Annotated in this window: 55 protein-coding genes and 2 tRNA genes; 54 read left to right on the top strand and 3 right to left on the bottom strand. The window is 38.4% G+C overall.

What is annotated here, in order from left to right; all coding sequences use genetic code 11:
* The first annotated feature begins 793 nt into the window (after positions 1-793).
* The 11 genes from CKJ95_RS11340 (at position 794) to rsmI (ending at position 8,601) form a co-directional block, all read left to right on the top strand.
* On the top strand, positions 794-1,012 hold the full coding sequence (locus CKJ95_RS11340; protein WP_180271481.1) for a sigma factor G inhibitor Gin: 219 nt from the start codon (positions 794-796) through the stop codon (positions 1,010-1,012).
* A gap of 189 nt (positions 1,013-1,201) precedes the next feature.
* The gene (locus CKJ95_RS11335; RefSeq protein WP_180271480.1) at positions 1,202-2,635 is read left to right on the top strand and encodes an aminotransferase class I/II-fold pyridoxal phosphate-dependent enzyme; all 1,434 of its coding nucleotides are present in this window, start codon (positions 1,202-1,204) and stop codon (positions 2,633-2,635) included.
* 15 nt (positions 2,636-2,650) lie between these two features.
* On the top strand, positions 2,651-3,283 hold the full coding sequence (gene tmk / locus CKJ95_RS11330) for a dTMP kinase (RefSeq protein WP_099353539.1): 633 nt from the start codon (positions 2,651-2,653) through the stop codon (positions 3,281-3,283).
* A gap of 164 nt (positions 3,284-3,447) precedes the next feature.
* Positions 3,448-3,777, top strand: coding sequence for a cyclic-di-AMP receptor (locus CKJ95_RS11325; protein WP_099353538.1), 330 nt, complete (start codon positions 3,448-3,450; stop codon positions 3,775-3,777).
* Between the two features lie 212 nt (positions 3,778-3,989).
* Positions 3,990-4,430 carry a YaaR family protein gene (locus tag CKJ95_RS11320; RefSeq protein WP_099353537.1) on the top strand — a complete coding sequence of 147 codons (441 nt, stop codon included), beginning with the start codon at positions 3,990-3,992 and terminating at the stop codon, positions 4,428-4,430.
* Between the two features lie 18 nt (positions 4,431-4,448).
* The gene (holB, locus tag CKJ95_RS11315) at positions 4,449-5,453 is read left to right on the top strand and encodes a DNA polymerase III subunit delta' (RefSeq protein WP_099353542.1); all 1,005 of its coding nucleotides are present in this window, start codon (positions 4,449-4,451) and stop codon (positions 5,451-5,453) included.
* Complete coding sequence (locus CKJ95_RS11310; RefSeq protein WP_099353536.1) at positions 5,446-6,273, top strand: PSP1 domain-containing protein; 828 nt, start codon at positions 5,446-5,448, stop codon at positions 6,271-6,273. Before holB ends, CKJ95_RS11310 begins: the two co-directional genes overlap by 8 nt.
* A 13-nt stretch (positions 6,274-6,286) precedes the next feature.
* Positions 6,287-6,640, top strand: a complete 354-nt coding sequence (yabA, locus tag CKJ95_RS11305) for a DNA replication initiation control protein YabA (RefSeq protein WP_099353535.1) — start codon at positions 6,287-6,289, stop codon at positions 6,638-6,640.
* A 90-nt stretch (positions 6,641-6,730) separates the two neighbouring features.
* Positions 6,731-7,474: a tRNA1(Val) (adenine(37)-N6)-methyltransferase gene (locus tag CKJ95_RS11300; protein WP_099353534.1), complete on the top strand. Its 744-nt coding sequence runs from the start codon at positions 6,731-6,733 to the stop codon at positions 7,472-7,474.
* The gene (locus CKJ95_RS11295; protein WP_099353533.1) at positions 7,461-7,760 is read left to right on the top strand and encodes a GIY-YIG nuclease family protein; all 300 of its coding nucleotides are present in this window, start codon (positions 7,461-7,463) and stop codon (positions 7,758-7,760) included. The genes CKJ95_RS11300 and CKJ95_RS11295 overlap by 14 nt, the downstream gene beginning before the upstream one ends.
* Positions 7,726-8,601: a 16S rRNA (cytidine(1402)-2'-O)-methyltransferase gene (gene rsmI / locus CKJ95_RS11290; protein WP_099353532.1), complete on the top strand. Its 876-nt coding sequence runs from the start codon at positions 7,726-7,728 to the stop codon at positions 8,599-8,601. Before CKJ95_RS11295 ends, rsmI begins: the two co-directional genes overlap by 35 nt.
* 47 nt (positions 8,602-8,648) lie before the next feature.
* On the opposite strand, the gene CKJ95_RS11285 is transcribed toward rsmI, so the two are convergent.
* Entirely contained in the window at positions 8,649-8,933 is a 285-nt protein-coding gene (locus CKJ95_RS11285) for an AbrB/MazE/SpoVT family DNA-binding domain-containing protein (RefSeq protein WP_099353531.1), read from the bottom strand.
* Positions 8,934-9,443: 510 nt separating this feature from the next.
* Between CKJ95_RS11285 and metG the strand changes: the two genes are divergently transcribed.
* The 26 genes from metG to CKJ95_RS11155 all read left to right on the top strand — a co-directional run bounded on the left by metG (position 9,444) and on the right by CKJ95_RS11155 (position 34,220).
* Entirely contained in the window at positions 9,444-11,393 is a 1,950-nt protein-coding gene (gene metG / locus CKJ95_RS11280) for a methionine--tRNA ligase (protein ID WP_099353530.1), read from the top strand.
* 56 nt (positions 11,394-11,449) lie between these two features.
* Complete coding sequence (locus tag CKJ95_RS11275) at positions 11,450-12,217, top strand: TatD family hydrolase (RefSeq protein ID WP_099353529.1); 768 nt, start codon at positions 11,450-11,452, stop codon at positions 12,215-12,217.
* Positions 12,218-12,441: 224 nt separating this feature from the next.
* Positions 12,442-13,638, top strand: coding sequence for a G5 and 3D domain-containing protein (locus tag CKJ95_RS11270; protein WP_099353528.1), 1,197 nt, complete (start codon positions 12,442-12,444; stop codon positions 13,636-13,638).
* 248 nt (positions 13,639-13,886) lie between these two features.
* Complete coding sequence (gene rnmV / locus CKJ95_RS11265; RefSeq protein WP_099353527.1) at positions 13,887-14,450, top strand: ribonuclease M5; 564 nt, start codon at positions 13,887-13,889, stop codon at positions 14,448-14,450.
* Complete coding sequence (rsmA, locus tag CKJ95_RS11260; RefSeq protein WP_099353526.1) at positions 14,443-15,336, top strand: 16S rRNA (adenine(1518)-N(6)/adenine(1519)-N(6))-dimethyltransferase RsmA; 894 nt, start codon at positions 14,443-14,445, stop codon at positions 15,334-15,336. Before rnmV ends, rsmA begins: the two co-directional genes overlap by 8 nt.
* A gap of 125 nt (positions 15,337-15,461) precedes the next feature.
* The gene (gene yabG, locus CKJ95_RS11255; RefSeq protein ID WP_099353525.1) at positions 15,462-16,346 is read left to right on the top strand and encodes a sporulation peptidase YabG; all 885 of its coding nucleotides are present in this window, start codon (positions 15,462-15,464) and stop codon (positions 16,344-16,346) included.
* A gap of 244 nt (positions 16,347-16,590) precedes the next feature.
* The gene (gene veg / locus CKJ95_RS11250; RefSeq protein ID WP_077620147.1) at positions 16,591-16,860 is read left to right on the top strand and encodes a biofilm formation stimulator Veg; all 270 of its coding nucleotides are present in this window, start codon (positions 16,591-16,593) and stop codon (positions 16,858-16,860) included.
* A gap of 163 nt (positions 16,861-17,023) precedes the next feature.
* The gene (locus CKJ95_RS11245; protein ID WP_099353524.1) at positions 17,024-17,209 is read left to right on the top strand and encodes a small, acid-soluble spore protein, alpha/beta type; all 186 of its coding nucleotides are present in this window, start codon (positions 17,024-17,026) and stop codon (positions 17,207-17,209) included.
* A 180-nt stretch (positions 17,210-17,389) separates the two neighbouring features.
* Positions 17,390-18,259, top strand: coding sequence for a 4-(cytidine 5'-diphospho)-2-C-methyl-D-erythritol kinase (gene ispE / locus CKJ95_RS11240; protein WP_099353523.1), 870 nt, complete (start codon positions 17,390-17,392; stop codon positions 18,257-18,259).
* 54 nt (positions 18,260-18,313) lie between these two features.
* Complete coding sequence (gene purR / locus CKJ95_RS11235; protein ID WP_099353522.1) at positions 18,314-19,174, top strand: pur operon repressor; 861 nt, start codon at positions 18,314-18,316, stop codon at positions 19,172-19,174.
* Positions 19,171-19,545 (top strand): RidA family protein, encoded by a 375-nt coding sequence (locus tag CKJ95_RS11230; RefSeq protein ID WP_099353521.1) that lies wholly within the window; start codon positions 19,171-19,173, stop codon positions 19,543-19,545. The genes purR and CKJ95_RS11230 overlap by 4 nt, the downstream gene beginning before the upstream one ends.
* A 143-nt stretch (positions 19,546-19,688) precedes the next feature.
* A complete protein-coding gene (gene spoVG / locus CKJ95_RS11225; protein WP_077620152.1) occupies positions 19,689-19,979 on the top strand; it encodes a septation regulator SpoVG in 291 nt (96 codons plus the stop codon).
* A 308-nt stretch (positions 19,980-20,287) separates the two neighbouring features.
* Positions 20,288-21,667, top strand: a complete 1,380-nt coding sequence (gene glmU, locus CKJ95_RS11220; RefSeq protein ID WP_099353520.1) for a bifunctional UDP-N-acetylglucosamine diphosphorylase/glucosamine-1-phosphate N-acetyltransferase GlmU — start codon at positions 20,288-20,290, stop codon at positions 21,665-21,667.
* A gap of 17 nt (positions 21,668-21,684) precedes the next feature.
* Positions 21,685-22,638 (top strand): ribose-phosphate diphosphokinase, encoded by a 954-nt coding sequence (locus CKJ95_RS11215; protein ID WP_099353519.1) that lies wholly within the window; start codon positions 21,685-21,687, stop codon positions 22,636-22,638.
* Between the two features lie 95 nt (positions 22,639-22,733).
* Complete coding sequence (locus tag CKJ95_RS11210; RefSeq protein ID WP_099353518.1) at positions 22,734-23,381, top strand: 50S ribosomal protein L25/general stress protein Ctc; 648 nt, start codon at positions 22,734-22,736, stop codon at positions 23,379-23,381.
* A 63-nt stretch (positions 23,382-23,444) separates the two neighbouring features.
* Complete coding sequence (pth, locus tag CKJ95_RS11205; RefSeq protein ID WP_099353517.1) at positions 23,445-24,008, top strand: aminoacyl-tRNA hydrolase; 564 nt, start codon at positions 23,445-23,447, stop codon at positions 24,006-24,008.
* Between the two features lie 100 nt (positions 24,009-24,108).
* The gene (locus tag CKJ95_RS11200; protein WP_099353516.1) at positions 24,109-24,339 is read left to right on the top strand and encodes an anti-sigma-F factor Fin family protein; all 231 of its coding nucleotides are present in this window, start codon (positions 24,109-24,111) and stop codon (positions 24,337-24,339) included.
* 154 nt (positions 24,340-24,493) lie between these two features.
* Positions 24,494-28,030, top strand: a complete 3,537-nt coding sequence (mfd, locus tag CKJ95_RS11195) for a transcription-repair coupling factor (protein WP_099353515.1) — start codon at positions 24,494-24,496, stop codon at positions 28,028-28,030.
* Between the two features lie 232 nt (positions 28,031-28,262).
* A complete protein-coding gene (gene spoVT / locus CKJ95_RS11190; RefSeq protein WP_099353514.1) occupies positions 28,263-28,799 on the top strand; it encodes a stage V sporulation protein T in 537 nt (178 codons plus the stop codon).
* Positions 28,800-28,925: 126 nt separating this feature from the next.
* Entirely contained in the window at positions 28,926-30,551 is a 1,626-nt protein-coding gene (locus tag CKJ95_RS11185; protein WP_099353513.1) for a putative polysaccharide biosynthesis protein, read from the top strand.
* Positions 30,548-31,996, top strand: coding sequence for a nucleoside triphosphate pyrophosphohydrolase (gene mazG, locus CKJ95_RS11180; protein WP_099353512.1), 1,449 nt, complete (start codon positions 30,548-30,550; stop codon positions 31,994-31,996). Before CKJ95_RS11185 ends, mazG begins: the two co-directional genes overlap by 4 nt.
* Positions 31,997-32,010: 14 nt before the next feature.
* On the top strand, positions 32,011-32,271 hold the full coding sequence (locus CKJ95_RS11175; RefSeq protein WP_099353511.1) for an RNA-binding S4 domain-containing protein: 261 nt from the start codon (positions 32,011-32,013) through the stop codon (positions 32,269-32,271).
* Positions 32,272-32,383: 112 nt separating this feature from the next.
* The gene (gene yabP / locus CKJ95_RS11170; protein WP_099353510.1) at positions 32,384-32,689 is read left to right on the top strand and encodes a sporulation protein YabP; all 306 of its coding nucleotides are present in this window, start codon (positions 32,384-32,386) and stop codon (positions 32,687-32,689) included.
* Positions 32,686-33,321 carry a spore cortex biosynthesis protein YabQ gene (gene yabQ, locus CKJ95_RS11165; RefSeq protein ID WP_099353509.1) on the top strand — a complete coding sequence of 212 codons (636 nt, stop codon included), beginning with the start codon at positions 32,686-32,688 and terminating at the stop codon, positions 33,319-33,321. Before yabP ends, yabQ begins: the two co-directional genes overlap by 4 nt.
* Before the next feature lie 15 nt (positions 33,322-33,336).
* Positions 33,337-33,711, top strand: a complete 375-nt coding sequence (locus CKJ95_RS11160; protein WP_099353508.1) for an FtsB family cell division protein — start codon at positions 33,337-33,339, stop codon at positions 33,709-33,711.
* Between the two features lie 80 nt (positions 33,712-33,791).
* Positions 33,792-34,220, top strand: a complete 429-nt coding sequence (locus CKJ95_RS11155) for a S1 domain-containing RNA-binding protein (RefSeq protein WP_099353507.1) — start codon at positions 33,792-33,794, stop codon at positions 34,218-34,220.
* Positions 34,221-34,377: 157 nt separating this feature from the next.
* Here CKJ95_RS11155 and CKJ95_RS11150 read toward each other — a convergent pair.
* Positions 34,378-34,449, bottom strand: a tRNA-Glu gene (locus CKJ95_RS11150).
* A gap of 9 nt (positions 34,450-34,458) precedes the next feature.
* A tRNA-Met gene (locus tag CKJ95_RS11145) sits at positions 34,459-34,535 on the bottom strand.
* Positions 34,536-35,043: 508 nt separating this feature from the next.
* Here CKJ95_RS11145 and spoIIE point away from each other — a divergent pair.
* From spoIIE to lysS, 17 genes are all read left to right on the top strand, one after another.
* A complete protein-coding gene (gene spoIIE, locus CKJ95_RS11140; protein ID WP_099353506.1) occupies positions 35,044-37,530 on the top strand; it encodes a stage II sporulation protein E in 2,487 nt (828 codons plus the stop codon).
* A gap of 78 nt (positions 37,531-37,608) precedes the next feature.
* The gene (locus CKJ95_RS11135; protein WP_099353505.1) at positions 37,609-38,349 is read left to right on the top strand and encodes a vWA domain-containing protein; all 741 of its coding nucleotides are present in this window, start codon (positions 37,609-37,611) and stop codon (positions 38,347-38,349) included.
* Positions 38,315-39,343, top strand: coding sequence for a protein kinase domain-containing protein (locus tag CKJ95_RS11130; RefSeq protein WP_099353504.1), 1,029 nt, complete (start codon positions 38,315-38,317; stop codon positions 39,341-39,343). Before CKJ95_RS11135 ends, CKJ95_RS11130 begins: the two co-directional genes overlap by 35 nt.
* Before the next feature lie 63 nt (positions 39,344-39,406).
* Complete coding sequence (gene tilS / locus CKJ95_RS11125; protein ID WP_099353503.1) at positions 39,407-40,798, top strand: tRNA lysidine(34) synthetase TilS; 1,392 nt, start codon at positions 39,407-39,409, stop codon at positions 40,796-40,798.
* A 19-nt stretch (positions 40,799-40,817) separates the two neighbouring features.
* Positions 40,818-41,357 carry a hypoxanthine phosphoribosyltransferase gene (gene hpt, locus CKJ95_RS11120; RefSeq protein ID WP_099353502.1) on the top strand — a complete coding sequence of 180 codons (540 nt, stop codon included), beginning with the start codon at positions 40,818-40,820 and terminating at the stop codon, positions 41,355-41,357.
* Positions 41,358-41,485: 128 nt separating this feature from the next.
* Positions 41,486-43,426 (top strand): ATP-dependent zinc metalloprotease FtsH, encoded by a 1,941-nt coding sequence (gene ftsH / locus CKJ95_RS11115; RefSeq protein ID WP_099353501.1) that lies wholly within the window; start codon positions 41,486-41,488, stop codon positions 43,424-43,426.
* 143 nt (positions 43,427-43,569) lie between these two features.
* Positions 43,570-44,346: a type III pantothenate kinase gene (locus CKJ95_RS11110; protein ID WP_099353500.1), complete on the top strand. Its 777-nt coding sequence runs from the start codon at positions 43,570-43,572 to the stop codon at positions 44,344-44,346.
* 35 nt (positions 44,347-44,381) lie between these two features.
* A complete protein-coding gene (hslO, locus tag CKJ95_RS11105) occupies positions 44,382-45,260 on the top strand; it encodes an Hsp33 family molecular chaperone HslO (protein ID WP_099353499.1) in 879 nt (292 codons plus the stop codon).
* Between the two features lie 19 nt (positions 45,261-45,279).
* A complete protein-coding gene (locus CKJ95_RS11100) occupies positions 45,280-46,191 on the top strand; it encodes a peptidyl-prolyl cis-trans isomerase (RefSeq protein WP_099353498.1) in 912 nt (303 codons plus the stop codon).
* A gap of 111 nt (positions 46,192-46,302) precedes the next feature.
* The gene (gene cysK / locus CKJ95_RS11095; protein WP_099353497.1) at positions 46,303-47,232 is read left to right on the top strand and encodes a cysteine synthase A; all 930 of its coding nucleotides are present in this window, start codon (positions 46,303-46,305) and stop codon (positions 47,230-47,232) included.
* A gap of 181 nt (positions 47,233-47,413) precedes the next feature.
* The gene (pabA, locus tag CKJ95_RS11090; RefSeq protein ID WP_099353496.1) at positions 47,414-48,010 is read left to right on the top strand and encodes an aminodeoxychorismate/anthranilate synthase component II; all 597 of its coding nucleotides are present in this window, start codon (positions 47,414-47,416) and stop codon (positions 48,008-48,010) included.
* A gap of 87 nt (positions 48,011-48,097) precedes the next feature.
* Positions 48,098-48,940: a dihydropteroate synthase gene (gene folP, locus CKJ95_RS11085; protein ID WP_099353495.1), complete on the top strand. Its 843-nt coding sequence runs from the start codon at positions 48,098-48,100 to the stop codon at positions 48,938-48,940.
* Positions 48,941-48,945: 5 nt separating this feature from the next.
* A complete protein-coding gene (gene folB / locus CKJ95_RS11080; protein WP_099353494.1) occupies positions 48,946-49,308 on the top strand; it encodes a dihydroneopterin aldolase in 363 nt (120 codons plus the stop codon).
* A complete protein-coding gene (gene folK, locus CKJ95_RS11075) occupies positions 49,308-49,832 on the top strand; it encodes a 2-amino-4-hydroxy-6-hydroxymethyldihydropteridine diphosphokinase (protein WP_099353493.1) in 525 nt (174 codons plus the stop codon). Before folB ends, folK begins: the two co-directional genes overlap by 1 nt.
* Positions 49,784-49,996: a helix-turn-helix domain-containing protein gene (locus CKJ95_RS11070; protein WP_099353492.1), complete on the top strand. Its 213-nt coding sequence runs from the start codon at positions 49,784-49,786 to the stop codon at positions 49,994-49,996. Before folK ends, CKJ95_RS11070 begins: the two co-directional genes overlap by 49 nt.
* A 33-nt stretch (positions 49,997-50,029) precedes the next feature.
* Positions 50,030-51,031, top strand: coding sequence for a tRNA dihydrouridine synthase DusB (gene dusB / locus CKJ95_RS11065; protein WP_099353491.1), 1,002 nt, complete (start codon positions 50,030-50,032; stop codon positions 51,029-51,031).
* Positions 51,032-51,175: 144 nt separating this feature from the next.
* Positions 51,176-52,666 (top strand): lysine--tRNA ligase, encoded by a 1,491-nt coding sequence (gene lysS / locus CKJ95_RS11060; protein WP_180271479.1) that lies wholly within the window; start codon positions 51,176-51,178, stop codon positions 52,664-52,666.
* Positions 52,667-52,928: the final 262 nt, after the last annotated feature.

The raw sequence follows: 52,928 nt of genomic DNA, 5'->3' as shown, positions 1-52,928 counted from the left end.
CCGTTATGGTTGGTCTTTTTTTGTGTTTTAAAGATTAATTTTAGAACCATGCTGTCCGAATGAGTTGATAAAGGAAACACAAGCGTTGGTTTGCGGTATATCAGGAGGTTGAGAAACAATAAATGATATACCGCAAATAGCTTAAACGGTATAGCGTCATATTGAGAAACAATAAGTGCTATACCGTTAATGGCCTAATCGGTATATTGCCATATCGCAAAACAATAAATGCTATACCGCAAACGGCCTAATCGGTATATTGCCATATCGCAAAACAATAAATGCTATACCGCAAACGGCCTAATCGGTATATTGTCATATCGAAAAACGATAAATGCTATACCGCAAAGAGTCTAAACGGTATATTGTCAAATCGCAAAACAATAAATACTATACAGCAAATGTCATAAATACCGCAAACGGCATAAACGGTATATTGCTATCTCGAAAAACGATAAATTGTATACCAAATACTGACTAAACGGTATACCACCAAGAATCGAAAATTAATAATTGCTATACCGCAAGGCGGTTAATCATTCCCTTTTGGAGATTGAGTTGGAGGAAATGGGAACGTAAAGAACTGCTACATGCCCATTTTAAGTTCTGAACAGATTAAGTAGTAACGAAGTTCCGTGGATAACTCCTTTAAAGATGCATTCAAACTTTTTAAACTTAGACATACACAAACTAGCTCCCTTTCATCATAGATTACTAAATAAATTAAATTATAACTGTTCGTTATTTTTATAATTGTGTATACATTTTAGTGGATCCGGACAAAATAGGAAATATGGAGGTGGAGGCAGTGAGTACACTCGCGAATAGGAAGCATTATGGGGAAACGTGTATTATATGTGAGCAAGAGAAAGAGAGAGGCATACACCTTTATACAAGATTCATTTGTTTGGATTGTGAGCAAGACATTATTCGTACGGAAACAAATGATCCAAAGTATCAATTTTACTTAGACCGGCTTAAAAAAGTTTCGACACCTGAGATATATTCATAGTTTTAATGTGTCTTGCAAGCTTGTAAAAACAGGTGAGCGCTAATTTGCTAGGTACATTTAATGACAACATATAACTTGGAATTGGCTTTTGCGTTAGGTGCAATCCCAAGTTCTTGCTTCGGACCTAGTGGTATAGGTCCCTTTTTTGTTTTATAATAAGTAAATTACATAAGAAAGGTCTCTATAATTATGAATCAACAACAAACTCCATTGTTTGATGCACTAGACCGCCATGCGAGAAGGAAGCCTCAATCGATGCATGTTCCAGGGCATAAATATGGACAAGTATTTTCGAATAAGGGATATTCCTATTTTCATAAAGTGTTAGAAATTGATGCAACTGAACTAACAGGGCTGGATGACCTACATCATCCAGAAGGTGCTATTTTAGAAAGTGAAGCATTATTAGCTGATTTATATGGAGTGAAGAAAAGTTATCTTTTAGTGAATGGTTCTACCGTAGGAAATTTAGCAATGATACTTGCAGCATGTTCACCTAAGGATACCGTATTAGTTCAGAGAAATTCACATAAGTCCATTTTGAACGGCTTAAAGATGGCAGGAGTTAAGCCTGTTTTTGCTCATCCTACATATGATGATGTAGTTCAAGTAGCCTCATTTATTTCCTTTAATACGGTAAAAGAGGCATTTGGAAAGTTTCCGAATATAAAAGCTGTTATTTTAACCAGTCCTAATTATTATGGAATGGTGAATCAAACTGAACTATCCCAGATTATTTGTTTTGCCCATGAAAAAGGGGCGGTAGTTCTGATTGATGAAGCACATGGTGCTCATTTCTTGTTAGAAGGGTTTCCTTCATCAGCAATCTCTTTAGGGGCTGACATCGTGGTGCATTCGGCACACAAGACTCTTCCGGCTATGACAATGGGCTCTTTCCTACACGTGAATAGTGAGGTCATTAATCATGAAGAGGTAGAAACATATCTTCAAATATTGCAGTCTAGCAGTCCGTCTTATCCAATTATGGCATCATTGGACCTTGCGAGGCATTACCTTGCAGCGCAAAAAAAGGATGGTTCGAATACGAACATAATAAAAATCAAAGAATTTAGCCAAAAGCTAGAGGAGATTCCACAAATAAAAGTCATTACTTCAGCCAATCCAGATATCGAAACAGATCTGTTAAAGCTAACAGTGCAATCTCAATGTGAGCTTAATGGATATCAACTCCAAAGTGCTTTTGAAATAGAAGGACTTTTTTCGGAAATGGCTGATCCAAACAATGTCTTGCTTGTGTTGCCTTTATCAGAGGCATTTGACGCCGATGGGGCCTTCTTAAAAATAAGAAATGCTGTACGGACATATACACAAATTAAAAAGAATTTTATTGATTTGCATCATGAAACGGAGACAATTTCTACCCTTGCCCTTTGCTATAATGAAATTAAAGGGTACAATAAAAAGGTTGTTTCCTTTCAAGATGCACTAGGAAACATTTCCGGAGAAATGATTATACCGTATCCGCCTGGAATACCTGTCTTAATGGAAGGAGAACGTGTCACTCAACGACACATTGAAATCCTAAATACCTATATTGAGGTTGGTTCACATTTCCAAGGTGGAGATATGAAAGAGAAATATATAAAGATATTAGATATGTAAGGGGCTTGAATAGAAGTGGCTGGTTATTTTATTACGTTTGAAGGTCCTGAGGGTGCAGGTAAAACAACTGTTTTAGGAATCCTTCAGGAGGAGTTTACTCGAAAAGGGTATGATGTCATTTCTACCAGAGAACCGGGTGGAATTGATATAGCAGAGCAAATTCGTTCCGTTATTTTAGATAAAAATAATACACAAATGGATGGGCGTACAGAGGCACTTTTATATGCAGCTTCGCGTCGTCAACATTTAGTGGAGAAAGTCATTCCCGCATTAGAACAAGGAAAAATTGTTTTATGTGATCGCTTTGTTGATAGTTCACTAGCATATCAAGGGTATGCACGCGGACTTGGAATCGATGAAGTTCTATCTATTAATGAATTTGCTATTAATGGATTAATGCCGTCATTAACTCTTTTCTTTGATATTAAGCCTGAAAAAGGGTTAACAAGAATTGGAAAGAATGACGAAAGGGAAGTTAATCGACTTGATCTCGAGAATCTTTCCTTCCACCAAAAGGTTTATGATGGTTATTTAAAGGTTGCAGATCGTTTTAAGGATCGCTTTCATACCATAAATGCTGAGAATTCGCTTGATGTTGTGGCAAAGGAAGCATTTGAAATTATTGAAACGCATTTGAATAACAAGTAATCCTATGAATTGCCTCAAAAGTCTGATGATTTTTGAGGTTTTTATTTTCGTTCTGGCTATACTTGTTATAGAATAAAGACAGCATGGATATTCGCACAAATAGTTACCAAATTTCGTAATATGAAGGAACACGTAAAAGTGATAAAATAAAGGGAGGCTAAACGATGAAGCTAGTCGTTGCAGTTGTGCAGGATAAAGACAGCAACCGTTTGTCACAAGCATTAGTCGAACATAATTTCCGAGCAACAAAGCTTGCTACAACAGGTGGTTTTCTAAAATCAGGTAATACTACGTTCCTTGTGGGAACGGAGGACATCCGTGTAAATAAATTATTAGACATTATTAAGGATAATTGCAAACATCGGGAGCAAATGATTGCCCCTGTCTCACCAATGGGTGGAAATGCAGATTCCTTTGTTCCATTCCCTGTGAAGGTTGAAGTGGGCGGAGCTACAGTGTTTGTGTTGCCGATTGATGATTTTCACCAATTTTAACTTTATTAAGTGAGAGTACAGACTCCCACTTAATAAAGTTAAAGCCTCCGGCGGATGCCACGATTTTTCAATGGAAGTTTTTCGAGCAGTAAGATTAAAGACTAATAGCGCCACCTCCTGTGGCAACGTCTTTATGACCCACTTCCTGTGGGCCTAAAAATCGGGCGCAAATACGCCAAGGCGCATTTGATAAGAGGTGTGACTATTCGTTCATGAAAATAAACCAGGATTTTCGCGTAAGCATAGATAAGAATCAACCTAACCAATCCAATAAGGTTTCGGGAAATGTGAACTTTAGTAAATTTATCCATCAGGAAGAAAATAAACTTCAAATGGAGCAATTGACGAAGCTGCTTTCTCAAATTGATATGGCGGGGGAACGACTCTCTCGCTCCCAAACCTTTCAGGATTTGGCTTCCTATAAATCTCTTGTAAAGCGTTTTATCCATGAGGCTGTTGAATACGGAATGGATATAAAGCAGTCCCATAGTTGGAATTTTAATGGACAAGGGAGAACGCATAAACTTGTTGAGGAAATCGATAAGGAACTATTAGATTTAACCGAACAAATGATTGACCAGGAAAAAGGGTCAATCGATATTCTTGGAAAAGTTGGATTTATAAAGGGATTATTAATCAACTTGTATACGTGATTGAAAGAGTGATGTATGGTGGAAAAAACATGGGAACAACTTCAGGAATATCAGCCACTGGTCTTAAAGATGGTTGAAAATAGTCTCAAGAAGAACAGAGTGGCCCATGCTTATTTATTTGAGGGGAGCCGAGGTACAGGTAAAAAGGAAGTCGGCTTTCTTTTGGCAAAAAGTCTTTTCTGTCAGCATCCTGTTGAGTACAAACCTTGTAATGAATGTACGAATTGCCGCAGAATTTCATCGGGCAATCATCCTGATGTTCATGTAATCGAGCCAGATGGTCTATCGATTAAAAAATGGCAAATTCAAGCGTTGCAAGAGGAGTTTTCAAAAACGGGCGTGGAATCTAACCGTAAAGTTTATGTAATTAATCATGCTGATAAAATGACAACAAATGCTGCAAATAGTTTGCTGAAATTCCTTGAAGAGCCAACAAGCCAAACAGTGGCCATCTTGCTAACCGAGCAGATCCATCGGATTTTGAATACGATTCTGTCTAGATGCCAAATTTTATCATTTCGGCCTCTTGCTCCAAGGGTGATTTCTGAGCGACTCATTGATGAAGGGATCTCTCCTACAATGGCTTCCCTTGTTGCTCATACAACGAATAATTTGGAAGAGGCACGTGAGTTAAGCACGGATGCTTGGTTTGGACAGTCCCGTTCAATAGTGTTACAATTATATGAAGTAATCAATACAAGGCCAACTCACGCTTTCTTTTTTTTGCAGGACCAATGGTTACCTCATTTTAAAGAGAAAGAGCAGCTTAGCTTTGGTTTAGATATATTATTGCTTATTTATAAAGATTTATTATATATACAGCTGGGTGATGAAGAGAAACTTATCTTTCATGACCAGATTACTAGCTTTAAACAATATGCACTCAAGACGTCTACTAGACGTGTAAGTGATCAGATAGCAACGGTTTTAGAGGCGAAGCGTCGTCTATACACCAACATGAACCCACATTTATTAATGGAGCAATTGGTAATAAAGTTACAGGAGGGATATAAGCTTGTATGATGTAGTTGGTGTACGCTTTAAAAAAGCGGGAAAAATATATTACTTTGACCCAAACGGTTTTACAATTCCTGACGGTGAATATGTCATTGTAGAAACGGTCAGAGGAATTGAGTTTGGCAAGGTTGTCATAAATAAAAAACAAGTCGATGAAAATGACATCGTACTTCCGTTAAAAAAGGTCATCCGTATTGCGGATTCTAAGGATAAATTAATTGTAGAGGAAAATAAGCAAGCTGCTACAGAGGCGTATAATGTGTGTCAAGGAAAGGTAGTTGAACACAGTCTTGATATGAAGCTTGTTGATGTTGAATATACGTTTGATAGAAATAAAGTGATCTTCTATTTTACAGCAGATGGACGAGTTGATTTCCGAGAGTTAGTGAAAGATTTAGCGGCAATCTTCCGTACGAGAATCGAATTAAGGCAAATAGGGGTACGTGATGAAGCCAAGATGCTTGGTGGAATTGGTCCATGTGGAAGAATGCTTTGTTGCTCGACCTTCTTGGGGGATTTTGAGCCTGTTTCAATCAAAATGGCAAAAGATCAAAATCTGTCACTGAACCCTACTAAAATATCAGGTTTATGCGGCCGATTAATGTGCTGTCTAAAATACGAGAACGATGAGTATGAAAGTGCAAAAGAACAGCTTCCAGACCTTGGCGAAATGATTGAAACAACTAGTGGAAAAGCGAAGGTTGTCGGGCTCAATATTTTAGAACGAGTATTACAGCTAGAATTAGTAGGTCGTGAACGTGTAGTTGAATATACGTGGGAGGAACTACTGAAAGAAGGAGCGATTTCGATTCAAGCCACAGAATAACGAGGTGGAATGCGTGGACAAAAAAGATATTTTTGAATCTGTTAGTAGTATGGAGAAGCAAATTGGCAATCTGTATACTCAACTAGGAGAATTGAAAGAACATCTTGGGCAATTACTTGAAGAGAATCATAATTTGAAAATGGAGAATGACCTTTTACGTCGTCGACTTGATCAATCCATTTCAAAGAAAAAAGAAGAAAAAGCTGATAAGGCTTTACAAGAAGCAAAGCAAGTTGATATTGGTGAGGGATATGATAACTTAGCAAGACTCTATCAGGAGGGTTTCCATATTTGTAATGTTCATTATGGAAGTGTCCGTACTGAGGGTGACTGTTTATTTTGTCTCTCTTTTTTAAATAAGAAGTAGGTCCTTTCCTAATAGGAGAGGGCTTTTTCATTTCTAAACAATACGTTTATAATATGATATAGATAATCATAGGGAAGGAAACAGAATGCAATGGTTCAATTATATGATGATGAAAGATTAGATCATTTATTAGCGGAAAACTTGAGAATCATCCAAAGCCCTTCTGTATTTGCTTTTTCATTGGATACGGTACTGCTGGCGCGATTTGTGTATGTGCCAATTCAAAAAGGAAAAATCATTGATTTATGTACAGGTAATGGAGTTATTCCACTGCTATTAAGTAGAAGGTCAAAAGCAGAAATTACAGGTGTTGAAATTCAAGAGCGTATTTATGACATGGCCAAAAGAAATATTGAATACAATGAGCTTTCTACTCAACTTTCGGTTATTCATGGTGATATTAAGGACATGCCTGATCAGCTAGGTCGAGGAAAGTTCGATGTGGTAACCTGCAACCCGCCATATTTTCCAACACCAAAGGCCGATGAAATGAATCAAAATGAATATATTAGGATTGCTCGCCATGAAATTTATTGCACATTAGAGGATGTCGTTCGTGTTAGTAGCCAATTGGTTAAGCAAGGAGGCAAGGTTGCGTTCGTCCATCGACCAGGCCGATTAATGGATATACTAACCTTAATGAGACAATATCGAATAGAACCAAAGCGTTTGCAATTTGTCCATCCAAGACTTGGTAAAGAAGCGAATACCATCTTGGTTGAAGGGATTAAGTTCGGAAATGCAGACCTGAAAATTTTACCGCCTCTCTATATATACAATGAGCAGAATGAGTATACCAAAGAGATAAGGAAGATTCTCTATGGGGACGAATAATCATTATTTCTATGTCTTAGAGTGTAAGGATGGAAGCTTCTATGCAGGTTATACAACTGATGTTGAGGAACGTTTGAAAAAGCACAACGAAGGTAAAGGGGCCAAGTATACAAGAGGAAGAGGTCCCATTACCCTCTTATTTTCACAGGAATTTGATACTAAGGAAGAAGCAATGCGTGCAGAATATAGATTTAAACGACTGAAGCGGCCTGAGAAAGAACGGTTGCTTGCTATGGAAAGTGGGGAGCGATATGTGGCAGCAAAAAAGCTTTCAACCAAATTATGAATATGGAACTTTATATCTCGTTCCGACTCCGATTGGGAACTTGGAAGATATGACTTTTCGGGCGATTAAAACGTTGAAAGAATCAGCAGTTATTGCGGCAGAGGATACAAGGCAAACAAGGAAACTGTGCAATCATTTTGAAATTGAAACACCGGTTATAAGTTATCATGAACATAATAAAAAGGTGAGTGGCGAAAAAATTCTTACCTTCTTGCGTGATGGAAAAGATGTGGCAATTGTAAGTGATGCCGGGATGCCGACAATTTCCGATCCGGGCTATGAACTGGTTGTAGAAGCTGTTCAGGAGAAGATGTATGTCGTTCCTCTGCCAGGTGCAAATGCGGCATTAACCTCATTGATAGCCTCGGGACTTAGTACACAACCTTTTTATTTTTATGGGTTTTTAGACCGTAATAAGAAGACGAAACGAAAACAACTGGAGAGTTTAGTACATATCCAAGCGACACTGCTTTTTTATGAAGCTCCACATCGTTTAAAAGAAACATTAAAGATTATGAGAGAGATACTTGGAAATCGTAAAGTGACAGTTTCTCGTGAATTAACCAAGAAATTTGAGGAGTTTATTCGTGGTGATTTAGACGAAATTCTTACTTGGTCAGAGGAGGATACCGTTCGCGGTGAGTTCTGTCTTGTTGTAGAGGGATCGCAGCAAGGTGATGAAGAGGCTTTAGATGCTTGGTGGGAAGAGCTATCGATTGAACATCATGTTAATCATTATGTTGAGACTAGGTCAATGACAACGAAAGAAGCAATTAAACAAGTTGCAAAAGACCGAAATCAGCAGAAGAGAGAAATTTACCAAGAATACCATGGCTTATAGAATAGAAAAAAGCTTCTCAAACCGAGAAGCTTTTCGTCTATCATTTATTATTTTACAACTGTTAGATTGTTTTGAAGCTCTTGAAGGATTTGTTCTGCACCTTCACGGCTAAGAACAATCTTGCCATTAGCAAGTGTGAAATTATCATCTGAAATTTCACCAGTTACTTGACAAGTCATATTTGGCTTGTATTTCTTTAAAATAATTCTGTCGTCGTCAACATAAATTTCTAGCGCATCCTTTTCAGCGATGTCTAATGTACGACGAAGCTCGATAGGAATAACCACACGACCTAATTCATCAACTTTACGAACAATACCTGTAGATTTCATTTCTTTTTTCTCCTCTCAATATTATTATTATTATTTATCTCTCTATATCGTCAATTTTCGACAAATTGATTTCTAGATAATAATATCAAGATTTCCATTTAACGTCAATCACTTTTAACTACAATTCTTTTAAAATATGTATAATAATGGTACGTGTGTCTTATAACATCGGGCTTTTAAAGAAACCCCAACCTAATTAATCTACTGTTTTACGAATAATTACTGTACTATAATAAAGGGAAAAATGGTAATTCGATTCGACAAAATTCTACAAAATTCATGTTATTTTTGTCGAATAAAAGGTTCTATCTAGTATTTGTCGAATAGTTTCCTTCCTGATTTGCTTACATATCTATGTACATACGGAAAATTGGCATTTCTTATTTCTCTCCAAGGAGTAGGGGCTACAGGCGCTTGCGCTTTTCTCGTGCTTTAGGTATATTTTGAAGATATAATAGGAATAGATGAATAGTATGTCTACTCGTGTACTTGATAAGAGGAGGTTTAACGATGGCACAAGAAAATAAAACATTTTATTTAACTACACCCATTTATTATCCAAGTGGAAAATTACATATAGGACACGCATATACAACTGTAGCCGCAGATGCTATGGCCCGATATAAAAGACTACGTGGATATGATGTAATGTTTTTAACAGGAACCGACGAGCACGGTCAAAAAATTCAACGTTCTGCAGCTGAAAAAGGTGTTACCCCACAAGCGTATGTTGATGAGATTGTGTCGGGTATCCAAGAATTATGGCAAAAGCTTGAGATTTCTTATGATGATTTTATTCGTACTACGGAAGATCGTCATAAAAAGGTTGTCGAAAAGATTTTTGACCAACTTGTTAAACAAGGCGATATCTACCTTGATAAATACGAAGGCTGGTATTGTACACCTTGTGAATCATTCTTTACAGAAAGACAATTAGCGGATGGAAACTGCCCTGACTGCGGCCGTCCAGTTGAAAAGGTAAAGGAAGAATCTTATTTCTTCAAAATGAGTAAATATGTAGATCGTTTGCTTCAGTATTATGAAGAGAATCCGGAGTTTATCCAACCTGAGTCACGTAAGAATGAAATGATTAATAACTTTATTAAGCCTGGTCTTGAGGATTTGGCTGTATCAAGAACAACTTTTGATTGGGGTGTAAAAGTACCAGGAGATCCTAAGCACGTCATTTATGTGTGGATTGATGCTTTATCAAACTATATCACGGCATTAGGTTATGGTACTGATGATGATACTAAATATCAAAAATATTGGCCTGCTGATGTTCATTTAGTAGGAAAAGAGATTGTTCGTTTCCATACGATCTACTGGCCAATTATGCTAATGGCATTAGACCTTCCACTACCGAAAAAAGTATTTGCTCATGGTTGGTTATTAATGAAGGATGGAAAAATGTCAAAATCAAAAGGAAATGTTGTTGACCCGGTTACATTAATTGACCGTTATGGGCTTGACTCACTTCGTTATTATTTACTACGTGAGGTTCCTTTTGGTGCTGACGGTGTGTTTACACCTGAAGGGTTTGTTGAAAGAATCAATTTTGACTTGGCAAATGACTTAGGCAACCTACTTAACCGTACTGTAGCGATGATCGGTCGGTATTTTGATGGTACAATTCCAACCTATCAAGGTAATCAATCAGTATATGATACGCAGTTAGCGAATTTTGCGGGTGACACTGTTTCTAAATATGAAGAAGCGATGGAGAAAATGGAGTTTTCTGTTGCACTTACAGCTCTATGGCAGTTCATTAGTCGTACAAATAAGTATATTGATGAAACTCAGCCTTGGGTCGTTGCAAAGGATGAAGCGAAAAAGGATGAACTTGGTTCAATTATGAGTCACCTAGCAGAATCCCTTCGTTTTGCAGCAATCATGCTTGAGCCATTTTTAATCAAAACTCCAGGTGAGATCTTCACACAACTTGGAATGAAAGACGAAGCATTAAAAACATGGGAAAGCATATCTGAGTTTGGAATAAAACAAGAAGGGCTTCAGGTTTCAAAAGGTGAGCCTATTTTCCCACGATTAGAAATTGCTGAGGAAGTAGAATATATAAAAGCTAAAATGCAGGGTGGTACGAAAAAAGAAGAGCCTGTAAAAGAAGTGGAGCAAGCCGAAGAGATCACAATTGATGATTTTATGAAGGTTGAGCTTCGTGTAGCAGAGGTACTTCAAGTAGAGCCTGTAAAAAAAGCCGATAAGCTTTTAAAACTTCAATTAGATTTAGGTTTTGAAAAGCGTCAGGTTGTTTCTGGTATTGCACAATATTACACTCCTGAGGAATTAGTAGGTAAGAAGGTAATTTGTGTAACAAACCTTAAACCTGTAAAATTACGTGGAGAATTATCACAAGGTATGATTTTAGCAGGATCTGTTGATGGGAAGCTATCAGTCGCGACGATTGATCAAAGCCTACCAAATGGAGCTAAAGTAAAATAACAAAAGGGGACAGATAATTTCTGTCCCTTTTACATACGGAAAAAGGAGTTTTAACTATGTTAATTGATACACATGCTCATTTAAATGCGATACAGTATCAAGAAGATTTAGAAGAAGTAATTGAAAGAGCACAAAGTGAAGGTGTTGAAATAATTGTAGTCGTTGGGTTTGACCGTGAAACGATTACAAGAGCGATTGAATTAGCCGACACATATGAGTTTATTTATGCAACGGTTGGATGGCACCCAGTGGATGCAATTGATATGACAGATGAAGACCTCAAATGGATTGAAGAGCTTTGTTCTCATCCAAAGGTCGTAGCTTTAGGTGAAATGGGTCTTGATTATTATTGGGACAAGTCACCAAAAGAAATTCAAAAAGAAGTCTTTCGTAAGCAAATTGCGCTAGCAAAGAAGGTAAAGCTACCCATTGTTATTCATAATCGAGAGGCAACTGCCGACATTATTGAAATCTTAGAAGAAGAAAACGCAAGTGAGGTCGGCGGCATTATGCACTGCTTTACCGGTAGTGTTGAAGTCGCAAAACAATGTATGGATATGAACTTTTATATTTCATTTGGCGGACCCGTTACCTTTAAAAATGCAAAAAAACCAAAAGAGGTAGCGGCTGAAATTCCATTAGACCGTCTATTAATTGAAACGGATTGTCCTTATTTAACACCACATCCATTTCGAGGAAAACGAAATGAACCAAGCTATGTGAAATATGTAGCAGAGCAAATAGCGGAGCTAAAAGGGGTCACATTTGAGGAAATTGCCCAAAAAACATCCGACAATGCGAAGCGATTTTTCGGCATAAAATGATAGCAAATTTTGTCAAAAAATAGGGTAGCTTGTCCAACTATAAGTTAATTAGAAAAAGTTCTACATGTCTCCTTTGTCTCATATATATCTTTGTCGACAACTAAATCTTCCTTTTTAGAAATTCTTCTTGCATAATATTTAGTACGGTGAATGGAAAAAGGGGTGGGGTTGACAGAATAAAAGATCCTTTATATAATCCACTGAGAGAAGGAGGCGTTTTTCATTTGCTTAAAAACATGAAAAAACTGTTTTCCGAGTCAAAGCACAAAAAGAGATTAATAGTCTCGATCAGTAGTTTTATAGTCTTAGTAGGTGCCGGTACGGGTTATGCTACATATGAAACTACAAAGGATACAGTTACACTATCATTAAATGGAAATGAGCAAGTTATAAGGACGCACGCAAACACGGTTGCAGAAGTTCTACAAGATTTAGAAATAGATGTCTCGAAACATGACGAGCTTTCACCATCAATGGATACGGCAATCAAGGACAATTTGAAAGTGACGTGGCAAGAGGCTATTCCGGTTGAGCTTGTAGTTGATAACCAGCCACAAAAGGTCTGGACAACAGTCAAAACCGTGGGAGATCTTTTCAAAGACACTAAGGTAGAAATTTCAGAACACGATAAAGTCAATCCAAGTTTAGATACAAAGTTAAAAGAAGATATGAAAGTTGAAGTTGAAAAAGCATTTCAACTCACTTTAAATGACGGCGGTACCGAATCACAAGTTTGGTCCACTTCGACTACTGTCGCTGACTTTTTAAAAGGTCAAAATGTTACACTAAATGAATTGGATCGAGTAGAACCAGGAATGGAAGCACAGATTACAGCAAATAGTGTCGTCAATGTTGTACGAGTAGAAAAAGTCACCGATGTAGTGGAAGAATCTGTTGCCTTTGCAGTTGTGAAGAAAAAAGACAACAGCATTGATAAGGGCAAGCAAAAGGTTGTAAATCCTGGTCAAGAGGGTAAGCTTGCAAAGCATTACGAAGTCGTTCTTGAAAATGGAAAAGAAGTTTCGAGAGATCTTATCAAAACAGAAACCTTACAAGATAGTAAAGATAAAGTTGTAGCAGTTGGTACACGTGAAATTGTTCAACAGGTTTCCCGTGGTACAGGTAATGTTGCAAAAGAGTTCTATGTTTCATCGACAGCGTATACTGCGTATTGTAGTGGTTGTTCAGGAACAACTGCGACAGGAATTAACCTTCGTGCAAATCCAAATGTTAAGGTTATTGCGGTTGACCCTAGTGTCATTCCTTTAGGTACAAAAGTGTATGTAGAAGGATATGGCTATGCAGTAGCTGGAGACAAGGGAACCGATATTAAAGGTTATAAGATTGATGTCTTTTTCTCGGAGAAATCCCAAGCTTTTCGTTGGGGACAACGAAAGGTGAAAATTCAAATCTTAAATTAACTTGCAATGAACAGAGGAATATTCCTCTGTTTTTTTATGTCCGGTTCCAGTGCCTAGCCCCTCGAGGTCACAAGCCAATCCATCAAGAAGGTCAAAGAGCAACCTTCTCGCTGGCTCGTCTTGTGCTTGTCAGGGCTGATCAAGGCACTGGAACACTTCTTTTTATGTCTATGTCTTTTTTGTTATAATTATGTAATATTTGTATCTATAATGTTAGACGAAATAAATCGAGAAAGGTTTCACTAAAAATGAAAATAAAAGAAATAATTGTTGTGGAAGGCAAAGATGATACCGTAGCAATCAAAAGAGCGGTTGATGCCGATACAATTGAAACAAACGGTTCAGCCGTTAATCAGGCCGTTTTAGAAACAATTAAACACGCTCAACAAGTAAGAGGGGTCATCGTGTTTACAGATCCAGACTACCCTGGGGAGAGAATCCGTAAAATTGTGGCGAATGCTGTTCCTGGATGTAAGCATGCTTTTTTGCCAAAGAAAGAAGCACTTGCGAAGTCAGGTAAAAAGGTAGGGGTTGAGCATGCTACCCCAGAGGCGATTAGAAAGGCCTTATCAGAGGTTAAACAAGAGCGGGAAGACTTTTACTCTGATATCGACTTAGACGCTCTGGTGGAGGCAGGATTGATTGGAGGAAGCAAGGCGAAAGAACGAAGAGAAAAGCTAGGCGTCCTTTTGAAAATTGGTTATACTAACGGAAAACAGCTGTATAAACGCCTGCAAATGTTCCAAATTACAAAAGAGGCATTTGATGAGGCTGTCGAAAAAGTACTACAGGGGGAAAGGCAAAGTGATTAAAGATATCGCCACACCTATAAGAACAAGAGCAATATTAGAAAAGCATGGGTTTTCATTTAAGAAAAGCTTAGGACAAAACTTTTTAATTGATACAAATATTCTCCACCGCATAGTTGACCACGCTGAAATTACAGAGGAAACAGGCGCAATTGAAATTGGGCCAGGAATTGGGGCATTAACCGAACAGCTTGCTAAGCGAGCAAAAAAAGTGGTCGCATTTGAAATAGATGGTCGACTTTTGCCGATTTTAGCAGATACGTTATCTCCATATCCAAATGTTGAAATTATCCATGAGGATGTATTAAAAGCAGATGTACAATCTGTCATTAACGAAAAAATGCAGGGAACTAGCGATATTATGGTAGTTGCCAACCTCCCTTATTATGTAACGACGCCTATCATTATGATGCTTTTAACAGAAAACATCCCATTAAGAGGCATTGTTGTAATGCTGCAAAAAGAAGTAGCAGATCGGATTTCAGCTGTACCCGGTACAAAGGATTATAATTCATTATCAATTGCCATTCAGTATTATACGACTGCTGAAACTGTCATGACGGTGCCAAGAACCGTATTTGTTCCACAACCAAATGTGGATTCTGCTGTGATTCGCTTGATCAAAAGGAAGGAACCTCCGGTAAAGGTTGAGAATGAATCCTTCTTTTTTGATGTTGTTCGTGCTTCATTTGGGCAAAGAAGAAAAACAATTTTAAATAACTTAACGTCAAATCTTCCAAATGGGAAGGCTTTAAAAGAAGTAATAGAAGGGTGTTTAGCCACTTCAAATATCGATCCAAAACGTCGCGGAGAAACATTATCGATTGAAGAATTCGGGCACTTGAGTAATGAATTGTATAAGATGTTAGACAAAGGGCCTACTGAATAGTAGGTCTTTTTTTATATTGTTAGTTCTCCAACTTTCTTTCCTCTCACCACTTTTGGCTATGCTGCATAGGCTAACAAGTAGGTATCTCATAAGCGCAAATTACCTCGAAGTTGGAGTGGGTGAGGATGGAAATAAAAGTTGGTGATATTGTTGCAAGGAAATCCTATCAGTTTGACTTGTTGTTTAAAGTAACAGAAATTACACATGATCAAACTGTTTATTTATATGGTGAAGATGTAAGGTTGATCGCAGATGCTCCATATGAAGATTTAGTTCTAGTCGATGAGAACGAAAGACAGAAGAGACAGCGGACCGATCGAGAAAAAGTGGATCATTCCTATCGCCTTTTTCGACAAGATTATCAGTTAATTAGGCAAAAAAATGAATATCATGCGACAGGTGGTTATGCAAATGATACAGAGTTTTTTCAAATCCCAGGAAGAGTTCTGCACATTGATGGTGACCCCAATTACTTAAAAAAGTGCCTAGCTTTATATGAAAAAATAGGTGTTCCGGTATATGGAGTACACTGTCATGAAAAGGAAATGCCAGACAAGATTGATGAACTGCTTGATAAATATAGACCTGACATACTTGTGATAACTGGGCATGATGCATTTTCAAAGTCGAAGGGAAAGGTTACTGAACTAAAGGCATATCGGCATTCTCGCCATTTTGCTCAAACGGTTCGACAGGCAAGAAAAAGAGTTCCGCATTTAGATCAACTCGTTATTTTTGCAGGTGCATGCCAGTCCCACTTCGAGTCTTTGATAAGAGCGGGTGCAAATTATGCAAGTTCACCTTCAAGAGTCAATATACATGCTTTAGACCCTGTATATATCGTTGCAAAAATTTGCTTTACTCCTTTTGATGAAAGAATTAATGTATGGGATGTTCTGCGAAATACATTAACAGGAGAAAAGGGCCTGGGAGGGATTGAAACTAAGGGTGTATTACGAACGGGTATGCCTTACCAAAAACTAGAGGATGATGAAGAAGGGGATCTCTAACGTGTTACGCTAGAGATTCCCTTTGGTATTTTATTACATATAGAAACAATTGAAAAATATGTCGATGAAAGAAATCTTGTTTTTATACATATTAGCTACACTTTTGAACATACTATCGGTTGTGCACTAAGAAAAATGTAGGAAAATATATATTGACAAGTATTTTGTATCATTGTTATAATTTTAGTTTTGTTTGACGTTTTAAGATTTATTTGGTATACTTAGAATAGTGAGGTGGAGTGAAATGGGAAAAACTTTGCTTGATATCAAAAGGTCTTTAGATACAAATTTAGGCAAGAGGCTTACTTTAAAGGCGAACGGTGGTCGTAGAAAGACAATCGAGCGCTCGGGAGTGCTCGCTGAAACGTACCCCTCTGTATTTGTAATTGAACTAGACCAGGACGAGAACTCGTTTGAGCGAGTATCATACAGCTATGCTGATATCCTTACAGAAACCGTTCAATTAACATTCTTTGATGAGACATCTGGGAACATTGCTATAAGTGGGCAGTAGACATTGTGTTTGCTGCTTTTTATTTTGTCTAAAAACGTGGTGCTTTTCTAAAAAAGTGCCACGTTTTTTGTTTAAAAAAGAATTAATAGGATAAATTGTTACTATAATTAACCCTTGTTTTTCTAATACTAAGATTGTCGTAGGTAGAAAGGGGTTGTAGTTATTGGGAAGACGTAGAGGAATTATGTCGGAAACCTTTAAAGAAGAGTTAGCAAAAGAACTTGGTTTTTATGACACTGTAAAAAATGAAGGTTGGGGTGCAATTCGTTCACGTGATGCCGGCAATATGGTAAAACGGGCAATTGAAATTGGGCAACAACAGCTTGCTAAAAAGGGAAAAAACCAGTAAAACAGTTTCTTGAACTACGACGCCGGAGCAGATTCGCTTCGGCTTTCTTTATATAAGAATAAGGTCGTTATGAACGATTTACATAAAAAACAGTGCAGACAGCATGACATCACTGTTTTACGGTGTTTACTTTATGGTACAATGTCAATATTGAATTTTACGTTTAAAGCAGGTGTTTTCATGAAATTATTAGTTAAGGCCCCGGCAAAGATCAATTTAGCGCTCGATGTATTGCATAAGCGGCAAGATGGTTATCATGAGGTGCGGATGATCATGACTACCATCGATCTATCGGACAGGCTTGAATTATCCGATTATGAGGGGGATGAAATTAAGGTCGTTTCCCATAATCGCTTTGTACCGGATGACAGCCGTAACCTAGCTTATCAGGCTGCAAGCCTACTGAAAAAGCGATTCGGTGTAAAAAAGGGCGTCGTCATTTCGATTACAAAATCAATTCCAGTAGCTGCAGGGCTCGCTGGTGGAAGCAGTGATGCAGCCGCAACGTTAAGAGGATTAAATAAATTTTGGAACCTTGGACTTAGTCTAGATGAACTTGCATCGATTGGTGCTGAAATTGGCTCAGATGTGTCCTTTTGTGTCTATGGTGGGACAGCCCTTGCAACTGGCAGAGGTGAAATTATAACAGAATTACCTGCACCACCACATTGTTGGGTCATTTTAGCAAAACCAACAATAGGGGTCTCAACAGCAGATGTTTATCGGAACCTTTCAATTGATCAAATCAATCATCCAGATGTGGATGGGATGATTCGAGCAATTGAGGAGAAGGACTTTGGCGGGATTTGCGATCGTGTCGGTAATGTATTAGAGGATGTAACTCTAAAACTCCATCCAGAAGTAGCAAACATAAAGGATCAAATGAAACGGTTTGGTGCGGATGCAGTATTAATGAGCGGAAGCGGACCTACTGTTTTTGGGCTTGTTCAAAGAGAATCTAGAATGCAGCGAATTTATAATGGATTGCGTGGCTTTTGTGACCAGGTTTATGCAGTTAGATTGCTTGGTGAGCGAAATAAGGTTGAATAAAGACGTATATTAATGGTATATTATCTATAAAATATTCGGTTTTTGGAGGATGCCATGAAATTTAGACGGAGTAGTAGACTTGTTGATATGACAAATCACTTGCTTTTACATCCACAGCACCTTGTTTCTCTTTCTTATTTTGCTGAAAAATATGATTCTGCTAAATCCTCAATTAGTGAGGATCTAGCCATTATCAAGCAAACGTTTGAGCAGCAAGGAATTGGAACATTAATTACTGTGGCTGGCGCTGCTGGAGGAGTAAAATTTATTCCAATGGTCGGGGAAGAAGAAGCTAGTGAGGTTGTTGAGGAACTTTGTAAGGTGATAGCAAATCCAGATAGGCTTCTTCCAGGTGGGTATTTGTACCTTACTGATATACTTGGAGACCCGAGAATTGTGAATAAAATCGGGAAAATCTTTGCTTCTATATATTCAAATCATGAGATTGATATTGTCATGACTGTTGCAACAAAGGGAATTCCGTTGGCATATGCTGTTGCCTCATATCTAGACGTTCCTGTTGTAATTGTAAGACATGACAATCGAGTGACTGAAGGCTCTACTGTGAGTATTAATTATGTATCCGGATCTACAAAGCGGATACAGACAATGGTATTGGCTAAACGGAGTTTGAAGGAAGGAGCAAATGTCCTAATTATCGATGACTTTATGAAAGCTGGCGGAACTGTGAAGGGAATGGTTAGTATCCTTGAAGAGTTCAATGCAAACGTTAAAGGAATCGGTGTCCTAGTTGAATCTGAAGGTGTCGAAGAAAGACTAGTTGATGAGTACATATCCTTAGTAAAACTTACAGAAGTTGATGTGAAAGAAAAACAAATTAAAGTTGCTGTTGGAAATTATGAATCATACCTACGACAAGTAGAAATTGAAGATGAAATGGGGGAAGAAGAATGAGGCAGGTACAAACGGATCAAGCACCAGCTGCAATTGGACCATATTCACAAGGAATCATTGTAAACAATATGTTTTTTAGTTCGGGGCAAATTCCTCTAACACCAGCTGGTGAACTAGTAAGTGGAGGAATAAAAGAACAAACGGTACAGGTTTTTAAGAATCTGCAAGCCGTTTTAGCTGAAGCGGGCGCATCCCTAGACACAGTTGTTAAAGCAACTGTATTTATTAAAAATATGGATGACTTTGCTGAACTAAATGAAATTTATGGGGAATTCTTTGCTGGGCATAAACCAGCACGCTCTACGGTTGAAGTGGCAAGACTCCCTAAAGATGTTTTGGTAGAAATTGAGGTAATCGCACTCGTAAAATAATAGCGTTTCTCACTAACATTCTGTTCATTCACAAAAAAGTATGAATCTTTTTAAAAAAATATTTAATATTTAGCAGGAGATTCCGATTTTTCGTTGAATATGAATAACTAAGTTTTTATATAGTCAAAAAGGTGGTGAACAGAATGGAAGTGACAGACGTTAGATTACGCCGCGTTAATACTGAAGGTAGAATGAGAGCGATTGCATCAATTACGTTAGACCATGAATTTGTTGTTCATGACATTCGTGTAATCGATGGCAACAATGGTTTATTTGTTGCAATGCCAAGCAAACGTACTCCAGATGGCGAGTTTCGCGATATCGCTCATCCAATTAACTCAGGTACTCGTGGAAAGATTCAAGATGCTGTACTAGCTGAGTATCACCGTTTAGGTGAAGTAGAGGTTGAGTTTGAAGAAGCGGGAGCATCCTAAAATAAACATTTATTACATCGAAGAGCCTACATACACGATAGGCTCTTTTTCTTTCCCCCTTATCCCCAATAAAATTTTTCCAGTTAAAAAAAACGTGTACTTTCGTTAGTTTTCTTGAAAATGGTCTCTTTTTGAGATATATTCGTAATGGATAAAAAGGTTTAACTTTATGCAATCGAGGATTCCATAAAGTTAAAGCCTCCGGCGGAGACATGCGATTTTCAAAGGTAAATTTTCGAGCGGGCTCGAAAAAATCTGGACGCAAATTCACCGAGGCGAATTTGATTAGGTTAATTGGAGGCCTGAACATGACAAAACGATATGGCGTAATTTTGGCCGCAGGGCAAGGAACGCGCATGAAATCTAAGCTTTATAAGGTTCTACACCCTGTATGTGGAAAACCAATGGTACAGCATGTAGTAGATCAACTTTCAACATTATCCTTACAAAAACTTGTGACAATAGTTGGACACGGAGCAGAAAAAGTAAAAGCACAAATTGGAGATAGAAGTGAATACGCCCTTCAAGAAGAGCAATTAGGTACAGCACACGCTGTTATGCAGGCAGCAAACCACTTAGCGAACGAAAAGGGAGTAACATTGGTTGTATGTGGAGATACTCCGCTTATAACAGCAGGAACGATGGAGGCGTTATTAAAACAGCATGAGGATGCTGGCGCTAAGGCAACAATCCTAACAGCTGTGGCTGCGGAGCCAACAGGTTATGGGAGAATTGTCCGCAGTGCAGAAGGACATGTGGAGCGTATCGTTGAACATAAAGATGCAACTGAAGAAGAACGAACAATTACCGAAATCAATACGGGTACATATTGTTTCGATAATGAAGCACTATTTGAAGCGCTTTCAAATGTGTCGAATGACAATGTACAGGGCGAATATTATCTTCCAGATGTCATTGAAATTCTGAAGAATAAAGGTGAAATCGTATCTGCATTCCAAACAGCTTCATTCGAAGAAACACTTGGAGTGAATGATCGGTATGCCTTATCCCAGGCAGAAAAACTAATGAAACAAAGAATCAATAAACAGCACATGATGAATGGTGTTACCATTATCGATCCGGACAATACGTACATTTCATCAGATGCTAAAATCGGTTCAGACACTGTTTTACATCCGGGAACTATGATTATTGGGGATGTTGAAATTGGTTCGGACTGTGAGATTGGTCCAAATTCGGAAATAAAGAATTGTGAGATTGGTGAACGTACAGTTATTCGCCATTCAGTTGCACATGATAGTAGTATTGGAAATGATGTAGCAATCGGACCGTTTGCGCATATCCGTCCAGCATCACAAATCAGTGACAAAGTTAAAGTTGGAAACTTTGTTGAACTGAAAAAAGCTGTTTTTGGTGAAGGAAGTAAAGTATCTCACTTAAGCTATATTGGAGACGCTGAGGTTGGCACAAATGTAAACATTGGTTGTGGCTCAATCACTGTTAACTATGACGGAAAAAATAAATTCTTAACAAAGATCGAAGACAATGCATTTATTGGATGTAATTCAAATTTAGTGGCTCCAGTGACAGTTGGCGAAGGAGCGTATGTTGCGGCTGGATCAACGATTACAAGTGAAGTTCCTAGCAACGCCCTTTCAATAGCTAGAGCTCGTCAAGTTAATAAAGAGAATTATGTAGAGATCTTAAATCAAAAGAAAAATTCCTAATGGAGGTCAGTAAGATCATGCCTAATGAATACCGTGACTCAAGTTTAAAGGTGTTTTCGTTGAATTCGAATGCACCTTTGGCTGAAGAAATCGCTAAGTCAATTGGTGTTGAGCTTGGGAAATGCTCTGTAACACGTTTTAGCGACGGAGAAATCCAAATTAACATTGAAGAAAGTATTCGTGGATGCGATGTTTTTGTGATTCAATCAACGAGTGCTCCTGTAAATGAGCATATCATGGAAGTATTAATTATGATTGATGCACTTAGACGTGCTTCTGCAAAGACTATCAATATTGTCATGCCGTATTACGGGTATGCAAGACAAGACCGTAAAGCACGTGCACGTGAGCCAATCACTGCAAAGTTAATTGCAAATCTGTTAGAAACAGCAGGTGCAGATCGCGTTATTACGTTAGATCTTCATGCACCGCAAATCCAAGGCTTTTTTGATATCTTAATTGACCACCTAATGGGCGTGCCAATTCTATCCGAATATTTCAAAGCTAAGAATCTTGAAGACATTGTTATCGTATCTCCAGACCATGGCGGGGTTACACGTACACGTAAAATGGCAGATCGCTTAAAGGCTCCAATTGCGATTATAGATAAGCGTCGCCCAAGACCAAATGTAGCAGAAGTGATGAATATCGTTGGTAATATTGAAGGAAAAACGGCGATATTGATTGATGATATTATTGACACAGCAGGGACAATTACTTTAGCAGCAAATGCACTTGTCGAAAATGGTGCAGCAGAAGTATATGCTTGTTGTACACACCCTGTATTATCAGGACCAGCAATTGAACGTATCCAAAATTCAAAAATCAAAGAGTTGGTTGTAACTAATACTATTCTATTGCCAGAAGAGAAGAAGATCAGTAAAATCAAGGAGCTTTCTGTAGCTCCACTAATCGGTGAAGCAATAGTACGTGTTCACGAGCAACAATCAGTGAGCACACTGTTTGATTAAGAAAGCTCCCTTTTCTTTTAAAAAAGAAGGTTTACTTCATCATCTTTAGGGGAAATTTAGTAATATGACTAAATCTTCCAAGGATGGTGTATAGAATGTCTGTAGTTTTAGAAGCGACAGAACGAGTAAAGGATAAGAATTCCACATTAACAAAGATTAGACAAGCTGGAAACATCCCAGCAGTCTTAAATGGGCCGAATCAAAGTCAACCCATTTACGTAAATAGTGCAGACTTTTTAAAAACGATTCGCACCACTGGTCGTAATGGAATTATCAAACTTGCAATTGAAAATAACCAGCATTCCGTTATGCTACAAGAAGTTCAAACAGATCCAATTAAAAGTGAAATCATTCATGCAGATTTCCAAATTGTAAACATGTCAACAGAAGTTACCGTTGACGTGAATATTAATTTAGTTGGGGAAGCGTCTGGAGTGAAGGACGGCGGAGTGCTACAGCAGTCCATCCATTCTGTGTCCATTTCTGCACTTCCAACAGATATTCCACAAACAATTGATGTGGATGTGTCAAACGTAGAGGTTGGGGATGTTGTTAAGTTAGAGGACATTGATACAAAAGGTAAATTTACAATCAACCAAGATACTTCGCAGGTTGTGGCTTCAGTTCTTGCACCACGACAGGAAGAAGAGATTAGCACAGGCGAAGAACAAGAGCCTGGCGTACCTGAAAACCTAGAGGGTAGAGAAACAAACGAATCTGCTGAAGCAACTGAAGAAGGCTAAAGAAAAAGGTTGGACGTAACCAAAACGGTTACGTCCTTTTGCCATAACAAGGTGGGGGAAAAAATGAAGTTGATAGTAGGGTTAGGAAATCCTGGTAGGCAGTACGAGGAGACTAGACATAACGTTGGGTTTAAGGTTATTGATGAGCTTTCAGATCAATTACATATACCGCTAGATAAGGCAAAATTCAATGGAGTTTTTGGTCAAGGCATGGTGAATGGGGAGAAAGTTCTACTTTTAAAACCTCTTACATATATGAATTTATCGGGAGAAAGTATCAGGCCACTCATGGATTATTATGATATTCTAGTTGAAGATATACTTGTTGTATATGACGAGCTCGACTTACCTGTAGGAAAAATAAGGCTGCGTGAAAAGGGAAGTGCTGGGGGGCATAATGGAATGAAATCCATTATTCAGCATTTAGGCACTCAGGAATTTAAGCGTATTCGCATTGGGATCAATCGACCAACAAACGGCATGAAGATAGCTGATTATGTCTTAGGTCGTTTTCCAGCCGAGGAGATGCAGGATATTAAAGATGCAATACATAAGTCCACAGAAGCTGCAGAAAAATGGGTGTCAACACCATTTTTACAAGTAATGAACGAATTTAATGCAAAGTAGTGTAGTATGATTAGGTAAGTGGCAGTGAATAAAGAATCTCAACGCTGTTTATACTAGAATGTGTAAACTATGTACGTATCCGTAAAAGAGGAGGATTCTTATGTCACTACACTACCATTGTCGACATTGTGGTGTGAAGGTTGGAAGTATTGATAACCTATCCCTACATAGTGAGAGTCTTGGGTTTCATCAATTAACAGACCAAGAACGACAAGAAATGATATCATACGAATCTAATGGCGACATTCATGTAAAGACAATATGTGAAGATTGTCAGGAAGCGTTACAACGGAATCCTGATTTTCATCAATATGAATCATTTATTCAATAAGAGGAAAAGCTTTGGCCTTTGCAACCAAAGCGTTTTTCTATTTATGTAAAAAGGCGTGAAGCTCCATTTTACGAGATTCAACATCCAATAAATGAATCTATTTAAGCACGCACTACTACTATACACGCAAAAACTTCGAGAGGGGGTTTCCGAGTTGCTTAAGGGACTACAACAATATGTTGGGAATAATGATGAGTTAAAATCAATAATAAATGGAATTGAAGGAGGCTTACGTGAACAGTTAATAGCTGGTATATCTGGTTCAGCTCGAACTGTGTTTGCGGCAGCTCTCTATAGACAAACAAATCGACCGATATTGGTCGTTACCCATAATTTGTTTCAAGCACAGAAAATTTATGAGGATTTAAACGGCCTTTTAGAAGAAGACGAGGTTTTCCTTTATCCTGTGAATGAATTAATTGCATCAGAAATAGGAATTGCAAGCCCAGAGCTAAAAGGCCAGCGTATTGAAGCCCTGAACTATTGGAGTCATAAATCAAAGGGTGTTATTGTTGCTCCAATAGCGGGTTTAAAGAGACTCCTTCCTCCTAAGAAACTATGGAATGAAAGTCAGCTGACATTTACAGTCGGACATGAGATAGAAGTGGAGTCTATCTTAGAAAAACTTGTTGCGATGGGATATGAACGTGTATCAATGGTATCAGCACCTGGAGAATACAGCGTAAGAGGTGGAATTCTCGACATTTACCCCTTAACAGAAGAAAATCCTGTACGTATTGAGTTATTTGATACAGAGGTAGATTCAATCCGCACATTCTCACTAGAAGATCAACGATCACAGGGGAAAATCAATTCGATCACCATTGGACCTGCTACCGAAATTTTATTAACGCCTGGGCATCTGGATAAAGGCGTACATGCATTAGAAGAAGGACTAGCTAAAAGCCTAAAAAAGGTTAAAGATGAGAAAGCGAAAAAACTGCTATTAGAGAACATTTCCTATGAACTTGAGCAGATGAAAAATGGTCAAATTTTACAAAAAATGTTCAAATATCTATCACTTGTTTATGATACGCCTGCTAGTTTACTAGACTATTTACCTGAGAATGGTCTCGTACTGTTAGATGAAATTAGTAGAGTTCAGGAGATGGCTGATAGTCTTGATAAAGAAGAGGCTGAGTGGGTAACAAGTCTTTTATCACAAGGTGAGATTATTCATAACATTACCTTGTCACACCAATTTACAAAGCTTATCCAACAGTCAACCAATCCTTTGGTTTATCTATCTCTTTTTCTAAGGCATGTACCTCATACAAGCCCACAGAACATTTTAAATATGTCATGCAAGCAGATGCAAAACTTCCATGGCCAGATGCATGTCCTTAAAGCAGAGCTTGAACGATGGCAGAAGGGTAAATACACAGTTGTTTTCCTTGGTTCAAATGAGGACCGAGTGAAAAAGCTGGAACAGGTCCTGTCAGACTATGAAATCGATGCATTTACTAGTAAGAGCGATGGAGATATTTTGCTAGGAAAAGCACAAATCTTACTTGGCGATTTACAAGACGGCTTTGAATTACCGTTACAACGAATCGCAGTAATAACTGAGGAAGAGCTTTTTAAGAAGAAAATGCAGAAAACAAAACGAAAGCAAAAGCTTTCGAATGCTGAGCGGATAAAAAGCTATTCTGAATTACAGGTTGGCGACCATGTTGTTCATGTAAATCATGGAATCGGGAAGTATTTAGGAATTGAAACCTTAGAGATTAATGGAATCCATAAGGATTACTTGCATATTCGCTATCAAGGTGATGACAAACTCTATGTACCTGTTGACCAAATTGAACAGGTGCAAAAGTATGTAGCCTCAGAAGGTAAGGATCCGAAGATTTACAAATTAGGTGGAACTGATTGGAAGCGTGTGAAGAAAAAGGTAGAATCCTCAGTTCAAGATATAGCAGATGACTTAATTAAGTTGTATGCAGAGCGTGAGGCAAGTAAGGGATATGCCTTTTCTCCTGATGGAGAAATGCAAAGAGAATTTGAGGCATCATTTCCATATCAAGAAACAGAAGATCAGTTAAGATCAATTCAGGAAATTAAAAAGGATATGGAACGTGAACGTCCGATGGACCGACTCCTCTGTGGAGATGTAGGCTATGGAAAGACGGAGGTTGCTATTCGTGCTGCGTTCAAGGCAATAATGGACGGAAAACAGGTTGCCTTTTTAGTTCCGACGACAATCTTGGCACAACAGCACTATGAAACAATCCGCGAAAGGTTCCAGGACTTCCCTATTACAATTGGCCAATTGAGTAGATTCCGTTCAAAGAAACAACAAACGGAAGTAACAAAAGGGTTAAAAGCCGGGACAGTTGATATCGTAGTTGGAACACATCGTCTATTGTCTAAAGATATTACTTATAAGGACCTTGGGCTATTAATTATCGATGAAGAACAACGTTTTGGTGTTACACATAAGGAAAAAATCAAGAAACTAAAGGCGAATATTGATGTGCTTACTTTGACTGCAACACCAATCCCGAGAACTCTTCACATGTCCATGCTCGGAGTCCGTGATTTGTCCGTAATCGAAACACCACCTGAGAATCGTTTTCCTGTTCAAACATATGTTATGGAATACAATGGTGAACTAATAAGGGAAGCGATTGAAAGGGAAATGGCAAGGGACGGTCAAGTTTACTTCTTATATAATCGGGTTGAGGATATTGAGCGTAAGGCTGAAGAAATCTCGATGCTCGTTCCGGATGCTAGGATTGCCTATGCTCACGGTAGAATGACTGAGAATGAACTTGAAGCAGTTATTTTAAATTTCCTTGACGGTCAATATGATGTTCTGGTAACAACAACCATTATCGAAACAGGTGTTGATATTCCGAATGTGAACACATTGATAGTTCAGGATGCAGACCGAATGGGGCTTTCGCAGCTTTATCAGCTAAGAGGGCGTGTTGGGCGTTCGAATCGTGTTGCCTATGCGTACTTTACGTACCGTAAGGATAAGGTGTTGAATGAAGTTGCAGAAAAACGATTACAAGCGATTAAGGAATTTACAGAGCTTGGTTCAGGCTTCAAAATTGCAATGCGTGACCTTTCTATTCGTGGTGCAGGGAATATTTTGGGAGCACAGCAGCATGGATTTATTGATTCAGTTGGTTTTGACCTTTATTCACAAATGCTGAAAGAGGCTATTGAGGAACGCAAAGGTGATACCACTACTGTAAAACCTGCAAATGTGGAAATTGATGTTGAGGTAGATGCGTATATTCCGGATGCCTACATTTCTGATGGCCGCCAAAAAATTGATATGTATAAGCGATTTAGAGGCATCACAGAAATGGAGGATGTCGATGAATTGCAAGAGGAAATGATTGACCGATTTGGTGAATATCCAGCAGAGGTAGATTACCTATTTAAGATTGCCAAAATAAAGGTATATGCATTGGCGGAGCAGGTTATTTCCATAAAGCAAGCCAAGCAGGAAATTACCATTCTGCTATCAGAAGAGGCAAGCAGTCAAATTGATGGCGGGAAGATTTTTAAATTAGGAAATACATTTGGCCGTATGATTAGCCTTGGTATGGAAGGCAGTAAATTAAAAATTGTGATCCAAACAAAGGGAATTGAGGTAAACCAATGGCTAGGCATTATTCATGATATGGTCAAAGGATTACAAGATGTCAAAAAGGAAAACGTGAATGCCGTTTAACTCAGGTGGCATAGGTAAAATTCTAAGGAATAGAACCAAAGTCTGAGTTGCCTATAGTTCTTGTGTATGGTTATTTTTTCCTCTATCGAAAAATCACATTCATCGTGAATAGAACTCTGTTGGTGTAAGATACTAATCTCAACAACAAATGGTGATTTATTCAAATCCAGACAAATTGTACATCAATCACCACTATTCTTTAATCATCAGATGAAAGTGAGGCATCATAAGAATGAAGGCAACTGGTATTGTTCGTCGAATTGATGATTTAGGTCGAGTAGTTATCCCGAAAGAGATCCGTAGAACGCTACGTATTAGAGAGGGAGACCCATTAGAGATTTTTGTTGATCGTGATGGAGAGGTCATTTTAAAGAAATATTCTCCGATTAGTGAGCTAAGCGATTTTGCCAAGGAGTATGCGGAAGCACTTTTTGATAGCTTAGGACACCAAGTACTTATTTGTGACCGAGATGCATTTATTGCGGTTGCAGGAGGCTCCAAGAAAGAATACTTAAATAAAAACATAAGCGAACTCATCGAAAAGTCGATGGAAGACAGAACTTCTATTTTAGAAACAGAAGAGCGCCAAGTATCCATCGTAGAGGGTGCTGACGAAACAATCTCATCATATACAATAGGTCCGATTATTGCAAACGGAGACCCAATTGGTGCTGTTGTCATTTTATCAAAAGAAAAAGCGCTCGGAGAAGTAGAACAAAAAGCCGTCGAAACGGCGGCTGGGTTCCTTGCGAGACAAATGGAACAGTAATAAAAACAAATGTTCTATCCATGGAAAAGGTAGCTATTATAGCTGCCTTTTCTTCCGTTAAGGGTAATTGTCTAGGGAAGTATGTTATAATACACTGGAAATTATTCGATTGGAAGGAGATGGGCGATGAACGTCCAATCCGAAGAGAGATCAAAGCGAATTTGGGAAGGTGCTTTTGTTCTTACCATTGCCGGTTTGATCACCAAGATACTTAGTGCAGGCTACCGTATCCCGTATCAAAATATTGCAGGGGATATCGGCTTTTATATTTATCAACAGGCATATCCGATTTACGGAATTGTCCTTGTTTTTTCTACATATGGATTTCCGGTGATTATATCAAAGCTTCTAGCAGAAAAATTAGAACAAGATGATGAAGCATCTGTCTTGAAGATATTATATATCACCCTATTTACGTTATTAGGAATGGGAATACTATTATTTAGTTTTTTATACTGGGGTGCTGAAGTCGTTGCCGGTTTGATGGGAGACAAAAAACTAACACCACTTATAAAAGTGATTTCATTTTCATTTTTACTCTTGCCTTTTATTTCTGTTTTTCGAGGCTTTTTTCAAGGTCATAAAAATATGATACCAACCGCAGTTTCACAAGTAACTGAACAATCAATTCGTGTCGTAACTATTTTATTCATGTCATTTCTTCTTTTGGATTATGGGTATGGAGCATATGTGGCTGGAGCGGGAGCAATATTTGGTTCAATAACTGGCGGCTTTGCAGCTATTTCAGTTCTCTTGTTTTACTTACTTAAAAGAAAAAAGACTCATCAGATGAGACCCTTTTCAAAGGCTTCGATAAAAACGATAGAAATTATCAAAATCCTTTTCACCCAGGGGATGACAATATGCATTAGCGCTTTGTTACTTATTCTTTTTCAGTTGGTTGATTCTTTCACTGTCTACTCTTTATTGATTTCAGGGGGAATAGAGGAGGAAGCAGCTAAACAAGCAAAAGGAATCTATGACCGCGGCCAACCACTCCTTCAGCTTGGAACTGTGGTGGCGACATCACTAGCATTATCGCTTGTTCCATTAATTGCAAGTGCAAAGGCCAGAAACGATGTAGCTTTTATTGAAGCAAAGGTTGACTTAACGTTTCGTCTAAGTATAGTTGTGGGAATTGGGGCGGCAGTAGGTCTTGCATGTGTACTTGAACCAACAAATATCATGTTATTTCGTAATGACCTGGGAACAAACATACTCATGATTATCGGTTTATCCATTTTATTTACAACCTTATCCCAATCGATTACGGCTATTTTACAAGGACTTGGCCATCCATTCTTACCAGCGATTGTGGTCATCATCGGAATGCTAGTAAAATGGATTTTAAATCTGTTATTAATTCCAGGATACGGAACAGTTGGAGCAGCTGTTGCAACCTTCGTTGCCTTTGGGGGAATATCTGCCCTACATATGGCGATTGTTAAAAGAAAACTCCCTGGTGCCCTACAAAACTGGACCTTTCTTTATCATGTCTTATTAGCAATGATAGCTATGGGGCTAGTTATTTTTTGCTATCGATGGAGTTTGCATAAGCTGTTCCCAATAGTAGGGGAAAGTCGCATGTTTGCTAGCTTTGAGGCATTGTCCTCTGTATTTATTGGAGGGTTAACCTATTTATTTTTTATTCTTAGAGGGAATGTATTTTCTGAAGAAGAACTTACAGAAGTCCCGATTGGATCAAAAGGAACCTTTCTAATTAGGCTAATTAAAGGAGGAGAGAGAGCATGATAACAGTTATTGGCTTAGGTGCTGGAGACCTATCACAGCTCCCATTAGGCATATATCGTAAACTTTTAGCTACTGAACATTTGTATCTTCGAACGAAGGAGCATCCTGTTATAAAGGAATTAGAAGCTGAGGGAATTAGTTATCGCTCCTTTGATGACATTTATGAAAAACATGATCAATTCGAGGATGTATATGATGAAATAGTCGACATTCTAAGGAAAGAAGCGAAAACAAAGGAAATTGTTTATGCCGTGCCTGGGCACCCGATGGTAGCAGAAAAGACAACTCAGCTTTTACTTGAGGATCAAAATCTTCAAGTGAAAATTGAGGGGGGCCAAAGCTTTATCGACCCTTTATTGGCTTCATTAAGAATTGATCCAATTGAAGGGTTTCAATTCATTGATGCTTTATCCTTTGAAAGTGATGAATTACAGCTATCACAGCATATTATTATTTGTCAGGTCTATGATCAGTACATGGCTTCAAATGTTAAATTAACACTAATGGAGCAATTGCCTGATGAGTATGAAGTATATATTGTAACAGCAGCGGGTAGTAAGGAAGAAAAAATCACTAAAGTTCCGCTTTATGAATTGGATCGAGGAGTAGAGGTGAACAATCTGACAAGCGTCTATGTTCCGCCGGTTCAAGAAGCTGAATCTCTCTATCATGATTTCAGGACTTTCAGAAGAATTATTGCCGCTTTGCGAGGTCCTGGGGGATGTCCGTGGGATCAAAAACAAACTCATCAATCGTTAAAGAAATATTTACTAGAAGAGGCTTATGAGGTACTAGATGCAATCGATCGTGAAGATGATGACCATTTAGCAGAGGAACTAGGAGATGTACTTCTCCAAGTGGCACTGCACGCCCAAATCGGTGAGGATGAAGGCATGTTTACCATTGATGATGTTATTCGTGGAATTTCAGAAAAGATGATTCGAAGGCATCCACATGTATTTGGCGATGTAACGGCAGAAACTGCAGATGAAGTTGTGACAAATTGGGAGCAAATCAAACAATCGGAAAAAGGCAGTATCAAGGAAGAAAAGTCCATATTTGATGAGATTACAAAAGGATTGCCAGGACTAATGAAAGCTATCGAGTATCAAAAAAAGGCAGCGAAGGTTGGGTTTGATTGGGACGCCGTCGAGCCAATGTGGGATAAGGTTTTTGAAGAAATAAATGAATACAAGGCAGCGGTAGAAGAAAAACAAAAAGGAGAAGCCATTCAAGAATTCGGAGATATCCTTTTTGCTTTAGCTAATATAGCTAGATTTTACAAATTTGACCCAGAAGAAGCACTTGCCATGACGAATCAAAAGTTCGTAAGACGTTTTCAATTCATAGAAATAGAACTAAGAAAACGAGGGTTAAAGATAGAAGAGCAAACCCTTGAAGAACTTGATGCAATCTGGGAAGTGGCAAAACAAAAGGGATTATAGAAAGAGGTGAAATCATGCGTTTGGATAAATTTTTAAAAGTTTCTCGGCTAATCAAACGACGCACGTTAGCAAAAGAGGTAGCAGATCAAGGCAGAATCCTTATTAATGGAATAGCTGCAAAGGCAAGTAGCAATGTGAAAATAGGCGATGAGTTAAGGATTCGTTTTGGTCAAAAAATAGTAACTGTGAAAATCGAAGATCTACAAGAAACAACAAAAAAAGAAGATGCAAATAAGCTTTATTCCGTAGTGAAAGAGGAAAAAGTAGAAGCGTAAACATTTGATAATCTACCTAAGGCTTGTTCTAAACTGACCCACATTCTCATACATTTTACTATTAAACAAGTGGTTATTTTGATCACTTAAGTATGAATGTGGGGGTTAAAAGATGAACCAATACTACGATGGAACGCCACCGAATAAAGGAACCGTACAAGAGCATGATGTAATTATGAGAAGTCGTAAGCTTCTTGACATAACAGGTGTAAAGCAAGTGGAAAGCTTTGACAATGAGGAATTTTTGCTTGAAACTGTTATGGGTTTCCTAGCAATTCGTGGCCAAAACCTGCAAATGAAGAATCTAGATGTGGAAAAAGGCATTGTGTCAATCAAAGGAAGAGTCTATGACATTAGTTATTTGGACGATCATTCCACGGAGAAGGCTAAAGGATTCTTTAGCAAGTTATTTAGATGACCCTGTCAACCCAGTTCTATACATTGCTTGCAATGATTTGTATGGGAGGTTGGCTAGGGGCCTCTCTTGATACGTACCAACGTTTTTTAAACCGTTCGAGACGAAAATATTTCTTTGTTTTTATCAATGACATTTTATTTTGGATTGTACAAGGCCTATTGTTCTTTTATACACTTTTACTAGTAAATGAGGGCGAACTGCGATTTTATGTGTTTATCGCGATATTATGTGGATTCGCCGCTTACCAAAGTTTAATAAAGTCATTTTATGTTAAAGCACTAGAACACATCATTCAAGCTTTCATACGTCTTTATGAGTTTTTACTTCGCACGGGTGAACTCCTCATCGTTCGACCGATTAAAATGCTGTATCAGCTCATTATCGTCATTCTGTTGGGGATCTTGAATGTCTTACTCGTTTTCGGGAGAATTCTCTTGAAAACCTGTTGGATATTAATCAAAATCTGTTTTGCACCTATCAAGTGGATTGGAATCATCATATGGAAGCTGTTACCGTCCGCCTTTACGAAAAATGTAGAAAAGATTTTTTGGAAATGTGCAGGATTTTTAAAAAAGGTAGAGAATATCAAACCTATACTGATAAAATGGTGGAAGAAGATTAGGAAACAATAGGAGGCATTCTCTACAATGAGTGCAGTTCGAAAGAAAAATGTAACACAATTACAATCAACGTATATGGAAAAATATAAACAGCAAGAAGAAGCCCTTCAAGTGAAACGAAAAGGCTTGATTAGAAGATTGATTGCATTTGCCATTTTAGTTGCAATCATTTCTTATGGGCTTGTTTCAATGGTTATGTCACAACATAAGACAATGGATGAAAAAGTTGCTGAGAAGGAAAAACTACAAGAGCAACTCACCACACTAAAAGATGAGCAAGTACTTCTTGAAGAGGAAGTCGTAAAACTCAACAATGATGAGTATATCGAAAAAATAATTCGCAGGGATTATTTTCTATCTAAGGAAGGAGAAATTATCTTTAAAGTGGGAGATGGGTCTTAGTCTTATTGACACTCGTTTTTTATATTATGTATAATGTATATAAATGATTTTGTTCAAATTTAAGGAGGAGCATTTTTTTTATGTCAATCGAAGTAGGCAGCAAGGTTCAAGGGAAGGTAACAGGGATTACGAATTTTGGAGCGTTTGTGGAGCTGCCAGAGGGCTCGACTGGTCTTGTCCATATTAGTGAAGTCGCTGACAATTATGTTAAAGACATTAATGAGCATTTAAAAGTTGGTGACCAAGTAGAGGTCAAGGTAATAAATGTTGAGAAAGATGGAAAGATTGGATTATCTATTAAAAAGGCTAAAGAGAATCCGAATCCACAACCACAGCGTCCGCGTCACAATGGTCCACGTAATAACCGAAATGACCAACGTAATAACATTAAAACTGAAAGCTTTGAACAAAAAATGAATCGCTTTCTAAAAGACAGTGAAGATCGTCTATCTTCCTTAAAGCGTAACACCGAGTCAAAACGAGGTGGACGTGGAGCGAGAAGAGGATAACCTGCTGCTGTAGCTCTATATATAAATTTAAAAGCACCCAACTTGGGTGCTTTTTGTATGCCGTTTTTTAAGGAAATAGAGCTTATCAGAAATGCTGCCATTCGACATATAAAATAAAAACAAAAAAACAGTGTGAAAGTCTCACACTGTTTTTAGATGACCCGTACGGGATTCGAACCCGTGTTACCGCCGTGAAAGGGCGGTGTCTTAACCGCTTGACCAACGGGCCTAAATATTATGGTAGCGGCGGAGGGGATCGAACCCCCGACCTCACGGGTATGAACCGTACGCTCTAGCCAGCTGAGCTACACCGCCATGGATAAATGAGTACTGAATTAGTATATTTTCTAAATTAAAGTTAATGTGTTCCTTCCTCTTCTAGAAAATTCGAGGATGATTGATGCGTCGGAACAACTCGCAGATGATTCATGGAAGTTTTGCTCGTCGCTCTAGCCAGCTGAGCTACACCGCCATGGATAAATGAGTGCAAGTATATATAAAATACATAGGTTCGACAAACTCTGTCTCGAACTCTAGTAAGTAAGCACAAGTTATATAATACCTTCTGTCTATTCATTCGTCAATATTTTTTGTATTAAAGGAAAATAATACAAAAATTCGCACAATGCAAACGATATTCTATGAAATTCTCCGCAAACGGATTAAATTACAATCCTATAATTCGTCATATGACATTTATTTTGTAGGAATACTGGACAAGCAGTCGAATGTTTTTTCTTTTCGCTCTTGTTGTTTTGACAAAATACGTATCTCTGCAACTGTATAATAACAGACAACTATTAAATACGGGGAGTGTTTGTAAATGGAAAGAATAGAGAGGAATCTAAGTGCGCCCATCACAGATGTAGCCATTGAAAAAACGCAGGATACTGTGTCTAAATGGTTTCAGCGTTTTCAAGCCAAACTTATAAATCTATTTCTACTAAAAGGGCTTTTACTAGTAGTTGTCGGGTTTTTATTAGGACGAGCTCTTATCCTGAATGAATTAACCCCCTTCGCATTACCGTTTTTCGCAGCGGTCTTTATGATGAAAAAGGGGAAGGCAGGAATAGCGATGGCAGCTGTTATCGCGGGATCGTTTACCCTTTCAGCTGATGTGACTATTTTTACATTTCTATCGATTGTCTTTTTTCTTGTAATCTATAAGGTTCTTCAGCGGTTTAAGGTTGATTTAATTAAAGCATTGCCAACACTTGTGTTAATTTCATCTGCATTAACTAAGGTGGGAATTCTTTATCTTACACAAGGTACAATTACAATACACGATGGGGTAATGGTCGGTGTTGGTTCGGGCCTCGCCTTTATATTAACCTTAATATTTCTTCAAAGCGTACCATTATTAACAGAGAAACGAAGGAGACAATCGTTTAAAACGGAAGAAGTCATTTGTTTGATTATCCTAATTGCCTCTGTGTTAACAGGAACAATGGGCTGGCTCGTATATGAGATGTCCATTTCAAATATACTTTCAAGGTATGTCGTCCTCTTGTTTGCCTTTGTAGCAGGAGCGACCATTGGTTCAACCGTAGGGGTTGTAAGCGGTCTAATTTTAAGCCTAGCTAATGTCACGAGCTTGTACCAAATGAGTCTTCTCGCTTTTTCAGGTTTGCTAGGTGGCCTCTTAAAAGAAGGAAAAAAAGCTGGAGTGGCACTTGGATTAATTGTAGGAACGCTCTTAATTGGCCTTTACGGAGAAGGTGCGAGTCAAATTATTCCTACTTTATATGAATCTGGTGTTGCGATTCTTCTATTTTTACTGACGCCTAAAAGTCTAATTAGCAAAGTGGCAAAGAATATTCCAGGTACACCTGAGCATAGTGCAGAACAACAGCAGTACCTTCGTAAAATTCGTGATGTAACAGCACATCGCGTTTCGCAATTTTCAACTGTGTTTGAAGCATTATCTAATAGTTTTTCAGAATACGGATATCCCGTTGATGATGAGGATAAGGACCGTGAAGTCGATCTATTTCTAAGTAATGTAACGGAAAAAACGTGCCAATCGTGTTTCAAAAAGGAGGCGTGCTGGTCCAAGAACTTTAATAAAACATATGATTACATGAAAGATATTATGCATGGTTGCGAAACAAATTCTCTCATATATAATCACAAGCTTACGAGAGACTGGGAAAAGCATTGTGTACGATCGAAAAAAGTAATTGAAGCGGTCGAACAGGAATTTACGTATTATCAAGCAAATCAAAAGCTTAAGAAACAAGTAAAGGAGAGTAGAAAACTAGTAGCCGACCAATTATTAGGTGTCTCTCAGGTCATGAGTGATTTTGCCAAGGAAATTCAACGCGAGGGTGAAAACCATCATTTGTTAGAAGAGCAAATACTCGATGCATTACAGTCATTTGGAATTCAAATAGGACATGTAGAAATATATAGTGTTGAACAAGGAAATGTAGATATCGAATTAAGTATTCCATATTGCAATGGAAGTGGGGAGTGTGAAAAATTAATTGCACCAATGCTATCCGATATCCTTGAAGAAACAATTCTCGTAAAAAGGGAGGAATGCTCAGTTTATCCAAACGGATATTGTCACGTAACCCTAGGCTCGGCAAAGGCTTATGTTATTGATACAGGTGTTGCCCACGCTGCCAAGGGTGGTGGACTTGTATCGGGCGACAGCTATTCGACTATTGAATTAGGGGTAGGAAAGCATGCGGTTGCCATCAGTGATGGAATGGGCAATGGTGAACGTGCTCATTACGAAAGCAACGAAACCTTGGAGTTATTAAAGAAAATCCTCCAATCTGGTATAGAAGAGAAAGTTGCGATTAAATCAGTCAACTCAATACTCAATTTACGAACAACAGATGAGATATTCTCAACACTAGATTTAGCAGTTATAGATCTACAAGACGCAAGTGCAAAGTTCTTAAAAATTGGTTCGACGCCAAGCTATATAAAGAGAGGAGACAAAATTAGTAAAATACAGGCAAGTAATCTACCAATGGGAATCATTGAGGACTTCGAAGTGGAGGTAGTTGATGAACAATTAAAGGCTGGTGACCTATTAATCATGATGAGTGATGGCATTTTTGAGGGTCCAAAGCATGTTGAAAATCACGATATGTGGATGAAACGCAAGATAAAAGAAATCCAAACGAATGATCCGCAAGAGATTGCAGATTTGATTATGGAGGAGGTAATCCGCACAAGATCAGGTCAAATTGAAGATGATATGACGATTGTTGTGACAAAGATTAAACATAATACACCAAAATGGGCAGCGATCCCTACGTATGCATACCAGAAAACAAAGAGTAAGGCGATTTGATTCTATCGAAAGGGGTTTAAAAGACTATTATTTTGTCCATCCTGTAACTAACTTTAAATCAGTTGGAGGGGATGGAACGTGCAAAAAGGCACATTGAAGCAAATTCTATTAATTACGGATGGTTGTTCTAACCAAGGGGAAGATCCGATTGCAATGGCCGCTCTTGCTAGAGAGCAAGGAATTACGATTAATGTTATTGGGGTAGTAGAGCAGGATACGATTGATGAACAAGGAATGCAGGAAATAGAAGGCATGGCAACTGCAGGTGGAGGCGTGAGCCAAATTGTCTATTCCACTCAGTTATCACAAACTGTTCAAATGGTGACTAAACAAGCGATGACCCAAACCCTACAAGGGGTGGTCAACAAGGAGCTTCAGCAAATCCTTGGATCTAAGACATCAATGGAGGACCTTCCGCCAGAAAAACGTGGAGAAGTAATGGAGGTAGTTGATGAGCTTGGTGAAACGGTTGATTTAGAGGTTTTAGTATTAGTGGATACGAGTGCAAGTATGAAGCACAAGTTGCCAACAGTAAAAGAAGCCTTACTAGATCTCTCTATTAGTCTAAATTCGAGAATGGGAGACAATCAATTTTCAGTGTTTGTATTTCCTGGGAAAAAAGTCGAAGTCGAAAGGGTATTAGATTGGACGCCAAGACTAGAATCCTTATCTAGTATTTTTCCAAAGCTAACAACCGGTGGAATCACGCCAACTGGTCCAGCGATTCGTGAAGCACTTACCCACTTCAAGAAAAAAAGATCATTAAGGAGCTTGTTGTCTCGTGATGATGAACAATACTACGAAGAGTCAGGTATGTAAGGTTTCCCCTGGTACTGTTATCACTGGAAAATGGCATAAAAAATCATATCGTATAGTGAGACCTTTAGGACAAGGCGCCAATGGTATTGTATATTTAGCGGAAAGCATGAATGGCCCTGTGGCTTTAAAAATAAGTGAAAATGGCGTGACAATTACGTCAGAGGTGAATGTACTTAAACACTTTTCAAAGGTCCAAGGCTCTGCCCTTGGACCTTCTTTTATAGATGTAGATGATTGGATTAGACCGGGTGTCACTAGCCCAATCTCCTTTTATGTTATGGAATATATTCGTGGAGAAAGCTTTTTGTCTTTCATTGAAAAAAGAGGAAAAGAATGGACTGGAATCCTATGTTTGCAGTTACTAGCTGATTTAGACCGACTCCATCAGGAAGGGTGGGTTTTCGGCGACTTAAAACCTGATAATCTACTTATTGCTGGAAATCCTCCTAAAATACGATGTATTGATGTGGGTGGAACGACTGTGCAAGGTAGAGCTATTAAGGAGTTTACCGAGTTTTTTGACCGTGGATATTGGGGAGCGGGCTCGAGAAAGGCAGAACCGTCATATGATTTATTTGCAGTTGCGATGATTATGATAAATACGGCCTATCCGAACCGGTTTACTAGAACAGACCAACCAGTAAAACAACTGAAATCAATTATTGCCAATACGGAGTCTTTACGAAAAATAGATACCGTCCTTTATCAAGCGATTGATGGAAAATATCTGCGTGCGCAAGACATGAGAAAAGATCTAGTCATGAAGTTAAGCCAAGTTAGTAAGGATCAACCTTCTGTCCAAAAGACACGGGCAGCACGAAGGCCACAAACGAAGACGAAACCAACAAGAAGTAAACAATCCAGTCCAAATCTATCAAGGGTAAATAAACAACCGAAGCCCCAAAAACAAAAGGGCGGCGTTCTTGAAACGGTATTGTTGCTTCTCTTTGTATCACTCGGGTATCTACTTTATCTGTATGGACAAGTTCTGTAAAAATGTTTTGGAAAGTGATACGATTAACGTATTCTTTAGTTCCTAAAAAGGATTGGTCCGACAATGATTGAAAAAGTAAACCAGTTTATTGAGAAACATGAATTAATTAAGAAGGACTCAACAATAATAGTAGGGGTATCCGGTGGCCCGGATTCCCTTGCTTTATTGCATTATTTGTATCATCATCAAAAAGGTTCATATTCCACTCTTATTGCTGCCCATGTTGACCATATGTTCAGAGGGAAAGAATCAGAGGAGGATTTACTGTACGTAAAGGGATTTTGTGAGGAGTATCAAATTCCTTTTGAATCAATCCAATTCGATGTCACATCCTATAAAAAGAAACATAGTTTAAGTTCCCAGGTAGCAGCTAGAGAAATACGGTATCATTTTTTTAATGAATTGATGGAAAAATATAAAGCAGATCATTTAGCACTTGGACATCATGGGGATGATCAGGTTGAAACGATATTAATGAGATTGGTAAGAGGCAGTAAAGGAATTGGGTATGCAGGTATACAAATAAGCCGACCGTTTTCATGTGGAGCAATTATTCGTCCATTTTTAGCAGTAACAAGAGCTGAAATTGAAGAGTATTGCCTCGAAATGAATCTTATGCCAAGACGCGATCCCTCAAATGAAAAAGACGACTATGTACGAAACCGATTTAGACATCATGTTCTTCCATTTTTAAAGCAGGAAAATCCTGCGGTGCATGAACATTTTTTGCGATTTAGTCAATACATCACAGAGGATAATCAGGTTTTAGATGAATTAACAAGTGAGAAAATGAATAAAGTAATGAAAAGGAATGAAGGTAACGAAATAGAGATTGAAATATCTACCTTTTTAGCAATGCCAAAATCTTTACAAAGAAGAGGGATTCAACTAATATTAAACTATCTCTACAAAGAACTTCCTCCTTCTCTTTCTGCCATACATATCGACAATTTGTTAATCTTCTTGGAGAATAACCATCCATCCGGAGAATTGCATTTTCCTTCGGGGTTACGAATTGTAAAATCTTATGATAGTTGTACATATACTTATACGGATTATAAGGATAGCGTAAGCCCCTATCGATTCCAGATTGATCAACCTGGGCTTTATAAACTTGAAGATGGTAGTGAGATAAAGAGTCAAGTGTGGAGGAACTATCCTAGAAGCTTGGTCGGAAATGACTGTTTCGTCATCGATCCAGACAATATCCAATTGCCCATTTATGTCCGTACGCGAAAAAACGGAGATAAAATGACGCTAAAAGGAATGAATGGTTCTAAAAAAGTGAAGGATATCTTCATCGATGAAAAAATACCCATTCACCGGCGTAACCTCTGGCCGATCGTCGAGGATGAACAAGGAGAGATTTTGTGGCTTCCAGGATTGAAAAAGTCATCACATGAAGCAACATGTAAAACAAAATCACACTATATCGTACTACAATACACGCAATGATTTTAGGGGGCTTTAAAGAATGAAGCAGGATATTGAGAAGGTTTTATTTTCAGAGGAAGAATTACAGCAAAAAATCAAAGAATTAGGTAATACTTTAACAGAGGACTATAAGGATAAATTTCCTTTAGCCATTGGCATACTAAAAGGAGCTATGCCTTTTATGGGCGATCTGTTAAAAAGGGTAGATACATACTTAGAAATGGATTTTATGGATGTGTCAAGCTACGGAAACTCAACCGTATCTTCTGGTGAGGTAAAAATCATCAAGGACTTGGATACTTCTGTGGAGGGAAGAGATATCCTAGTAATTGAAGATATTATCGATAGTGGTCTAACACTAAGTTATATCGTTGAATTATTCCGTTATCGCAAGGCGAAATCCATTAAAATTGTTACACTTTTGGATAAGCCTACTGGAAGAAAGGCCGATATTAATGCAGACTATGTTGGGTTTATTGTTCCCGATGAGTTTGTTGTTGGTTACGGTCTCGACTATGCTGAGAAATACCGCAATCTGCCGTATATCGGAGTTTTAAAACCTGAGGTCTATTCAAAATAAGTTCTTTTTGTGGAAAAACTTATACTTTTTTGAAACCTATTGGCAGGTTAAACGTAAATCATTTGAATAGCAATTATTATCTATGATACTATTTACTATAGTTTGTTCACCGCGGGAGGAGGTAAGGGATGAATCGGATTTTTAGAAACGTCATATTCTATTTACTCATATTTTTAGTCATAATCGGAGTGGTTAGCTTCTTCCAAGGAGCCAATGGCCAGCCTGAAGTGATGAAATATGGAAAGTTTGTTGAACATCTCGAAACTGGAGATGTAAAAAATATCACGGTACAACCCGAAAGAGGCGTCTTTGAAGTAAGAGGCCAATTAAATGGCTACAAAGAGGATCAATATTTTGTAACAAATATTATCGGAAGCCAAAAAGAAGTAGATCGGATTTATGAAGCTGCGAAGAACGCAGACGTAGATATCCTTAAAGCGAAGGAAACAAGTGGTTGGGTAACCTTCTTTACTTCGATTATCCCATTTGTTATCATCTTTATTTTATTCTTCTTCCTACTTAACCAAGCCCAAGGCGGCGGCAGTAGGGTTATGAACTTCGGTAAGAGTAAAGCGAAGTTATATAGCGAAGAAAAGAAAAAAGTTAGATTTAAAGATGTTGCAGGTGCGGACGAAGAGAAGCAAGAGCTTATTGAAGTAGTTGAGTTTTTGAAGGACCCACGCAAATTTGCTGATCTAGGTGCAAGAATTCCAAAAGGGATCCTCCTTGTTGGACCTCCTGGAACAGGTAAAACATTGCTTGCCCGTGCGGCTGCTGGTGAAGCGGGAGTTCCGTTCTTCTCTATCAGTGGTTCAGATTTCGTTGAAATGTTCGTAGGGGTTGGTGCTTCACGTGTACGTGACTTATTTGAAAATGCTAAGAAAAATGCGCCATGTATCATTTTTATAGATGAAATTGATGCAGTTGGACGTCAGCGTGGTGCAGGTCTTGGTGGCGGTCATGATGAGCGTGAGCAAACCTTAAACCAATTGCTAGTTGAGATGGACGGATTCGGTGCAAACGAAGGTATCATCATCGTTGCAGCAACAAACCGCCCAGACATTCTAGATCCTGCCCTTCTACGTCCAGGACGCTTTGACCGTCAAATTACAGTTGACCGTCCTGATGTTAAAGGAAGAGAAGCGGTTTTACGAGTTCATGCTCGTAATAAGCCTTTTGATGAATCTGTGGATCTAAAAGCTATCGCTGCAAGAACTCCAGGATTCTCAGGTGCAGACCTAGAAAACTTACTTAATGAAGCAGCACTCGTTGCCGCTCGACAAAACAAGAAGAAAATTGATATGACGGATCTTGATGAAGCATCAGACCGCGTAATTGCAGGTCCAGCGAAAAAGAACCGTGTTATTTCGAAAAAAGAACGCAATATCGTAGCGTTCCACGAAGCGGGTCATACCGTTATTGGAATGGTACTTGATGAAGCGGATATGGTTCACAAGGTAACGATCGTGCCTCGTGGTCAAGCCGGCGGTTATGCAGTAATGCTTCCTAAGGAAGACCGTTACTTCATGACAAAACCTGAATTGTTGGATAAAATCACAGGTCTATTGGGTGGTCGTGTAGCAGAAGAAATTACATTTGGAGAAGTGAGTACAGGTGCTCATAACGATTTCCAACGTGCTACAGGTATTGCTCGTAAAATGGTTACCGAATATGGAATGAGTGAAAAATTAGGACCTCTTCAATTTGGTCAAGCGCAGGGTGGTCAAGTGTTCTTAGGACGCGATATCCACAATGAGCAAAACTATAGTGATGCTATTGCACACGAGATTGATCTTGAGATTCAACGCTTCATTAAGGAAAGCTACGAGAAGGCTCGTCAAATCCTTACAGAAAATCAAGATAAACTTAAGCTTATCGCAGAGACATTACTTGAGGTTGAAACTTTAGATGCTGCCCAAATTAAGAGCTTATTCGAAGAAGGTAAATTACCTGACCGACCAGTAGCGCTTGAAGAAGCAGACAAACCGAAAGAAGATGTAAAAGTTACAATTAATTCTAAAAAAGATAATGAAGTAACTGAAGGCGAAAACAAGAATAAAGAAGAGTAAAGTAAGAGGTGTCTACAACGAAATTGTAGACACCTTTTTGTATTCATGTAACCCCCCGACTGAGTAAAGTTAATTGTGGAATACTAAAAAGCAGGTGTGGTATGATGTTTGCAAAGTCATACGTTATATGTTGGGGGTACTTCATGATTTTTGTTTTTGATGTAGGAAACACGAATATGGTTTTAGGGGTATTTGAAAATAATGTATTAAAGCATCATTGGAGAATTGAAACAAGTCGAAACAAAACAGAAGATGAATATGGACTTGTTATCAAGTCATTATTAGAACATGAAGGATTAACCTTCAAAGATATTAAGGGCATTATCATGTCATCTGTCGTTCCACCTATTATGTTTGCTTTGGAACGAATGTGCCTAAAGTATTTTGGTATAAAGCCAATGGTGGTGGGACCAGGTATTAAGACAGGCCTAAACATAAAATATGATAACCCGAAGGAAGTGGGTGCTGACAGGATCGTCAATGCTGTTGCAGGCATTCATTTATATGGAAGTCCGCTCATCATTGTTGATTTTGGTACAGCCACAACTTACTGCTACATAAATGAAAAGAACCAATACATGGGTGGTGCGATTGCGCCAGGAATAGCCATTTCAACAGAGGCTTTATATTCAAGGGCTGCTAAGTTGCCAAGAATTGAAATTGCCCGTCCAGAAGGTGTGATTGGAAGAAACACAGTAAGTGCGATGCAAGCAGGTATATTATTTGGTTACGTTGGTCAGGTTGAAGGTATAGTAGCCCGCATTAAAGCACAGGCGATTGAAAAACTAAAAGTAATTGCGACCGGTGGACTAGCTGCACTAATTGCTGCTGAATCGAATGCGATTGATGAGGTTGACCCATTTTTAACATTAAAAGGCTTGCAGCTTATCCATCAACGCAATACGGAAGCAAAAGGCTGATAACATCAACGAACAACATGAAAAGGAGAAAAACAATGAGTGATTATTTGATTAAGGCATTAGCCTATAATGGACAGGTTCGCGCATATGCGATAGATTCAACAGAAACAGTTGCTGAGGCACAAAGACGCCATTATACATGGCCAACTGCGTCTGCTGCACTTGGAAGAACGATGACAGCAGGTGTTATGTTAGGAGCCACCCTAAAGGGTGAAGTCAAGCTGACAATCAAAGTTGAGGGTGGAGGACCAATTGGAATTATCCTTGTCGATACAAATGCGAAAGGTGAAGTGAGAGGATATGTAACAAATCCACAAACGCATTTTGACCTTAATGAGCATGGGAAACTCGATGTAAGAAGAGCTGTTGGAACAGATGGTACGTTAACAGTTGTTAAGGATGTAGGCATGAGGGAACAATTTTCAGGTCAAGTTCCAATTGTTTCAGGAGAATTAGGAGAGGATTTTACCTATTATCTCGTTACTTCTGAGCAGACTCCTTCATCGGTTGGAGTAGGGGTTTTAGTAAACCCAGATAATTCAATCTTAGCTGCTGGAGGCTTCCTCATTCAGCTTATGCCAGGTACTGATGAGGTTACCATTTCTCGAATTGAAAAAAGACTACAAGAAATAGAACCAATCTCAAAAATGATTGAAAAAGGACTTACACCAGAGGACATCTTAGCAGAGATTATTGGCAATGAACACCTTAAAATTCTTGATAAGATGCCAGTATCCTTTGTCTGCCCTTGCTCAAAAGAACGAATTGAACGTGCAATTATCAGTCTTGGCACAGATGAAATCGAGGCAATGATTGAAGAAGATGGTAAAGCGGAGGCACAATGTCATTTTTGTAATGAAAAGTATCATTTTTCAAAAGATGAGTTAATAGAATTAAAAAACCAAGCAAAGTAAGGTAATGGGAGATGGGAAGATGAATCAAAAGATTTTGTGGTCAATTATTGCTGCTCTCGTTATCACAAACTGTCTGTCGATTGTTTACTTTACAGCAGCTAAACCAGAGGAAAAAACGGTTAAGGCATCAAAAGCTGTTGTCGCAAGCGGTGAAGAAGAAGTAGTTGCGACAATTGGGGAAATAACCATAACACGACAACAATGGTTAAATGAACTTGAAGGTCGATACGGGAAACAAATTTTAGAAGAAATGATTGATGAAGAAGTAGTTCGTCAATTGGCGGAAAAGCATCAGATCACCTTATCTGAAGATGCAATTGATCGTGAGTTAACATTAATAAAGACGATGTATAACACGATTGACCATGAAAAAATAAATGACGAGCATTGGAAGGAACAAATTGAGTTAAGCATTTTATTAGAAGAGTTATTAACAAAGGATGCTGTTATTTCTGAGGAGGAAATGAAACATTTTTATAAGGAAAATAAGCATTTATATGAAATTCCAAAATCGTACCACCTTTCCCATATTGTTGTGAAAACAAAAGAAACGGCGGAACAGGTACTGGATGAATTAAAAAATGGTTCGAGCTTTTCAGCGCTTGCAATGGAGAAATCAATTGACGAGTTTTCAGCAAATCGTGGCGGTGAACTTGGATATGTAAATGCGGAAAATGGGTACGCGCCAGACAACTATCTAGAAGTTGCTGAGAATCTGAATCCAAATGAGTGGAGTCAACCGATTCAAGTAGAGAATGGTTATGCGGTGGTTATCCTTCATGAGGTAATTGATGAAGTAACCTATTCCTATGAAGATGTAAAAGATCAAATCAAACGCCAAATTGCAATTGATCAGATGAATGGAACGATCTCTGTAGAGCCATTTTGGAAAGAACTTGATGTGAAGTGGTTCTATGAAAAACAGCACTAATATTCAGAAAAAAGTCACAACCTGCAAGTGGTAAATTCATTGACTTTTATGGGTGAAGTTGTTAAATTGTAGATAAAACCAATAAAAATAGTAGGGATTGAGGGTGGAATCATGACAAGAGTAGCAAATTCAATCTATGAGTTAATCGGTCAAACACCAGTTGTAAAGCTTAACCACTTAGTTGATGAAGATAGTGCTGATGTTTATGTGAAGCTTGAGTTCTTTAACCCAGGTAGCAGTGTAAAAGATAGAATCGCTTTAGCGATGATTGAAGCAGCAGAGAAAAAAGGGGAATTAAAACCTGGTGACACAATTATTGAGCCAACTAGTGGAAACACTGGTATCGGTTTAGCAATGGTTGCAGCTGCTAAAGGTTTAAAGGCAATCCTTGTAATGCCAGATACAATGAGTATGGAGCGTCGTAACCTTTTACGTGCATATGGAGCGGAGCTTGTTTTAACACCAGGTTCTGAAGGAATGAAAGGCGCTGTTAACAAGGCAGAAGAGCTTGTTAAAGAACATGGCTATTTCATGGCACAACAATTTGATAATGAAGCAAACCCTGAAATTCACCGTTTAACGACTGGTAAAGAAATTGTTGAACAGATGGGTGACCAATTAGATGCGTTTGTATCGGGTATTGGTACAGGTGGAACAATTACTGGAGCAGGTATGGTCTTAAAAGAGAACTATCCAAACATACGTATTGTTGCAGTAGAGCCAGCTGACTCTGCCATTCTTTCTGGTGGAAAACCGGGTCCTCACAAAATCCAGGGAATTGGTGCAAACTTTGTACCGAGCGTTTTAAATACTGAAGTATATGATGAAGTATTTACAGTTAAAAACGAAGAAGCAATCGAATATGCACGCCGTACAGGTCAAGAGGAAGGATTCCTTGTAGGTATCTCTTCTGGCGCTGCTATCTTTGCTGCACTTCAAGTTGCTAAAAAATTAGGTAAAGGCAAAAAAGTACTTGCAGTTGTTCCAGATAATGGTGAACGTTACTTAAGTACAGTTCTTTATCAATTTGATGAGCAATAATTATAGACGTTTGTCAATGTATAAAAGAGTCTATCCTAATAGGATAAGACTCTTTTTTCAATTAGATGGTGTACCAGTAATCGTATATCATGTAAAATATAAAAATAGACGATCTATAGATGTAAGCATAGAGCTGAGTGAAGTAGAGTTTTAAAAAAATAAGAGTATGAGGTGAGCTAAGATGATCGTAATGATTGATAATTATGACTCGTTTACATTTAATTTAGTGCAGTATGTGGGAGAATTAGGAGAAGAGATCATCGTCAAAAGAAACGATGAAATCACAGTCCAGGAAATAGAGGATTTATCCCCCGATTTAATCATGATTTCCCCTGGGCCTTGTACGCCGAATGAGGCTGGAATTAGTCTTGAGACAATCTCTCATTTTGCAGGGCGTATACCGATTTTTGGTGTTTGCCTTGGTCATCAATCGATTGCCCAATCGTTTGGTGGAGATGTAATTAAAGCCCAAAGACTTATGCATGGTAAAACATCTGAAATTATACATGATGGTAAAACTATCTTTTCAGGACTTGAGCAGCCTTTTACAGCTACTCGATATCATTCCCTAATCGTAAAAAAGGAAACAATTCCTGCGTGTTTTGAAATATCAGCTGAAACAGCAGAGGGTGAAATCATGGCAATCCGTCACAAGGAGTATCCAATCGAGGGTGTCCAATTTCATCCAGAGTCCATAATGACTAATCCTGGGAAGCAACTGATTGAAAATGTAATTAAACAATTCATCAGTAATAAAAGTGAAGTAGGAACAAACTAAAAAAACAGAGTGCCTGTTTTAAGTACATATATTCCATTTTCAAAACAGGCTTATATTATATAAACGAATAACAAAGGAGTTTGAGCAATGGGCCAAAGCAGAGCAAGCAGACCAACACTAACATGTGGTCCTTATCAATTAGACTTTTCGAAAAAAACAATGATCATGGGAATTCTAAATATCACACCTGATTCATTTTCAGATGGTGGTTCCTATACTGACCTAGATGCCGCTATTCGGCACGCAAAAGAAATGGTCGACAATGGTGCAGATATTATTGATGTTGGTGGTGAATCGACAAGGCCTGGACATGAAATAATTTCTGATGAAGAAGAGATTGCTAGAGTGGTTCCAATCATTAAGGCGTTGGTAAAGGAAGTTCATGTACCTATTTCGATTGATACCTACAAGTCTGAAGTAGCAAAGCAGGCAATTGAAGCTGGAGCACATATTATTAATGATATTTGGGGGGCAAAAGCAGACCCTAAAATGGCAGAAGTGGCGGCAACCTATCAAGTCCCGATTATTCTCATGCATAACCGAGACAATAAAGACTATAAGAATCTTATTGATGATATGATCGTTGATTTAAAAGAATGCATTGAAATTGTAAAAGCTGCGGGTGTGAAGGACGAGAATATTATCATAGACCCGGGAGTAGGCTTTGCAAAAACTTTTGAAGGAAATATTGAAACGATTCGTCAACTAGACAAGTTTTCTGACCTAGGTTATCCAATACTACTAGGAACTTCAAGGAAGTCCTTTATTGGGAAAATTTTTGATTTGCCACCAAAGGAACGTGATGAAGCAACTGGTGCAACGACTTGCCTTGGTATCCAAAAGGGCTGTGATATAGTCCGTGTACACAATGTGAGGGTGAATGCTAGACTTGCTAAAATGATGGATGTCCTTGTCGGTAAAGGGGAATAACGAAAATGGATAAAATCTATGTGAACCAAATGCAATTTTATGGCTATCATGGTGTTTTCCCGGAAGAAACAAAGCTTGGCCAACGTTTTTTCGTGGACCTCATGGTAGAAGTGGACGTTAAACAAGCGGGTGAAACGGATAATTTAAATTACTCGGTTCACTATGGGGAGCTTTACAACCTATGTAAGGAAATTGTTGAGGGAAAGCCGTACAAATTGCTTGAGGCAGTAGCTGAAAAAATGGCTACCGATATTTTAGCTCATTTTCCGTTGGTCTCTATCTGCACAATAAAAGTAATTAAGCCTGACCCTCCAATACCAGGACAGCTTCAATCAGTAGCGGTAGAGATCACAAGGAGTCGACAATAGTGAATAATACAGCTTATATCGCCTTAGGTACAAATATAGGTAACAGGGAATCCTATTTACATTCAGCATTACAGGCCATTCAAGAAAAAGATATAGATATTATTGGTTTTTCTTCAATTTATGAAACAGATCCCGTTGGTTATGAGGATCAAGACCAATTTTTAAATATGGTAATTAAAGTAAATACCAATTTACAACCATTGGATTTACTAGAAGTTTTGCAGAGTATTGAGCTTGAATCTGGCAGGGAAAGGAAAATAAGGTGGGGACCTCGAACACTCGACCTTGACATTTTGCTGTTTAATCAAGAAAATATTGAAACAGAGCGTCTTATTGTTCCCCACCCCCGAATGACAGAGCGAGCCTTTGTTCTGGTGCCGTTAGCTGAAATAGACCAGGATGTAGATATTCCAGCGGTAACGAAACCAATATCCTTACTACTAGACGAATTACAAGACAGAGAAGGTGTGCGTATATGGAAGCGGAGAAATGGGGAAGACGTATTCGTGCTTTTCGGAAATTAAAAGGGTATACCCAAGAGAGCTTGGCAAAAGACCTCGGGGTATCGGTGTCTCTTGTTGGAGAAGTAGAGCGGGGAACACGGATGCCTAGCAAGATATTTTTACAAGAGGTTGCAGATATACTAAAAGTACCACTTGATGACTTACGTCCAAAAGAGGTTGATTAAATAGTTATAGAAATAGAAGGAAGGAGGGATACCGTGTTAAAGATAGGCAATATCGAAATGAAGAACCAAGTTGTTCTTGCACCGATGGCTGGGGTGTGTAACTCTGCATTCCGTCTAACAGTTAAGGAATTTGGTGCAGGATTAGTTTGTGCGGAAATGGTAAGTGATAAAGCAATCCTCTATAAAAATGCTAGAACAATGGGAATGCTTTATATAGATGAACGTGAAAAGCCTCTTAGCCTTCAAATTTTTGGAGGAGAAAAAGAAACATTAGTTGAAGCGGCTAAGTTTGTTGATAAAAACACAACAGCCGATATTATTGATATTAACATGGGATGCCCTGTACCAAAAATTACGAAATGTGATGCTGGCGCAAAGTGGCTATTAGATCCTAATAAGATTTATGAGATGGTTTCAGCGGTAGTTGATGCAGTTGACAAACCGGTTACCGTAAAAATGCGGATGGGCTGGGATGAAGACCATATTTTTGCCATTCAAAATGCTCAGGCGGTAGAACGTGCTGGTGGTCAAGCAGTGGCCATGCATGGAAGAACTCGTGTTCAAATGTACGAAGGGTTTGCGAACTGGGATATTATTAAACAAGTAAAAGAATCGGTAAACATCCCTGTTATCGGAAATGGAGATGTTAAAACACCACAGGATGCAAGACGTATGCTTGATGAAACCGGCTGTGACGGTGTAATGATTGGCCGTGCAGCACTTGGAAACCCATGGATGATTTATCAAACAGTCAAATATTTAGAAACTGGTGAACTAACTGAAGAACCAAGCGTAAGGGAAAAAATTGATGTATCGATTCTTCATTTAGATCGTTTAATTGACTTGAAGAATGAAAACATTGCGGTAAGGGAATTCAGAAAGCATGCTGCGTGGTATCTAAAAGGAATCCGCGGAAATGCAATCGTTCGTAATGATGTCAACAACTGCAATACACGAAATGAATTAGTATCAGCTTTACAAAGCTTCGTTGAAGAAGTAGAAAAAAAGCAAGAAAACAATGCAAAGGTTGTTTGACATCAATAGTTCCCTACTCTATAATACCCGTAAGCAACCCACTGCCAGTTAATTACTGGCAGTTTTTCTGCTTTACGTTTATATTGGAATAGGACAAGTTATATATTTACGGTTTTTCATAGATGAGTGACAAAATAGGAGTTGATGGAAATGAATCATGAGGAGTTAAATGACCAATTGATTGTCAGAAGAGAAAAGCTACATACATTGCGTGAAATGGGAGTAGACCCTTTCGGTAAGAGATTCGAAAGAACGCATAGCACCCGTGAGTTAATCGATCTATACGATGGATTTACAAAAGAGCAATTAGATGAAAAAGAAATCGCGGTTACCATTGCTGGTCGTATTATGACAAAGCGTGGTAAAGGGAAAGCTGGATTCACCCATATCCAAGATTTAACTAGTCAAATCCAACTATATGTACGTCTAGATGCAGTTGGGGAAGAACAATATGAGATATTTAATATTGCTGACCTAGGTGATATTGTCGGAGTAACAGGTACAGTCTTCAAAACAAAAGTAGGGGAACTTTCTATAAAAGTCACTTCATTTGAACTTTTATCTAAAGCGTTACGTCCACTACCAGATAAGTTCCATGGTCTAAAGGACGTAGAGCAGCGCTATCGTCAACGCTATTTAGACTTAATCATGAGCCCGGAAAGCAAAGAAACGTTTATTACACGTAGTAAAATCATCCGAGCAATGAGACGCTATCTGGACGACCATGGTTACCTGGAAGTTGAAACACCAATGATGCATTCAATCCCTGGTGGAGCATCGGCAAAACCGTTCATTACTCATCACAATGCGTTAGATATCCCATTATATATGCGTATTGCGATTGAGTTACACCTAAAGCGCCTTATCGTTGGTGGTTTAGAAAAAGTATATGAAATCGGTCGAGTATTCCGTAATGAAGGTATTTCAACACGCCATAACCCTGAATTCACAATGATTGAACTATATGAAGCTTATGCAGACTATAAAGACATCATGAGCTTAACGGAAAACTTAGTTGCTCATATTGCCCAAGAGGTACTAGGAACTACAACTGTAACCTATGGTGAATATGAAATAGACTTAAAACCAGAGTGGAAACGACTCCACATGGTAGATGCTATTAAAGAATATGTAGGCGTAGATTTCTGGAAGGAAATGAGTGTAGAAGAAGCAAGGCAGCTTGCAAAGGAACATAATGTTGAAATCAACGACAATATGCAGTACGGTCATATTGTTAACGAGTTTTTTGAACAAAAAATCGAAGAGAAGCTCATCCAACCAACATTCATCTATGGACATCCAGTAGAGATTTCGCCATTAGCGAAGAAGAATCCTGAAGATCCTAGATTCACAGATCGTTTCGAGCTATTCATTGTTGCTAGAGAACATGCTAATGCCTTTACAGAATTAAATGATCCGATTGATCAACGTCAAAGGTTTGAAGCTCAGCTGAAAGAAAGAGAGCAAGGAAATGACGAAGCTCATATGATGGATGAAGATTTCGTAGAAGCATTAGAATATGGATTACCTCCAACAGGTGGATTAGGAATTGGTATAGATAGACTCGTTATGCTATTAACGAATTCTCCTTCAATAAGGGATGTATTACTATTCCCGCAAATGCGTCATAAGTAATTTGAGTGATAGAGTGGATTTCCACTCTATTTTTTTATGGAATCAATCGAAAAACTTTATTAGTATAATTTTTTTATCAAAAAGGCTTGCCTTAAAAGTTCAGAGGTGGTATATTATAAATCTGCCGCCGAGATGCGGTGTTGAAATAAAAAAAGATAAAAAAAGTTGTTGACTATCAAAATTATAAATGATATTATAATAAAGTTGCTTCAAGAGAGCAACGATAGCAAAACTTCTAAAAAGTTCTTTGAAAACTGAACAC

Origin of the sequence: Fredinandcohnia onubensis, assembly GCF_002734285.1 — a bacterium.
GTDB classification, from domain to species: domain Bacteria; phylum Bacillota; class Bacilli; order Bacillales; family Bacillaceae_L; genus Ferdinandcohnia; species Ferdinandcohnia onubensis_A.
This window is presented reverse-complemented; position numbering and strand designations above follow the sequence as displayed.

Excerpts from the sequence above, each read along its gene's own strand:
- CKJ95_RS11340 (WP_180271481.1), top strand. The coding sequence starts at position 794 with ATGGAGGTGGAGGCAGTGAGTACACTCGCGAATAGGAAGCATTATGGG.
- CKJ95_RS11335 (WP_180271480.1), top strand. The coding sequence starts at position 1,202 with ATGAATCAACAACAAACTCCATTGTTTGATGCACTAGACCGCCATGCG.
- CKJ95_RS11325 (WP_099353538.1), top strand. The coding sequence starts at position 3,448 with ATGAAGCTAGTCGTTGCAGTTGTGCAGGATAAAGACAGCAACCGTTTG.
- CKJ95_RS11320 (WP_099353537.1), top strand. The coding sequence starts at position 3,990 with ATGAAAATAAACCAGGATTTTCGCGTAAGCATAGATAAGAATCAACCT.
- CKJ95_RS11300 (WP_099353534.1), top strand. The coding sequence starts at position 6,731 with ATGGTTCAATTATATGATGATGAAAGATTAGATCATTTATTAGCGGAA.
- CKJ95_RS11295 (WP_099353533.1), top strand. The coding sequence starts at position 7,461 with ATGGGGACGAATAATCATTATTTCTATGTCTTAGAGTGTAAGGATGGA.
- rsmI (WP_099353532.1), top strand. The coding sequence starts at position 7,726 with ATGTGGCAGCAAAAAAGCTTTCAACCAAATTATGAATATGGAACTTTA.
- CKJ95_RS11285 (WP_099353531.1), bottom strand. The coding sequence starts at position 8,933 with ATGAAATCTACAGGTATTGTTCGTAAAGTTGATGAATTAGGTCGTGTG.
- metG (WP_099353530.1), top strand. The coding sequence starts at position 9,444 with ATGGCACAAGAAAATAAAACATTTTATTTAACTACACCCATTTATTAT.
- CKJ95_RS11275 (WP_099353529.1), top strand. The coding sequence starts at position 11,450 with ATGTTAATTGATACACATGCTCATTTAAATGCGATACAGTATCAAGAA.
- rnmV (WP_099353527.1), top strand. The coding sequence starts at position 13,887 with ATGAAAATAAAAGAAATAATTGTTGTGGAAGGCAAAGATGATACCGTA.
- yabG (WP_099353525.1), top strand. The coding sequence starts at position 15,462 with ATGGAAATAAAAGTTGGTGATATTGTTGCAAGGAAATCCTATCAGTTT.
- veg (WP_077620147.1), top strand. The coding sequence starts at position 16,591 with ATGGGAAAAACTTTGCTTGATATCAAAAGGTCTTTAGATACAAATTTA.
- ispE (WP_099353523.1), top strand. The coding sequence starts at position 17,390 with ATGAAATTATTAGTTAAGGCCCCGGCAAAGATCAATTTAGCGCTCGAT.
- purR (WP_099353522.1), top strand. The coding sequence starts at position 18,314 with ATGAAATTTAGACGGAGTAGTAGACTTGTTGATATGACAAATCACTTG.
- CKJ95_RS11230 (WP_099353521.1), top strand. The coding sequence starts at position 19,171 with ATGAGGCAGGTACAAACGGATCAAGCACCAGCTGCAATTGGACCATAT.
- spoVG (WP_077620152.1), top strand. The coding sequence starts at position 19,689 with ATGGAAGTGACAGACGTTAGATTACGCCGCGTTAATACTGAAGGTAGA.
- glmU (WP_099353520.1), top strand. The coding sequence starts at position 20,288 with ATGACAAAACGATATGGCGTAATTTTGGCCGCAGGGCAAGGAACGCGC.
- CKJ95_RS11215 (WP_099353519.1), top strand. The coding sequence starts at position 21,685 with ATGCCTAATGAATACCGTGACTCAAGTTTAAAGGTGTTTTCGTTGAAT.
- CKJ95_RS11210 (WP_099353518.1), top strand. The coding sequence starts at position 22,734 with ATGTCTGTAGTTTTAGAAGCGACAGAACGAGTAAAGGATAAGAATTCC.
- pth (WP_099353517.1), top strand. The coding sequence starts at position 23,445 with ATGAAGTTGATAGTAGGGTTAGGAAATCCTGGTAGGCAGTACGAGGAG.
- CKJ95_RS11200 (WP_099353516.1), top strand. The coding sequence starts at position 24,109 with ATGTCACTACACTACCATTGTCGACATTGTGGTGTGAAGGTTGGAAGT.
- spoVT (WP_099353514.1), top strand. The coding sequence starts at position 28,263 with ATGAAGGCAACTGGTATTGTTCGTCGAATTGATGATTTAGGTCGAGTA.
- CKJ95_RS11185 (WP_099353513.1), top strand. The coding sequence starts at position 28,926 with ATGAACGTCCAATCCGAAGAGAGATCAAAGCGAATTTGGGAAGGTGCT.
- mazG (WP_099353512.1), top strand. The coding sequence starts at position 30,548 with ATGATAACAGTTATTGGCTTAGGTGCTGGAGACCTATCACAGCTCCCA.
- CKJ95_RS11175 (WP_099353511.1), top strand. The coding sequence starts at position 32,011 with ATGCGTTTGGATAAATTTTTAAAAGTTTCTCGGCTAATCAAACGACGC.
- yabP (WP_099353510.1), top strand. The coding sequence starts at position 32,384 with ATGAACCAATACTACGATGGAACGCCACCGAATAAAGGAACCGTACAA.
- yabQ (WP_099353509.1), top strand. The coding sequence starts at position 32,686 with ATGACCCTGTCAACCCAGTTCTATACATTGCTTGCAATGATTTGTATG.
- CKJ95_RS11160 (WP_099353508.1), top strand. The coding sequence starts at position 33,337 with ATGAGTGCAGTTCGAAAGAAAAATGTAACACAATTACAATCAACGTAT.
- CKJ95_RS11155 (WP_099353507.1), top strand. The coding sequence starts at position 33,792 with ATGTCAATCGAAGTAGGCAGCAAGGTTCAAGGGAAGGTAACAGGGATT.
- spoIIE (WP_099353506.1), top strand. The coding sequence starts at position 35,044 with ATGGAAAGAATAGAGAGGAATCTAAGTGCGCCCATCACAGATGTAGCC.
- CKJ95_RS11130 (WP_099353504.1), top strand. The coding sequence starts at position 38,315 with ATGATGAACAATACTACGAAGAGTCAGGTATGTAAGGTTTCCCCTGGT.
- tilS (WP_099353503.1), top strand. The coding sequence starts at position 39,407 with ATGATTGAAAAAGTAAACCAGTTTATTGAGAAACATGAATTAATTAAG.
- hpt (WP_099353502.1), top strand. The coding sequence starts at position 40,818 with ATGAAGCAGGATATTGAGAAGGTTTTATTTTCAGAGGAAGAATTACAG.
- ftsH (WP_099353501.1), top strand. The coding sequence starts at position 41,486 with ATGAATCGGATTTTTAGAAACGTCATATTCTATTTACTCATATTTTTA.
- CKJ95_RS11110 (WP_099353500.1), top strand. The coding sequence starts at position 43,570 with ATGATTTTTGTTTTTGATGTAGGAAACACGAATATGGTTTTAGGGGTA.
- hslO (WP_099353499.1), top strand. The coding sequence starts at position 44,382 with ATGAGTGATTATTTGATTAAGGCATTAGCCTATAATGGACAGGTTCGC.
- CKJ95_RS11100 (WP_099353498.1), top strand. The coding sequence starts at position 45,280 with ATGAATCAAAAGATTTTGTGGTCAATTATTGCTGCTCTCGTTATCACA.
- cysK (WP_099353497.1), top strand. The coding sequence starts at position 46,303 with ATGACAAGAGTAGCAAATTCAATCTATGAGTTAATCGGTCAAACACCA.
- pabA (WP_099353496.1), top strand. The coding sequence starts at position 47,414 with ATGATCGTAATGATTGATAATTATGACTCGTTTACATTTAATTTAGTG.
- folP (WP_099353495.1), top strand. The coding sequence starts at position 48,098 with ATGGGCCAAAGCAGAGCAAGCAGACCAACACTAACATGTGGTCCTTAT.
- folB (WP_099353494.1), top strand. The coding sequence starts at position 48,946 with ATGGATAAAATCTATGTGAACCAAATGCAATTTTATGGCTATCATGGT.
- CKJ95_RS11070 (WP_099353492.1), top strand. The coding sequence starts at position 49,784 with ATGGAAGCGGAGAAATGGGGAAGACGTATTCGTGCTTTTCGGAAATTA.
- lysS (WP_180271479.1), top strand. The coding sequence starts at position 51,176 with ATGGAAATGAATCATGAGGAGTTAAATGACCAATTGATTGTCAGAAGA.